The organism is Ureibacillus sp. FSL W8-0352, assembly GCF_038004345.1.
Taxonomy (GTDB): domain Bacteria; phylum Bacillota; class Bacilli; order Bacillales_A; family Planococcaceae; genus Ureibacillus; species Ureibacillus thermosphaericus.
The window spans coordinates 1,857,672-1,915,342 of sequence record NZ_JBBOQT010000001.1 but is presented as its reverse complement, the minus strand read 5'-3'; the positions used below and the strand labels follow the sequence as shown (position 1 = coordinate 1,915,342).

General features: G+C 35.2%; 51 protein-coding genes, 4 pseudogenes and 2 riboswitches (1 of these 57 only partly in view). Of the genes and pseudogenes, 31 read left to right on the top strand and 24 right to left on the bottom strand.

The features are described from left to right. Together NST98_RS09780 and NST98_RS09775 are read left to right on the top strand one after the other, a co-directional pair. Positions 1-739, top strand: partial view of an enoyl-CoA hydratase-related protein gene (locus NST98_RS09780; RefSeq protein WP_340436701.1) — the 3' portion only. It extends 44 nt beyond the left edge of the window; the window shows 739 of its 783 coding nt (coding positions 45-783); its start codon lies off the left edge, out of view; it ends in the stop codon at positions 737-739. A gap of 484 nt (positions 740-1,223) precedes the next feature. Next, positions 1,224-1,367, top strand: a complete 144-nt coding sequence (locus tag NST98_RS09775; protein WP_339287845.1) for a hypothetical protein — start codon at positions 1,224-1,226, stop codon at positions 1,365-1,367. Positions 1,368-1,521: 154 nt separating this feature from the next. Here the strand turns inward: NST98_RS09775 and NST98_RS09770 are convergent, their stop codons facing one another. From NST98_RS09770 to NST98_RS09755, 4 genes are all read right to left on the bottom strand, one after another. Beyond that, positions 1,522-2,331, bottom strand: coding sequence for a TatD family hydrolase (locus NST98_RS09770; protein ID WP_340715020.1), 810 nt, complete (start codon positions 2,329-2,331; stop codon positions 1,522-1,524). 167 nt (positions 2,332-2,498) lie between these two features. Continuing rightward, positions 2,499-3,740 carry an aminopeptidase gene (locus tag NST98_RS09765; RefSeq protein WP_340715019.1) on the bottom strand — a complete coding sequence of 414 codons (1,242 nt, stop codon included), beginning with the start codon at positions 3,738-3,740 and terminating at the stop codon, positions 2,499-2,501. Positions 3,741-3,815: 75 nt separating this feature from the next. Beyond that, on the bottom strand, positions 3,816-4,355 hold the full coding sequence (locus NST98_RS09760) for a ribonuclease H-like YkuK family protein (protein ID WP_016837942.1): 540 nt from the start codon (positions 4,353-4,355) through the stop codon (positions 3,816-3,818). A 109-nt stretch (positions 4,356-4,464) separates the two neighbouring features. Beyond that, positions 4,465-5,994 carry an alpha/beta hydrolase gene (locus tag NST98_RS09755; RefSeq protein ID WP_340715018.1) on the bottom strand — a complete coding sequence of 510 codons (1,530 nt, stop codon included), beginning with the start codon at positions 5,992-5,994 and terminating at the stop codon, positions 4,465-4,467. Between the two features lie 226 nt (positions 5,995-6,220). Between NST98_RS09755 and NST98_RS09750 the strand changes: the two genes are divergently transcribed. Continuing rightward, positions 6,221-6,412, top strand: a complete 192-nt coding sequence (locus NST98_RS09750) for an ABC transporter permease (RefSeq protein ID WP_340435903.1) — start codon at positions 6,221-6,223, stop codon at positions 6,410-6,412. Positions 6,413-6,524: 112 nt separating this feature from the next. Here NST98_RS09750 and sstT read toward each other — a convergent pair whose 3' ends face one another. Both sstT and NST98_RS09740 read right to left on the bottom strand, forming a co-directional pair. Beyond that, the gene (gene sstT, locus NST98_RS09745; protein WP_340715017.1) at positions 6,525-7,736 is read right to left on the bottom strand and encodes a serine/threonine transporter SstT; all 1,212 of its coding nucleotides are present in this window, start codon (positions 7,734-7,736) and stop codon (positions 6,525-6,527) included. Between the two features lie 187 nt (positions 7,737-7,923). Then, entirely contained in the window at positions 7,924-8,343 is a 420-nt protein-coding gene (locus NST98_RS09740; protein ID WP_016837938.1) for a DUF1284 domain-containing protein, read from the bottom strand. 204 nt (positions 8,344-8,547) lie between these two features. Here NST98_RS09740 and NST98_RS09735 point away from each other — a divergent pair, with 204 nt between their 5' ends. Continuing rightward, entirely contained in the window at positions 8,548-8,748 is a 201-nt protein-coding gene (locus NST98_RS09735; RefSeq protein WP_016837937.1) for an alpha/beta-type small acid-soluble spore protein, read from the top strand. Positions 8,749-8,843: 95 nt separating this feature from the next. Here the strand turns inward: NST98_RS09735 and NST98_RS09730 are convergent, their stop codons facing one another. Both NST98_RS09730 and dapA read right to left on the bottom strand, forming a co-directional pair. Beyond that, positions 8,844-10,145 (bottom strand): arsenic transporter, encoded by a 1,302-nt coding sequence (locus NST98_RS09730; RefSeq protein ID WP_445684038.1) that lies wholly within the window; start codon positions 10,143-10,145, stop codon positions 8,844-8,846. 189 nt (positions 10,146-10,334) lie between these two features. Then, positions 10,335-11,222, bottom strand: a complete 888-nt coding sequence (gene dapA, locus NST98_RS09725; RefSeq protein ID WP_096549641.1) for a 4-hydroxy-tetrahydrodipicolinate synthase — start codon at positions 11,220-11,222, stop codon at positions 10,335-10,337. Between the two features lie 107 nt (positions 11,223-11,329). Beyond that, positions 11,330-11,508: riboswitch (Lysine riboswitch) on the bottom strand. 251 nt (positions 11,509-11,759) lie between these two features. Between dapA and NST98_RS09720 the strand changes: the two are divergent. Next, positions 11,760-12,938 (top strand): annotated as a pseudogene (locus NST98_RS09720) (DHH family phosphoesterase). 76 nt (positions 12,939-13,014) lie between these two features. Here the strand turns inward: NST98_RS09720 and NST98_RS09715 are convergent. Continuing rightward, a complete protein-coding gene (locus NST98_RS09715; protein ID WP_340715016.1) occupies positions 13,015-13,638 on the bottom strand; it encodes a restriction endonuclease in 624 nt (207 codons plus the stop codon). Between the two features lie 215 nt (positions 13,639-13,853). On the opposite strand from NST98_RS09715, the gene NST98_RS09710 reads away from it, so the two are divergent. Beyond that, entirely contained in the window at positions 13,854-14,918 is a 1,065-nt protein-coding gene (locus tag NST98_RS09710; RefSeq protein WP_340715015.1) for an LLM class flavin-dependent oxidoreductase, read from the top strand. A gap of 412 nt (positions 14,919-15,330) precedes the next feature. On the opposite strand, the gene NST98_RS09705 is transcribed toward NST98_RS09710, so the two are convergent. After that, positions 15,331-16,254, bottom strand: coding sequence for a ketopantoate reductase family protein (locus tag NST98_RS09705; protein ID WP_016837931.1), 924 nt, complete (start codon positions 16,252-16,254; stop codon positions 15,331-15,333). Positions 16,255-16,698: 444 nt separating this feature from the next. Here NST98_RS09705 and NST98_RS09700 point away from each other — a divergent pair, with 444 nt between their 5' ends. The 5 genes from NST98_RS09700 (at position 16,699) to NST98_RS09680 (ending at position 23,069) form a co-directional block, all read left to right on the top strand. Then, positions 16,699-17,547 carry a DegV family protein gene (locus NST98_RS09700; protein ID WP_340715014.1) on the top strand — a complete coding sequence of 283 codons (849 nt, stop codon included), beginning with the start codon at positions 16,699-16,701 and terminating at the stop codon, positions 17,545-17,547. 185 nt (positions 17,548-17,732) lie between these two features. Then, positions 17,733-18,209: a flavin reductase family protein gene (locus NST98_RS09695; RefSeq protein ID WP_340715013.1), complete on the top strand. Its 477-nt coding sequence runs from the start codon at positions 17,733-17,735 to the stop codon at positions 18,207-18,209. A gap of 209 nt (positions 18,210-18,418) precedes the next feature. Next, positions 18,419-20,314, top strand: coding sequence for a PrkA family serine protein kinase (locus tag NST98_RS09690; protein WP_026019040.1), 1,896 nt, complete (start codon positions 18,419-18,421; stop codon positions 20,312-20,314). Positions 20,315-20,474: 160 nt separating this feature from the next. Further along, positions 20,475-21,635, top strand: coding sequence for a sporulation protein YhbH (gene yhbH, locus NST98_RS09685; protein ID WP_340715012.1), 1,161 nt, complete (start codon positions 20,475-20,477; stop codon positions 21,633-21,635). A 24-nt stretch (positions 21,636-21,659) separates the two neighbouring features. Further along, a complete protein-coding gene (locus NST98_RS09680) occupies positions 21,660-23,069 on the top strand; it encodes a SpoVR family protein (RefSeq protein ID WP_340715011.1) in 1,410 nt (469 codons plus the stop codon). A gap of 431 nt (positions 23,070-23,500) precedes the next feature. On the opposite strand, the pseudogene NST98_RS09675 reads toward NST98_RS09680, so the two are convergent. Further along, a pseudogene (locus NST98_RS09675) lies at positions 23,501-24,761 on the bottom strand (catalase); the annotation flags it as partial. 362 nt (positions 24,762-25,123) lie between these two features. Between NST98_RS09675 and NST98_RS09670 the strand changes: the two are divergent. After that, on the top strand, positions 25,124-25,267 hold the full coding sequence (locus tag NST98_RS09670; RefSeq protein ID WP_340714232.1) for a hypothetical protein: 144 nt from the start codon (positions 25,124-25,126) through the stop codon (positions 25,265-25,267). 74 nt (positions 25,268-25,341) lie between these two features. On the opposite strand, the pseudogene NST98_RS09665 reads toward NST98_RS09670, so the two are convergent. The 3 genes and pseudogenes from NST98_RS09665 to NST98_RS09655 form a co-directional block, all read right to left on the bottom strand. Further along, positions 25,342-25,632 (bottom strand): annotated as a pseudogene (locus tag NST98_RS09665) (catalase); the annotation flags it as partial. Positions 25,633-25,647: 15 nt separating this feature from the next. Further along, positions 25,648-27,315, bottom strand: coding sequence for a ribonuclease J (locus tag NST98_RS09660; RefSeq protein WP_210730761.1), 1,668 nt, complete (start codon positions 27,313-27,315; stop codon positions 25,648-25,650). A 113-nt stretch (positions 27,316-27,428) separates the two neighbouring features. Next, positions 27,429-27,662 (bottom strand): glutaredoxin family protein, encoded by a 234-nt coding sequence (locus NST98_RS09655; RefSeq protein WP_016837924.1) that lies wholly within the window; start codon positions 27,660-27,662, stop codon positions 27,429-27,431. Positions 27,663-27,892: 230 nt separating this feature from the next. Here NST98_RS09655 and NST98_RS09650 point away from each other — a divergent pair, with 230 nt between their 5' ends. Next, a complete protein-coding gene (locus NST98_RS09650; protein WP_016837923.1) occupies positions 27,893-28,555 on the top strand; it encodes a hypothetical protein in 663 nt (220 codons plus the stop codon). 211 nt (positions 28,556-28,766) lie between these two features. On the opposite strand, the gene NST98_RS09645 is transcribed toward NST98_RS09650, so the two are convergent. From NST98_RS09645 to NST98_RS17300, 3 genes and pseudogenes are all read right to left on the bottom strand, one after another. After that, entirely contained in the window at positions 28,767-29,264 is a 498-nt protein-coding gene (locus tag NST98_RS09645) for a L,D-transpeptidase family protein (protein ID WP_016837922.1), read from the bottom strand. A gap of 159 nt (positions 29,265-29,423) precedes the next feature. Then, on the bottom strand, positions 29,424-30,194 hold the full coding sequence (locus NST98_RS09640) for a GGDEF domain-containing protein (RefSeq protein WP_340715010.1): 771 nt from the start codon (positions 30,192-30,194) through the stop codon (positions 29,424-29,426). 19 nt (positions 30,195-30,213) lie between these two features. Then, positions 30,214-30,423, bottom strand: a pseudogene (locus NST98_RS17300) (LytS/YhcK type 5TM receptor domain-containing protein); the annotation flags it as partial. 260 nt (positions 30,424-30,683) lie between these two features. Between NST98_RS17300 and NST98_RS09635 the strand changes: the two are divergent. After that, entirely contained in the window at positions 30,684-31,565 is an 882-nt protein-coding gene (locus tag NST98_RS09635) for a DMT family transporter (protein WP_340715009.1), read from the top strand. A 19-nt stretch (positions 31,566-31,584) separates the two neighbouring features. Here the strand turns inward: NST98_RS09635 and NST98_RS09630 are convergent, their stop codons facing one another. After that, a complete protein-coding gene (locus NST98_RS09630; protein WP_016837919.1) occupies positions 31,585-32,154 on the bottom strand; it encodes a YitT family protein in 570 nt (189 codons plus the stop codon). A 240-nt stretch (positions 32,155-32,394) separates the two neighbouring features. Between NST98_RS09630 and NST98_RS09625 the strand changes: the two genes are divergently transcribed. After that, complete coding sequence (locus NST98_RS09625; RefSeq protein WP_339287920.1) at positions 32,395-32,979, top strand: hypothetical protein; 585 nt, start codon at positions 32,395-32,397, stop codon at positions 32,977-32,979. Between the two features lie 118 nt (positions 32,980-33,097). Next, a complete protein-coding gene (locus tag NST98_RS09620) occupies positions 33,098-34,123 on the top strand; it encodes a pirin family protein (protein ID WP_340715008.1) in 1,026 nt (341 codons plus the stop codon). A 693-nt stretch (positions 34,124-34,816) separates the two neighbouring features. Here the strand turns inward: NST98_RS09620 and NST98_RS09615 are convergent. Beyond that, complete coding sequence (locus tag NST98_RS09615; RefSeq protein ID WP_016837916.1) at positions 34,817-35,377, bottom strand: FAD-dependent oxidoreductase; 561 nt, start codon at positions 35,375-35,377, stop codon at positions 34,817-34,819. Between the two features lie 164 nt (positions 35,378-35,541). Between NST98_RS09615 and NST98_RS09610 the strand changes: the two genes are divergently transcribed. The 10 genes from NST98_RS09610 (at position 35,542) to thiT (ending at position 48,105) form a co-directional block, all read left to right on the top strand. Then, positions 35,542-36,240, top strand: coding sequence for a hypothetical protein (locus NST98_RS09610; protein WP_016837915.1), 699 nt, complete (start codon positions 35,542-35,544; stop codon positions 36,238-36,240). Positions 36,241-36,302: 62 nt separating this feature from the next. Next, entirely contained in the window at positions 36,303-36,545 is a 243-nt protein-coding gene (locus tag NST98_RS09605) for a hypothetical protein (protein WP_016837914.1), read from the top strand. A gap of 152 nt (positions 36,546-36,697) precedes the next feature. Beyond that, entirely contained in the window at positions 36,698-38,167 is a 1,470-nt protein-coding gene (locus NST98_RS09600; RefSeq protein ID WP_340715007.1) for an S-layer homology domain-containing protein, read from the top strand. A 100-nt stretch (positions 38,168-38,267) separates the two neighbouring features. Further along, the gene (locus NST98_RS09595; protein ID WP_340715006.1) at positions 38,268-39,509 is read left to right on the top strand and encodes a carboxylate--amine ligase; all 1,242 of its coding nucleotides are present in this window, start codon (positions 38,268-38,270) and stop codon (positions 39,507-39,509) included. Further along, complete coding sequence (locus NST98_RS09590) at positions 39,509-40,207, top strand: aspartate/glutamate racemase family protein (RefSeq protein ID WP_445684037.1); 699 nt, start codon at positions 39,509-39,511, stop codon at positions 40,205-40,207. Before NST98_RS09595 ends, NST98_RS09590 begins: the two co-directional genes overlap by 1 nt. A 205-nt stretch (positions 40,208-40,412) precedes the next feature. Continuing rightward, complete coding sequence (locus NST98_RS09585) at positions 40,413-41,552, top strand: DEAD/DEAH box helicase (protein WP_340715005.1); 1,140 nt, start codon at positions 40,413-40,415, stop codon at positions 41,550-41,552. 10 nt (positions 41,553-41,562) lie between these two features. Then, positions 41,563-42,792: an aminopeptidase gene (locus NST98_RS09580; protein WP_340715004.1), complete on the top strand. Its 1,230-nt coding sequence runs from the start codon at positions 41,563-41,565 to the stop codon at positions 42,790-42,792. Between the two features lie 237 nt (positions 42,793-43,029). Further along, complete coding sequence (locus tag NST98_RS09575; protein ID WP_340715712.1) at positions 43,030-44,205, top strand: exonuclease SbcCD subunit D; 1,176 nt, start codon at positions 43,030-43,032, stop codon at positions 44,203-44,205. Next, positions 44,202-47,279, top strand: a complete 3,078-nt coding sequence (locus NST98_RS09570) for an SMC family ATPase (protein ID WP_340715003.1) — start codon at positions 44,202-44,204, stop codon at positions 47,277-47,279. The genes NST98_RS09575 and NST98_RS09570 overlap by 4 nt, the downstream gene beginning before the upstream one ends. A gap of 64 nt (positions 47,280-47,343) precedes the next feature. After that, positions 47,344-47,449: riboswitch (TPP riboswitch) on the top strand. Positions 47,450-47,544: 95 nt separating this feature from the next. Beyond that, complete coding sequence (gene thiT / locus NST98_RS09565) at positions 47,545-48,105, top strand: energy-coupled thiamine transporter ThiT (RefSeq protein ID WP_340715002.1); 561 nt, start codon at positions 47,545-47,547, stop codon at positions 48,103-48,105. 86 nt (positions 48,106-48,191) lie between these two features. Here thiT and NST98_RS09560 read toward each other — a convergent pair whose 3' ends face one another. Continuing rightward, complete coding sequence (locus tag NST98_RS09560; protein WP_340715001.1) at positions 48,192-49,187, bottom strand: acyltransferase family protein; 996 nt, start codon at positions 49,185-49,187, stop codon at positions 48,192-48,194. A gap of 206 nt (positions 49,188-49,393) precedes the next feature. On the opposite strand from NST98_RS09560, the gene map reads away from it, so the two are divergent. Continuing rightward, complete coding sequence (map, locus tag NST98_RS09555; protein ID WP_340434726.1) at positions 49,394-50,146, top strand: type I methionyl aminopeptidase; 753 nt, start codon at positions 49,394-49,396, stop codon at positions 50,144-50,146. Between the two features lie 276 nt (positions 50,147-50,422). Next, positions 50,423-51,562 carry an IS110 family transposase gene (locus NST98_RS09550; protein ID WP_096549889.1) on the top strand — a complete coding sequence of 380 codons (1,140 nt, stop codon included), beginning with the start codon at positions 50,423-50,425 and terminating at the stop codon, positions 51,560-51,562. 160 nt (positions 51,563-51,722) lie between these two features. On the opposite strand, the gene NST98_RS09545 is transcribed toward NST98_RS09550, so the two are convergent. Continuing rightward, on the bottom strand, positions 51,723-52,061 hold the full coding sequence (locus tag NST98_RS09545; protein ID WP_126434551.1) for a hypothetical protein: 339 nt from the start codon (positions 52,059-52,061) through the stop codon (positions 51,723-51,725). Between the two features lie 745 nt (positions 52,062-52,806). Between NST98_RS09545 and NST98_RS09540 the strand changes: the two genes are divergently transcribed. Then, positions 52,807-53,412, top strand: a complete 606-nt coding sequence (locus NST98_RS09540) for a GNAT family N-acetyltransferase (RefSeq protein WP_172597896.1) — start codon at positions 52,807-52,809, stop codon at positions 53,410-53,412. 1,011 nt (positions 53,413-54,423) lie between these two features. On the opposite strand, the gene NST98_RS09535 is transcribed toward NST98_RS09540, so the two are convergent. Together NST98_RS09535 and NST98_RS09530 are read right to left on the bottom strand one after the other, a co-directional pair. After that, positions 54,424-55,011: a beta-class carbonic anhydrase gene (locus NST98_RS09535; RefSeq protein ID WP_340705000.1), complete on the bottom strand. Its 588-nt coding sequence runs from the start codon at positions 55,009-55,011 to the stop codon at positions 54,424-54,426. Positions 55,012-55,168: 157 nt separating this feature from the next. Continuing rightward, the gene (locus NST98_RS09530; RefSeq protein WP_172597895.1) at positions 55,169-55,309 is read right to left on the bottom strand and encodes a hypothetical protein; all 141 of its coding nucleotides are present in this window, start codon (positions 55,307-55,309) and stop codon (positions 55,169-55,171) included. 379 nt (positions 55,310-55,688) lie between these two features. Here NST98_RS09530 and motA point away from each other — a divergent pair, with 379 nt between their 5' ends. Both motA and motB read left to right on the top strand, forming a co-directional pair. After that, positions 55,689-56,489: a flagellar motor stator protein MotA gene (gene motA, locus NST98_RS09525; protein WP_096552293.1), complete on the top strand. Its 801-nt coding sequence runs from the start codon at positions 55,689-55,691 to the stop codon at positions 56,487-56,489. Beyond that, positions 56,473-57,240, top strand: coding sequence for a flagellar motor protein MotB (gene motB / locus NST98_RS09520; protein WP_016837898.1), 768 nt, complete (start codon positions 56,473-56,475; stop codon positions 57,238-57,240). Before motA ends, motB begins: the two co-directional genes overlap by 17 nt. A gap of 156 nt (positions 57,241-57,396) precedes the next feature. Here motB and NST98_RS09515 read toward each other — a convergent pair whose 3' ends face one another. After that, positions 57,397-57,618, bottom strand: a complete 222-nt coding sequence (locus tag NST98_RS09515) for a DUF1128 domain-containing protein (RefSeq protein WP_340705003.1) — start codon at positions 57,616-57,618, stop codon at positions 57,397-57,399. Positions 57,619-57,671: the final 53 nt, after the last annotated feature.

Below are 57,671 nucleotides of genomic sequence, written 5' to 3'. Positions count from 1 at the left end.
TACCATCGATAATATGCAGGAATTTAACACATTAACGATGGCATTATTAGAAGAATTGGACAATCTTTTGAAGCAAATTGCGAAAGCTCGTGAGGTGAAAGTGGTAGTTTTTGAAGGTTCAGACAAAGTTTTTTGTGCGGGTCATAGCTTGCGAGAGATTGAATCGATGACAGAGAATGAAGTACTCAAACTTTTCCAAACTTGTCAAATAGTTATGCGAACAATACGAGAGTTGCCGCAACTTGTTATTTCAAAGGTAAAAAAAGCAGCGGTTGCGGCTGGTTGCCAATTAGTTGCTGCAAGTGATATGGCTATCGCTAGTGAAGATGCTAAGTTTGCAACACCCGGAATAAATAGTGGACTATTTTGTAGTACCCCGGCAGTATTTTTAAGCCGCAATATTGGAAGGAAAAAAGCAGTGGAAATGTTATTTACAGGAAACTCAATTTCTGCTGAAGAAGCGCTACAACATGGGTTGGTTAATAAAGTGGTTCCCCCTGAATTACTAGATATCGAAACAGAAAAATTAGCAAAGGAAGTAACGAAGCAAAGCTTAAATATCATTGAACTAGGGAAACGACAATTTTATCAGCAAATTAATATGGAAGATTTCCAAGCACTTAATTATGCTACAGAAGTAATTGCTCTAAATAGTAAGCATCCAGATGCTCAAGAAGGAATTCGCGCTTTCTTTGAAAAACGTCAACCAGTATGGACGGATTCCAAAACGGTTATATAGTAAAATTAAGTTTACATTTTTAAAAAGGAGAATTTGAACAAAAAACAAATTCTCCTTTCTTAGTGCGCCTGGCATGGGTGTAATCTATAGGGTGTAAGTCCCGAACTGTGAAGGCAGAAGTAACAGTTAGCTTAACGCAAGGGTGTCCGTGGTGACGCGGAATCTGAAGGAAGCGAGCGGCAAACTTCCGGTCTGAGGAACACGAACTTCATATAAGGCTAGGTATCATTGGATGAGTTTGCTAAACAAAACAAAGTCCTTTCTGCCAAAGGTGGTACAGAGTAAATGAAGCAGATAGATGGAAGGAAAGATTACATTCTTACCCGGGGAGGTCTGGCGGATATGTGAAGTACGCTTCATAACCTACTTAGTGATAAGTAGCTGAACCGTCAGAAGTCAGCAGAGGTCATAGTATTAGTTGGTTTAGAACTACTAAGAAGGACCGAACAATTAAGAGAGAATAGCCCTTGGCATTCAGTGAGTCATGATGAACACAGAAAACGTAGTACCTCACTTGAGGAAGGAAGCGGTGAATCCCGTGGGGGTCCTCTTGGAGGGTGGAGTGACCACTGGCATAAAGAGAACATCTATTCACGGAAGTTATGAAAACTTGCGTCAATTATCTTAATTGAACCGCCGTATACGGAACCGTACGTACGGTGGTGTGAGAGGACGGGAGTTAATCGCTCCCTCCTACTCGATTATCTTCATTAATTTGTTAAAAAACAGATGCTTATTATACTGATTATTCCAATCATGTTTGTTAAATCAATTTGAATTTGCTAAATATCCAATGAAGGTTCCGGTAAATTGAAAAGTTTACGTGTATTCTCTGTTGCATGTTTCGCAACCACTTCCGGTTTGACGCCCATAAATTTAGCGATTTCATTTACGATATGAGGCAAGAAGGAAGGTTCATTTCGCCGATTTTTTGGTCTATTTTCCATATTCCTAGGAAGAAGGTAAGGTGCGTCTGTTTCGATTAATAATCGGTCAAGTGGTATGTATTTTACTGCATCTTGCAAGGCTTGCCCTCTGCGCTCATCACAAATCCAGCCGGTGATTCCTATATAGAATCCCATCGATACGTATTTTTTCACTTGCTCTTTATTCCCTGTAAAACAATGGACCACCGATTTTTCGGTCATATCCATAAAGTTTGCAAAAATTTCGCAAAAACGATTGTGAGCATCACGTTCGTGCAAAAAGAGAGGCATCGAAAGTTTTCTTGCTAAATGTAGATGGGCTTCAAAACACTCTTCTTGAATATCTTGGGGAGAAAACATTCGATTGAAATCTAGACCGCATTCACCAATGGCAACGACTTCATCATACTGTGCTAATTGTTCCAACTCATCGATTGTGTTATTAGTAAAAGTTTTGGCATCGTGGGGGTGAATACCGGCAGTTGAAAACAACACATTTGGAAATTCTTTTGCAATTTCTAAACCCTGTTTACTGTTCCTTAAACTAGTGCCAGTAACAATCATTTGAACTACTCCATTTTGAAGCGCACGTTCAATAACTTCACTTCGATCATTTTGGAATTGTTTATCTAATAGATTAACTCCAATATCGATTAAATGCTGCATTAAATTTCCTCCACTATGTATTCAAAATTAATGTGAAAAGCATTATAAAAACAATATACTGACAAAAAGGTGATTTCAAGAATAATGAGTTAAATCTATGGATATTGTATGGAGTAAATAAAAGGAGAACTTGAGTAAACCCAAATTCCCCTGTCTCATTTTTTGTATTAGAATGCCCAATCGCCTTTGCGGAAAATAGGAACGATGGAGCCATCTCGTGTTATTCCATCAATATCCATTTCTGCAGAACCAATCATAAAGTCCACATGAACGTTTGAAATATTTAAACCTTGGGCACGCAATTCTTCTTCGCTCATTTTTGTACCACCTTCTATTGTAGAGGGGTAGGCGGAACCAATCGCGATGTGATTTGAAGCATTTTCATCAAATAATGTATTGAAGAATGTTACGCCCGATTGGGAAATTGGAGAAGGATCAGGTACAAGTGCAACTTCTCCCAAGCCGGTAGCTCCTTCATTTTCAAATACAAGTTTTTTAATAACTTCATCGCCTTTTTCTGCGGAAATATCCACAATCTTTCCGTCTTTAAAATGAGCTACAATGCCTTCAATTAATTGTCCTGCATAACTTAAAGGTTTCGTGCTGCGAACGACTCCGTCCATGCGGCGAGTATCGGGTGCTGTGAAAAGTTCTTCCGTTGGCATGTTGGCAATAAATTGCTCACCTTTTGGATTATAACTTTCTGCACTTGTCCAGATGTGATTTTTTGGCAACCCTAATTTAAAATCAGTTCCTGGCGCTTTGAAATGCAGGGCATCAAATTGGTATTCATTTAATTTTGTTGCTTTTTCATTTAATAAACTTATATGTTTGTCCCATGCAGCAATTGGATCGTCCTCATATACCCGGCAAGTTTTAAAAATTTGATTCCATAAAGCATCGACTTGTGCTTCAGTTGTTTCTAAGTGTGGGAACATTTTATTTGCCCAAGCGTTGCCAGCAGCTGCTGCAACGGTCCATTTCAGATCGTTATTTTGTGTTGCTTTTCGTTGAACTTGGAAGGCTTGACTAGCTGCTTTTTGGAATGCAGCTACTTTTGCTGGATCCGCTGAATCAAGTAAACTTGGATCGCTAGAAAGGATGGCAAGTCTCGAAACGCGCTTATTTAACACATGGTCTTCTGATTCCTCAATTTCATATGGAGGAATGTCCGTTAGTACTTCTGTAGGCTGATGAAGATAATGTAATTTAGTAATTTCATCATCATTCCATTTGATAATCACTTTTTCAGCACCTAATTCGTAAGCCTCTTCTGTAATAAGTCGAGCGAGTTGAGCTTGCTCAACGGAAATTGTTATTTTCACCCAATCACCAGATTGAACATTTATTCCTTTTGACACTAATAGTTTTGCATATTTTCTTAAGAGTTCATCGAAATTTTGTAACATATCTATTCCTCCACATGTGTTTTTTCCAATTTTATCATATTCATAATAGAATGATTCAAGGAATACATTGTATGGTTATTTCTTTGTAAAACGATTGGCATAGGTGCTTGCAACAAAGGAGTCTGGTTTAATCTTTGCTTCAATTCCAAGGGAGTTCATTCTCGCAATCATTTCATTGACAAAGACGCTTGTTTTGTTTCGATTTCCGCTTCCAATATCGATATGTCCTTCAATGGTGAAGCTAGCTCCTTTATATACATAAGGTAATACGATATTTATTAACTGCTCTATTTTTTCTTCTGTAAATAAAGAAACGACTTCTTCGGTTAAAGAGGTTTCGTAAGAAATACGTTCATGTAAGTTTGTCATTCTCCTTGGGACAATGACTTTTCGAAAACATGCCCAAACGCCCTTTCCTTTTTGCTGAATGACAATTCCGGTAATAAATTTTGTTTCTTTACTAAATACTTGTGAATCTGTTCCAAACATTAAAACAAAATTACCGGTTGGTTCTTTTCTCATAAACTGTACAATTGCGTCGAAAACTTGCTCGAAAGTCATGTTCTTTTGACTCAAATTTTGAAAGGTTCCGTCTGTTATTCGATCGCTTTCCATAGAGATCTTACCTTTCTTAAGTTGTTATTGAATTAGTACAGTTTATTCACTATTAGAACATAAATGTGCTTTTCCAATAGTACAAAAAAGACCCAATCATTTGGGTCTCTTATTTTATGCACGGTTCAATTTCATTACCTGTTTTGATATCGATAACTTTTTCATTATGAAGAGGAACAGGAATCGTCTTGCTTTCTGGTGGTTGGATATTTTGTTCTACCCAATCCACCAACAAATTAAATGCTTGATGTGCATACGGCAACAATGGTTGAAGTTCTTTGTCTGGATCTGTTGCTGGATTCCAAACGAGTCCATCTACATGGTTACCATTTTCTATAATATATAATCGATGTAAATGTTCTCTTTTCGCTCGTTTCACTAATTTTTCATATCCTTTTGCATGAATTTCTGGGAATATAAGCGTATCTAATGATCCTGTAATACTGATTAACGGGACTTCAATCTTACCTGTATTTTCGATTTCTTTTATATTATCTTTGATTAATTTTCGTCTTTGATTGTACTGATAGTTTTTGAAAATATGGTCAAAGGATCGATCACGTAAGCCGTTTTCGTCAAATCTTAAGTAATTTGGCCATTCTATCCGATTAGGTGCAGTTGGATCAAAATGGTCACGATAAATGTTTAACGTGACAAACCAATATATTTGGTCATGATAAACCCATAATTTTTCAGATCCTTTTGGAACGCCTGCTTTATATAATTCTTTTATTGCTTGTTCCTTTGCTTTTCCACTACCATAAAGGGCTTCTTCTGCATGGTTGACAACAGAAACTAACGAACTTATGAGATTAGGGGCTTTTTCTGTCCAAAGAACACCTTCCCAGTCTACACCGCCATCGAAAAGTCGCGGTTCTCCGGTTTTTTCAGGGTTATCATTTTCCAATGCGAAACGAACAACATAACCTCCATTTGAGATTCCAATGGCATATGTCGGCACTTTATGATCTGGCTGAATTAATTTGCTTGCAGGATTTGAAGCATCATTCGGGTTAATAAGTCGATCGCTAAAATTGTTTATCAAATATTGATGTGAAGCTTTAGTAATTTGTCTAAAACGAAGATGCCATTCTCGAACAGAATCATCTTCATCAACTAAAGCATTTTTCACTTTTGCCAATGGATCACCTTCGACTTCAGTGCCTTGAGTTCCTTTATCAATCGCTGCAAAAGCATATCCTTTTTCAAGAACAAAATCGCTAAATAAAAGATCTGTTGAGGTTTCATTTCTTGTGGCTGGAATGCCTGAAACGACTAATTTGCCATTCCACTGGTCAGGTACCCGAATGACAAATTGTGCATCATCAAATGAACCAGTTACTTGAGTGCCTGTTATTTTTGCAGGTTTATACATTTGAAACCAACCTGTTTCCTTTTCTGGGTCACCCCAATAAATGGGAGCTATCATATTGTTACCATAAAGGTTAGCTTTTTCAAGTTGTTCAGGATTCAATGTTGTGAGCCAACGATCATCTTGTCCATCAAAATAAGTAACTTTTACAGAATGTGCTCCAGGGATAATTTCTTCATTTGCATGGGCTGCTGCACCTCCACCAATTGAGTGAGCACCAAAGAAGATCAATGGGGTTAATGTAATTCCAATTAGTTTTCGATACAAAGAAAGGCCCCCTTTATAAAACGAATTTACTCTATTTCTATATTCAATTTTCTTACAATTTATGAGATGTATTCAGCTTTTCTGTAACTATTTGGTAAATGGAGTTAAATGGTTATAACAAATTTGATATAATTTATTCATATTAAAGAAAATTCTTTTAATTACAGGTGAAAAAAATAAAAAAACATCATAAAATATAATTAAAAGGAAAATAGGAGGAATGCTGATGATAACCGGTCAGTTAGAGCGGGCATTTCAGTTAGCTGAAAAGCATCGTCTCGAAGTTAGTACCATTTTAGAATTAAACAAAATCATAAGGAAGGAAATTAATTCGACCCCTATGGTAGAAGAAAAAATCCTTCAACAAGTCATTAAGATATTGGAAAATAATAAAAGATTACTTAGGGAGGTAACTTAGGGATTGGAAAAACATGTTGAATTATATGGTGATATAGACGAATTTGATTAAAGGCACTGCTCTGTAATAAGAAATGAGAGCAGTGCCTTAATAATTTATACATATTCTATTATTAATTTGATTTACGCTCTTTTGCCCATTCAGCTGTTGCTGTAAATAGTACGTCGGATGATGAATTTAATGCAGTTTCACAAGAATCTTGTAATACGCCAATGATGAATCCAACAGCTACAACTTGCATGGCAATATCATTGGAAATTCCAAAAAGACTACAAGCGACAGGAATTAAAAGTAACGATCCTCCTGCAACACCTGAAGCACCTGCAGCAGAAAGTGCAGAAAGTACTACTAATATGATAGCGGTCATTACATCTACTTCAATTCCTAGTGTATGGCTTGCTGCAAGCGTTAATACAGAGATTGTAATTGCAGCTCCCGCCATATTAATTGTGGCACCTAATGGAATAGATACAGAATAAGTATCTTTATTTAAACCTAATTTTTCACATAATGCCAAATTGACTGGAATGTTTGCAGCAGAACTACGTGTAAAGAACGCAAAAATTGCACTTTCTTTTAATGTCATCCATACAAGCGGATATGGATTTTGCTTTGTAAAAATAAATGTGATGAGCGGGTTTATAACTAATGCAACAAAGAACATGCAGCCTAGAAGAACGATTAGCAATTTTCCGTATTCAACTAATGTGGAAAGACCATTTGTTGCTATCGCATCAAAGACAAGCCCCATAATACCAATAGGTGCGAATTCAATTACCCATCTCACAATTGTTGAAATTGCTTCTGAAAGATTGTCAATCATGGTTTTTGTTGAATCTGCTGCTTTCTTAAGCGCAATTCCTAGAAGAACGGCCCAAGCCAATATGCCAATGTAATTTGCATTCATAAGAGCGTTTACCGGATTACTAACAACATTAAAAAGCAACGTTTCAAAAACTTCTGCGATGCCTTCTGGAGGAGACACATCTTCAGCACTCATTTTTAATGTCAGTGTCGTTGGGAAAAGGAAGCTGGCAATGACACCGATTGCACCAGCGGAAATAGTACCGATAGCATAAAGAATTAAAATAAATTTCATATTGGTTTTTGTTCCGCTTCGATGATTTGCGATTGCTTGAATAACCAATACCAATACAAGTACTGGTGCCACGGCTTTTAATGCACCGACAAACAAGTTTCCGAAAATGGATACCCAACTGAAAGTATCAGGTATTGTAATAGCTAGAAGAATACCTAAAATTAAACCGATTAAAATTCGTTTGACTAAGCTAATTTGACTCCATGTATGAAATAGTTTTTTCATAAAAACCTCCAAAGATTAAAATCTTGCTTACAAATACAAATGTTTACACCAAAAGGACATTTAAGATAGATATAGTTTAGCACGAATTTTTAAAATCCAAAGAAATTTGTTATTTCGAAAAAATGTAAATAGTATTTATATTTAGATAAAATAAAAAATCTCCTCACCAGGAGATTTTTATAAATGGTTATTTATTTACTTCCCATAAACCTTCGCCATTTAAGATTCTTTGGATGCCTGCTTTACATACACCATAGGAACGCCATGTACAACTTTCACAAAGAATATCTATATCTTCAGGAGTTGCGAATTTTTGTATGCGAGACTCAATTTCTTCCCAAGTGAGAGTTTGACCAATCTGTATCCCTAACTTTTCCAAAATTTGTTTATCTCTTATGTAGATGTTTTCATCTTGACAATGATATTTTCCGCAGTTTGGGTATTTTTCACAAATTTGATCGATGCCCTCGATGATGTGAATTAAAGTCTTGGGGTTTTTCCTAAGTTCTTGGTGAATGCGCTTCATATTTTCCGCAAATTCTTTAGAATATCCCATACCTCTAAAGCCAACAAGGCAAAATAAATGATGCCCTCGTATTTTATACATGAAATGCTCCTCCTAAAGTTAACGTTAACTAACTAACATATTAACATACTGATTAGGAGGAAAAAATTAGAATATATGACACTATTGTAATAATGTTACAACTTAAATAATCTGTTTTTTCCAGTGAATCTCAATGTTCCCTACATTTCTAAAGTATTAAAAGCTATAGCTTGAGCATTCTAATGGCACAAGGAGGTGAACAACATGACAAATCGTAGTTCTAACAAACTAGTATTCCCAGGGGCAGAAGCTGCATTGAATCAAATGAAATATGAGATTGCACAAGAGTTTGGCGTAAACCTTTCACCAGATACTTCTTCCCGAGCTAATGGTTCAGTTGGTGGAGAAATTACGAAACGTCTTGTGCAAATGGCTCAACAACAATTGAAAGGAAACTCAGAATAATTGGCAATAATAAACACACCTAAGTTCAAATGTTCTTAGGTGTGTTATTATTGTAACCATCATGATTAAATTTTACTTATATAAAAAATAAAGAATCAAAATAATAATAACGTCAAATATAAACCAACTAACGTGAAGAATAGTATTGGTAGTGTCAGGATAATCCCCATTTTAAAATAAGCTCCCCAAGATATTTTAATTCCCTTGTTTGAGAGTACATGTAGCCACACAAGCGTAGCAAGTGAACCAATTGGTGTAATTTTGGGACCTAAATCTGAGCCGATTACATTGGCATAAATTAAAGAATCGCGAATTACACCTGACGTGGAAGTTTCCGCTATTGCTAATGAGTCAATCATAATTGTAGGTAAATTATTCATAACTGAAGATAAGAAGGCTGCAATATACCCCATTCCAATCGTAGTAGTGAATAATCCTCCTTGCACTGTCCATTCAATAACATAGGCTAGTCCTTTCGTGAAACCTGCATTTCCTAATCCATAAACGACTAAATACATACCGATGGAGAAAAATACAATATTCCATGGCGCTCCTTTTATTACGGCTTTTGTATTGACTGCTGAACTTTTTCGAGCCATCGCCAATAAGAATATCGCCATAATCCAACCAATAATGCTAACGGGTACATGAATCCATTCAGCTGAAAAATAACCGGTTAATAAAATTGCCATTACCGGCCACGCTAATTTAAACATCTTTTCATCCCGTATGACTTCCCGTGGATTTTTTAGCATCATTACATCATACTTTGATGGAATAGATTTCTGGAAGTATAAAAATAGAACGATAATGGTTGCTATTAATGAAAAGAAATTAGGAATAATCATTCGTAAAGAGTATTCCATAAAGCTGATTCCAAAAAAATCTGCTGCGATTACGTTTACTAAGTTACTTATTAAAAAAGGGAGGGACGTAGTGTCAGCTATAAAACCACTAGCCATAATAAAAGGGAAAATCATTTTCTCATTAAAATTTAAATTTCGAACCATTGCAAGAACAATAGGGGTCAAAATTAATGCTGCACCATCATTTGAAAAGAAGGCTGAAACAAAAGCTCCAAGAACTGTAACGTAAATGAACATTCTAATACCGTTCCCTTTTGCTATGCGAGCCATGTGCAGTGCAGACCATTCAAATAAGCCAATTTGATCCAATATTAAGGAAATGATTATAATCGCAATAAATAATAATGTCGCATTCCAAGTAATGTTTACAACTTCAAAGACGTCATTAATATCCACTACTCCAAAAATCAATGCAACTACTGCGCCACAGCAAGCTGACCATCCGATATTGATATTTTTTGGTTGGCGAATAACGAGTATGAGCGTGATGATAAATATTAAAATGGCTAATAGTAAATTGAGCAAAATCATATCCTCCAACAAAGTTGAATTGTGACATATTGAAGATAAAAAATAAGCACTTATGAATTTAGATAAATGCCTAAAATTCACAAATGCTATTATATCACTATTCATTTTCCTATCGAATATTTTATTTACTTTTCCACCATGTGTTATTTATCAAAATAAAAACCTGCCATTTTCGTGGCAGGAGAATATTTATGAAATCAATTGTAATTGTGTATTTCTTAATAAATAATCTAGCATTTTTTGTTGCTCTTCGTTTAATGGCACTAATGGAAGACGAACACCACCAACTGTTATGCCTTTCATATTTAATGCTGCCTTAACAGGAGCAGGATTTGGTGCAATGAACATCGCTTTCATAATTGGTAACAGGTTTCGATGTTCTTTTGCAGCTTCTTGAATATTTCCAATGAAGAAATTTTTAATCATAGATTGCATTTCATTGCCAATAATATGAGAAGCAACGGAAATTACTCCTGTACCACCGATTGCTAATGTTGGTAATGTTAAGCTATCATCCCCGCTATATAGTGAGAAATGATTTGGCGTGTTTTCGATAATTTGTGCCATTGCATCTAAATTTCCACTTGCCTCTTTAATTGCAACAATATTCGGTATTTTCGCAAGACGAACTACCGTATCAACGGATAAATTGACGACACTACGGCCAGGAATGTTATAGAGTACAATTGGCAGTTTTGTATTTTGTGCAATTGCTTTAAAGTGTTCATACATTCCTTCTTGGTTTGGTTTATTGTAGTATGGAGTTACAAGCATGATGCCATCCACCCCGGCATCTTCTGCTTTTTTAGTAAGTTCAATGGAAGCTCTCGTATTATAAGAGCCCGTACCTGCAATTACAGGAACTCTACCATTTACAGTCTTCACAGTAAATTTAAACAGTTCTACTTTTTCTTCATCTGTTAAAGTAGGAGATTCTCCAGTTGTACCACATACCACTAATCCGTCTGTGCCGTTTTCAATTAAATGTTGAATTAGAATTTCCGTAGCCTCAAAATCTACGTCACCATTTTTGTCAAATGGCGTTACCATTGCTGTTAATACTCTTCCGAAATTCATTCTTCTCCACATCCTTTTCAATGTTATTTAATGGAGAAGGGCAATTTCTTTATAAACGCAAAAAGCAACAACGAAGAGCCTCGTTGTTGCAAAAAGGAAGATTTTTTGCGTAAGATAGCCCTCCATATAGTTTCCTATATGACAGTCCTACACTTATTCAATGCAGAACCAGCCCCTAGAAAAATGAGTTTCTAGGGACTTCGGCAAATCCCCCTTTCCACAATTATCATTGGACCTCATTATCCTCAAACTGTGTACTCTTGGTTTTTGCACCTCTATCCTTACTTCAAAGCAATATTGAAATAAGTCGATGGATAATTGTATATAATTGTAGCTCTTTTTATTTGGAAAAGCAATAACAATTAAGTGTTTAAATATCATTTATGATTGAATTTTATACAATATGCAGAAAAATTTTGAATTTTCAATCGAAAATTTTGTTAAATTGAAAATTTAAAAGGAATTCTAACTTCTTTGCAATAATAATGCTGTTATTTTTATAAAAAGCATCCATACTACTTTCTGAGGTGAAATAGAATGTATAAATTGCTGTCCCACAATGATTTAGATGGAGTTGGATGTGGCATTTTAGCGAAACTTGCCTTTGGACAAGATGTAAAAGTCCGATATAATTCAATTGCTTCACTTGAACGGGAAATTGAATACTTTTTAGAAAATGATTTGCCTGATACTTTTTTATTTATTACAGATTTATCACCTAGTGAAGAAAATGAAAAAAGATTAAATGCACATTTTAAACAATATAAAAATATTCAACTTATTGATCATCATAAAACAGCGTTGCATTTTAATGAATATGATTGGGGAACGGTATTAGTCGAAAATGAGGAAGGGAAGCTAGAAAGTGCAACTTCATTATTTTATCAGTTTTTAGTTGCAAACGAGTTATTAAAGCCAACAGAGGCAATTGATGAATTTGTGAAGCTCGTAAGACAATATGATACTTGGGAGTGGGAAAAAAACGATAATCATAAAGCCCATTTCTTAAATTCATTGTTTTTCTTAGTGTCCATCGATGAATTTGAAGAAACGATGATTGACAGACTAACTTCTTCTGAACACTTCGATTTTGATGAATTTGAAAAAAAGCTGTTGAATATGGAAGAAGATCGGATAGAACGATATATTCGTCGCAAAAAAAGAGAGGTAGTGCAAATAAAAAATGATGAGTATTTTGCTGGAGTTGTGTATGCGGAATCTTATCATTCAGAATTAGGAAACGAATTAAGTAAAGAACATCCTCATCTTGACTATATCGCTATATTGAATATGGGAAGTAAAAAAATTTCTTTCCGCACTATTCATGACCATGTGGATGTTTCGGAAATCGCAGCAGTGTATGGCGGAGGAGGACATCAAAAGGCAGCGGGTTGTAACTTAACAGAGGAAACATATCAAATATTTGTACAAAATACTTTTCAGCGTGATCCAATGCCTCAAGATGCGAAATATAATCGGTATAATGTAAAGGAATCTTCTTTTGGTACGATGTATGCTGATGCCGATGATAACAATTATTTTATATGACAAAAAGATGGTGTTTGGATGATTGAAAAATCAAAACTATTAATAGAAACAATTTTTACAAGTTTTGAAGAAGCAGAAAAATATTTAAAGAGGATGTATGAAGCCTATCTAGTACGTGATGAAGTGTTTGTTGAGTATTTAATGAATCGAGTAAAAAAAGAACATTAGAAGTAGATGATTGAAATATTTTTTATGAATGCAAAATTCGCTAGCTCCTTTCAATTTAGCTAGCGAATTCTTATTATTATTTATGTTGTGATAAATATAATGCGGTTTGGAAAACGAACTTTTTATTTTCATCCTGCATCATATTTATTAATTCATCGTGATCAATTAAAAGTATATGGTTTAAGGAAGAAAACTTTTTGGCAGATGGTGTAAAAGATTGATTTGTAATAATCATTGCGCCATCTGCACTGTATGTTTTTATATTGACAGCAACTTGTTGAACCTTTCGGATGTCAACTGCATTTGCCCCTTTTATAATTTGTACTATATATTTTCTCGTACCTTTCCATAAAATAAGATCCACATTGAAAGTTTCAATGTCCTTTGTAATAAGTGCTACGTAACGATGTTTTTCAAAAAGTTTTTTTAATAGATGGATGTACTCCGTTTCTGGCAAATTATTCAATTGTATAAGTTCTTTCTGTAAAAGATCGTTGTCAGTGTGAACGGTTTTTATTAAATGCAATGTACGATTAATTAAATAAAAAATAAAACGAAAACTTGAAGTTCTAAAAGGCTTGTAGAATATCACCAAAGTAATGAAAATCATGAAATACAATTTAATATCATATACATTTAGTTCAATAGAAATCAAACTGAATAATGTGATAACAATACCAAAACTGAACATCAAAATCATTAAAAATTCAATTACTTTGCTTTCAAATTTTCTTTTTTTCATCTACATTCATTCCTTGTTTTTTATATTATTTTTAACTTTTGAAGCCGAATATATTCTAAAAAGGATGAGAATTAAAACAGAATATTTGATAATCATCCTAATATTTGTGTATGATTACAAAGAAAAATATTTCAATTTCGAGATAATATGTTTTGTATGTGGAGGGAATGAGGATGGAAATAGGGTTAACGACATTTGTAGAAACGACGCCAGATGTAAGAACGGGAAAAGTGATAAGTCATGCGGAGCGACTTCGAGAAGTTGTAGAAGAAATTCAACTAGCTGATGAAGTGGGATTAGATGTTTATGGAGTAGGTGAGCATCATCGAAAAGATTATGCTTGTTCATCACCTGCTGTATTGCTTGCTGCAGCCGCAACGAAAACAAAAAATATTAAATTAACGAGCGCAGTAACTGTATTATCTTCAGATGATCCTGTGAGAGTGTATCAGCAATTTGCTACATTGGATGCAATTTCGAACGGGCGTGCAGAAATTATGGCAGGTCGGGGTTCTTTCATAGAATCTTTTCCGTTATTTGGTTATGACTTACAGGATTATGATGAATTATTCGAGGAAAAGTTAGATTTATTACTACAAATACAGAAACAAGAAATCATTCATTGGAACGGTAAACATCGTCCAAGTATTAATGGTCGAGGAGTATACCCAAGACCAGAAAATGAAGTTCCGATTTGGATTGCTAGTGGTGGAACGCCTCAATCGGTAGCTCGAGCAGGTGCGTTAGGCTTACCTTTATGTATAGCGATTATCGGTGGCAGTCCATTACAATTTGCTCCTTTAGTGAAGTTATATTATCGTGCAGCAAAAGAAGCAGGACATGATATTTCCAAACTAAAAGTAGCATCTCACTCACATGGATTTGTTGCGGAAACGACAGAAGAGGCGGTTGAAAAGTTCTTCCCTCCAACCCAATACGCAATGAATGTTTTAGGTAGAGAACGAGGATGGGGACCATATACACAAGAGACATTTGATTATGCTAGAAGTTTAGAAGGAGCATTGTACTGTGGCGATGTAAAAACGGTAGCGGATAAAATTATTTTCTTGCGTAAAAATGTTGGAGTTACTCGCTTTATGCTCCACTGCCCAGTTGGTTCAATGGCTCATGAAGATGTGATGAGATGTATCGAATTGTTAGGGAAAGAAGTTGCACCAATTGTACGTGAAGAAGTAGCGAAATGGGAAGCGGAAGGTAATGGGCAAATCATAGTCTAGTAATAACTATCGATATTGGCTATTATTTTGCAAACTTTGACTAATATCTTTTTTAGCTTGACTATTAAGTGATCGATTTTGGCTAATATCGGTCTTTCTCGAATCGAAATTGAAACGATTGGCAATTAAGTTCGCACATTTGACTATTATCCATTTTAGTTTGACTATTAAGTGATCGATTTTGGCTAATATCGGTTTTCCCTAAATCGAAATTTAATCGATTGGCAATTAAGTTCACACATTTGACTATAATCCAATTTAGTTTGACTATTAAGTGATTGATTTTGGCTATTATCAGTTTCCATGAATCGAAAATGTTATAGCTAAGCCTTATTTCAAATGAGAAATGATAAAGAGAGGACTGTCATCAACTTTTGCACAGTCCTCTCTCTTATAACACGAATATTTCTAATCAATAAACGTATTCAGATTCAATTTCTTTAATCTTTTCATACAGCATTTTATTTACCGGTGTATCAATTCCGTACTTTTTGCCAAGTTTTAATACAGTTCCAGCAAACAATTCAACTTCGCTTAGTCGTTTTGCATCGACATCTTGTGCCATTGATGGTTTTCCTTCTGGACTGAGAGTATCTAATACATCAAGCCAGTAATTTAAATCATCTTCTGTCAATGGAACACCAGCTTTATCTGAAATAGCAATAACTTCTCGCATAGCAGCAATCATCGTATTTCTTGCTTCACCTTCATTTTGTACTTCCCCATAATTGCTATTGTAAACGGCAACCGTTTGATTGACTCCAACGTTTAGCATGAATTTGCCCCAAATTCGATGGGTCATGTTTGTATCCACTTGATGTGGAAGTTCAACAGATTTGAAAAATTCGCTTAATCTTTTTGTTTTTTCACTAAGGATTCCTGGTTTTCTATCACCAAAGACGAGCATTCCTTTATGTTCAAATGTTAATTTGTTATCAATTTTTACTGCATCCATTCCTTGAGCGACACAATAAAGTACTTTTTCAAAGCCGTAAACTTGTCCAATCATTTCTTCGCTGATGATGCCATTTAATGCCGAAATGATTATCGTATGTTCACCTACATGGTGCTTAACAGATTGAATGGCTTCTTCTAAACCGTTAAACTTAACAGTAAAAATAAGTAAATCTGCAGGTTCTACATGCTCATCAGGTGTTACAAAGTGGAATTCACATCGTTCTCCGTTGCAAAATACCCCTTCAGTTTGATATTTTTCAATACGTTTTTTATCGGCTATGATTCGTACATTTTCTTTCGGAAGTTTTTGAGAAAAATGTTGACCATACATAATGCCTAATGCACCTAAACCGATAATTGATACCTTCTTTATACTCACAACCATCCCTCTTTCATTAACTTCTTACAAACGAAATCATTTCATTTAGTTTATCAAATTATTTGGCAAAAGGAATTCTTATTAAGGGTTATAAAAGCTAGAAAAAAAGAGATGCGAGGGTTATTCTCGCACCTTATAGATAAGAAAGGGGTTGTGAATATTTTGAACATGTTTAAAAACATGAGCAACTAAGCGGGATAGTTGAGCCATTCATCAGCTAAAGCTTTAATTCATTTCTTTATTGAGATTGTACTTCCAAAAAACATAAAATAAAAGGCATTAGAAAGGAGTTCAAAGATATTTCAAAACTTTTCGAACAGATAAAGAACAAAGAAGAGTTCAGCGGAATGTTGATGATCATTTCTCAATGATTATTTTTCTAATATAGAATTATGTTATAATTGAAGAAATTTTGTTGGGATTATGAAAATAGAGGTGAGCCGTATGATTAAAATAACAGCCGATAGCACTTGCGATTTATCTCCTGAAATTATTGAGCAGTTAGATATTTCATTAATGCCATTACATGTGTTAATTAACGAGGAAGATTTTCGCGATGGAATTGATATTACGCCAAAAGATATCTTTCGTTATGTAAGTGAAGAAGGAAAAACTTGTAAAACGGCTGCGGTAAATGTATTTGAATATGAAAATTTATTCAAGGAGCTATCACCGCATTACGATGCTGTGATACATATTAGTTTAGGTTCTGGTTTTTCCTCTTGCTATCAAAATGCCAAAATTGCATCGGAACAATTTGATAATGTGTTCGTTGTAGATTCAAGCAACCTTTCTACTGGAAGTGGACATGTTGTCTACGAAGCGGCACTTATGGCAAAAAAGGGAGCACAACCAGAAGAAATCATAAAACATTTAGAAGAGATTATTCCTAAGGTAGATGCAAGTTTTGTGATTGATACGATGGAATACTTACGAAAAGGCGGACGCTGTTCCGGAATTGAAGCTTTCGGTGCTACATTGTTAAGAATTAAACCTTCCATTGAAGTTGTAGATGGTAAAATGATTGTTGGAAAAAAATATCGTGGGAACTTCGATCGCTGTATCGTTAATTATGTAAAAGACCGGATTGAAAATAATGATGACATTGATTATTCAAGAGTGTTTATTACTCATTCCTATTGTTCACCCGAAACGGTTCAAAAAGTAAGAGAGGCAATTGAACAGTATGCATCATTTGAAGAGATTATTGAGACAACGGCCGGTTGTACCATTTCAACTCACTGCGGACCAAACACATTAGGAATCTTATATATAAGAAAAAGTAAAAAGTAGTTTTGTGGGGCTGTCTAGAAAAGTTAAAAACTAGACGGCTTTTTTCTTATTTATTTCCTTTTATTGTTTTAAAAATTGAAGTTAGTTTCATTAGTATTCTGAACAAATATGTCCTGAAATGTGGAAAAAATATTGCTAATGTTTGTATAATTTGAATTAGAAAAAGAATCATAGGAGGGGTTGGAATGGATCCAAAAGCAAAAAGAACTGCGCTAAGAGGCATCACATATGGACTGTATATTATTGGAACGAATGATGACTCAGGAGTTAACGGCTTCGCAGGAAACTTTTTAACACAAACTTCTTTTGAACCTCCTCTCGTTGCCATCGCTGTCAAAGAAGGTACACGCTCTCAAAAACAAATTGCTGAAAGTGGGGTATTTAGTGTAAATATTTTAGAAACCGGTCAGAAAGATATGGTAACGGCTTTCTTTAAATCATTACAACCTGAAGGCAATAAACTAGCGGGTTACGAATTTTACACTGAAGAAACAGGGTGTCCAATCTTTAAAGATGCATTAAGCTTTTTTGAATGTAAAGTGGTGGACAAGATTGAAAAAGGTGACCACTATATTTACGTTGGTGAAGTGATTAATGCTGGTGTACACCGTGAAGGAGATCCGCTAACAATGAAAGAAACAGGTTTCTATTATGGCGGATAATAAAATTTATTCATATTTATAATGCAACAACATAACATGATTATTGAACAATCTTCAAAAGCTTTCCTAAAGCAGTAGTGCTCTTAGGAGAGCTTTTTTCTATCTCATTATGTTCGTTTCCAAAACTAGCTAATTAAAAATCAGTGGTATCATAAACAAAACGTAATCATACTATGTTATAAATTAGCCCTGAATGGAGGGAAGGCGCTATCGACATTTTAAAGAAAGTGAAAGAGTACAGAGAAGAAGAAGAAAAGCTGAAGTGGGAAGGTACCTTTGCTGAGTATTTAGAAATAGTGAAAAAACGCCCAGAAGTTGCACAAACTGCTCATTCCAGAGTTTACAATATGATAAAAAGTGCAGGGATTGAGGAAAAAAATGGACAAAAAATCTATAAGTTTTTTAGCAATGAAATCTTTGGATTAGAATCAACAATTGAACGTTTAGTGGAAGAATATTTCCATCCGGCTGCTAAAAGACTTGACGTTCGAAAACGGATTTTGCTTTTAATGGGCCCTGTCAGCGGTGGTAAATCAACAATTGTTACTTTGTTAAAACGCGGATTGGAAAAATATACTCGCACCGATGAAGGAGCGGTATATGCAATTAAGGGTTGTCCTATGCATGAAGATCCACTGCATTTAATCCCTCATCACTTGCGAGAAGATTTTTATAAAGAATACGGTATACGTATTGAAGGAAGTTTATCGCCATTAAATCAATTACGTTTGGAACAAGAATATGGTGGCCGCATTGAAGATGTAATGGTGGAGCGAATCTTCTTCTCAGAAGATAAACGTGTAGGAATTGGAACGTTTACTCCATCCGATCCAAAGTCACAAGACATCGCTGATCTAACAGGTAGCATCGATTTTTCAACAATTGCTGAATACGGTTCGGAATCCGATCCACGTGCATATCGATTTGACGGAGAACTAAACAAAGCAAACCGAGGAATTATGGAGTTTCAAGAAATGTTGAAACTCGATGAGAAGTTTCTATGGCACTTATTATCATTATCTCAAGAAGGAAACTTCAAAGCTGGCCGGTTTGCGTTAATCAGCGCAGATGAATTGATTGTTGCTCACACGAACGAAACGGAATATCGTTCATTCATTGCAAATAAAAAGAATGAAGCTCTTCATTCAAGAATTATTGTGATGCCAATTCCGTATAACTTAAAAGTGAGTGAAGAAGAGCGAATCTATGAAAAAATGATTAAGGAAAGCGACATGGCTCATGTACACATAGCACCACATGCGTTAAGAGCTGCTGCTATCTTCTCGGTTTTAACGAGACTTGAAGTGCCGAAAAAACAAGGCATCGATATTGTAAAGAAAATGCGGTTGTATGATGGAGAAACTGTTGAAGGGTTTAATTCAGTTGATGTAGAGGAATTAAAAAAAGAATATCCTAATGAGGGAATGAAAGGCATAGATCCTCGTTATGTCATTAACCGTATATCATCAGCTATTATTCGCAAGGAAGTACCATCCATTAATGCATTAGACGTTTTAAGATCATTAAAAGATGGACTAGATCAACATCCTTCTATTACGCCAGAAGATAAGGAAAAATACATGAACTATATTGCTATCGCAAGACGGGAGTATGATGAAATCGCGAAAAACGAGGTACAAAAAGCCTTTGTTTATTCTTATGAAGAATCAGCAAAAACATTATTAAACAACTATTTAGATAATGTGGAAGCCTATTGCAATAAAAATAAAATTAAAGATCCGTTAACAGGAGAAGAAATGCCGCCAGATGAAAAATTAATGCGTTCTATTGAAGAACAGATCGGTATTTCAGAAAATGCGAAAAAAGCATTCCGAGAAGAGATTCTCATTCGACTTTCTGCTTATGCACGAAAAGGAAAAAAATTCGATTACAATTCTCATGAGAGATTAAGGGAAGCAATTCAAAAGAAACTATTTGCTGATTTGAAAGATGTAGTAAAAATTACAACATCTACAAAAACTCCTGATGAGGCACAATTGAAAAAAATCAATGAAGTGATTGCTAGGTTAATTGATGAATATGGTTATAATTCCACTTCAGCCAATGAATTATTGCGTTATGTTGGAAGCTTGTTGAACAGATGAATAATGAAGAAAGAAACTATTAATTTATGTGCTAAGATTTTTTCTTAGCACTTTTTTATTTTCAAAATGAAGTGGTAATTCCATAAAACTCCCGCATATGATAAAAAAAGTGATTTTCCAGATAGATTAAGGAAAGTCATGAAAGATGGGTGATGATGAGATGGGTAAAAACGATAATAAAAGCTATATTGTTTCTCGAGAAGATTGGTCATTACATCGTAAAGGTTATCAAGATCAACAACGTCATATGGAAAAGGTTAGAGAAGCTATTAAAAATAATTTACCAGATTTAATTAGTGAAGAAAGCATCATCATGTCAAACGGTCGTGAAGTGATTAAAATTCCAATCCGCTCTCTCGATGAATATAAAATCCGGTATAACTATGGGAAGTCTAAACATGTTGGTCAAGGGCAAGGGAATAGCAAAATTGGTGATATTGTTGCAAGGGATTCCCAAGGTGCTCTAGGGCCTGGAAAGGGGAAAGAAGCAGGGAACCTTCCAGGGCAGGATTACTATGAAGCAGAAGTTAGTCTTGATGAGGTACAAAACATCCTATTTAGCGAATTAGAATTACCAAATTTGCAACAAAAGGAAATATCGAATATTACAACAGAAAAAATTGAATTTAACGATATTCGTAAAAAAGGATTAATGGGAAATATTGATAAAAAACGCACCATTCTTTCAGCATTTAAACGAAATGCCCTAAAAGGGAAACCAGCAATCGCACCGATTACAGATGAAGATTTGCGATTTAAAACATGGAACGAAGTAGTGAAACCAGAATCGAATGCAGTAGTTTTAGCGATGATGGATACGAGTGGTTCAATGGGGAATTTTGAAAAATATTGTGCTCGCACGTTCTTCTTTTGGATGACTCGCTTTTTACGTTCAAAATACGAAAAAGTTGAAATAGAGTTTATTGCCCACAGTACAGAAGCAAAAGTAGTGACAGAAGAGGAATTTTTCACAAAAGGTGAAAGTGGTGGAACAATTTGTTCATCTGCCTATTCAAAAGCCATTGAACTTATAAAAATGAAGTATAGTCCAAGTCGATATAATATTTACCCAGTTCACTTCTCAGATGGTGAAAACATGTCCAGTGACAATGAAAAATGTTTAAAGCTCGTAAACGAACTAATGGATGTTTCCCAAATGTTTGGATATGGGGAAGTAAACGCTTTAAATCGTTATTCCACTTTAATGAATACGTATAAAAAAATCGATAACCCGAAATTTCGCCACTATATTATTCGTCAAAAAAGCGATGTATATGAGGCGTTAAAAAGCATGTTCCGTAAACAAGAAGCAAATGATTGATTTTCCAAAGAGAGGTGAGTTTTCTTGGATAAAGAGCTTCAAAAAGCAATTGATGAAATTACGGAAATAGCTATTGGATTCGGGTTAGATTTTTACCCTATGCGCTATGAAATCTGCCCTGCGGATATCATCTATACAATTGGTGCATACGGAATGCCGACAAGATTTTCCCACTGGAGTTTCGGAAAGCAATTTTACAAAATGAAATTGCAGTATGATTTAGGTCTCAGTCAAATATATGAACTTGTCATCAATTCGGATCCTTGTTACGCCTTTTTGTTAGAGTCCAATACACTAACGCAAAACAAATTAATTGTAGCCCACGTATTAGCCCACTGTGATTTCTTTAAAAATAATATTCGCTTTTCTAATACAAGAAGAGATATGGTTGAAAGCATGACAGCAACAGCTGAACGCATTGCTAGCTATGAGAGGGAGTACGGAAAATATGAAGTGGAACAATTTTTAGATGCGGTCCTGTCCATTCAAGAACATATTGATCCCTCTTTAGTTCGTCCACATTTAATATACGAAGAGGAAGAAGATGAAGTTGAGAGCAGCATCCTTATTCAAACCCCATATGATGATTTATGGAATTTAGATGAAAAATTAGAAGGGAAAAAAGAAGAAAATCGAAAGAAAATAAAAAAGAAGAAATTCCCACCGAAGCCGGAAAAGGATTTGTTGTTGTTCATTGAACAATACAGCCGAGAGTTAGATGAGTGGCAACGGGATATTCTTACAATGATGCGAGAAGAAATGTTATACTTCTGGCCACAGCTTGAAACAAAAATTATGAATGAAGGATGGGCATCCTACTGGCACCAACGAATTATGAGAGAATTAGATTTAACGACGGCAGAAACCATTGAATATGCAAAACTCAATGCTGGTGTACTTCAACCATCAAGAACGTCAATCAATCCATACTATTTAGGATTGAAAATCTTTGAAGATATTGAAAGACGTTATGACAATCCGACAGAAGAAATGAAAAAGATGGGCGTAAAACCTGGATCAGGTCGGGAAAAAATCTTTGAAGTGCGAGAAATTGAATCGGATATTTCCTTCATGCGAAATTATTTAACAAAGGAACTTGTGGATCAAGAAGATATGTATTTATTTGAGAAAAAAGGGAATACGTATCAAATTACCGATAAGGATTATGAAAATATTCGAGATCAACTAGTTTCAATGAGGGTGAATGGAGGATTCCCGTACATCGTTGTAGAAGATGGTGATTATTTAAGAAATGGAGAATTGTATTTAAAACATTGTTACGAAGGAATGGAATTAGACCCTCATTATTTAGAAAATGTGTTGCCATATATTTATCAACTTTGGGGCCGTTCTGTTCACTTAGAAACAGTTGTTGAAAATAAACCTATTCTCTATTCATATGATGGAAAACGAAATACAAGGAAGACATTATAATGGTTTCTAAAAAATGCTCATGAAAAACTAGATTCATGGGCTTAATTTTTTTAGTATTCAGCAAACTTTCTTTTAGAGCATAGGCTATCTGAAATGAAAGCGGCGATTCTCTGTAGCGCACGCTTAGTCGCAATTTATCTGCGATGAAAAATAAGTGACAGTCACAAAGATTTCCTGTGTGAAAAGCGTCAAACAATACAAAGCTCCGAGGAATGTGAAGATGGGCTCCTCGGAAAACGTCTGACGAAACGAAAAACGGAAAAAATAATCACCTATACAATTGAAAGGTGATTATTTTTTGGAAATGTCCTAATAAGATTTTGTATCTTTTCCTTTCTGAATGGCTTGTTCTACCGCTTTTTTCGCGTTGTAAGCGCCAAGTGGATGAAACTCTTCTGCAATTTCTTCATGATGTTTTTCTTTATTTTTCGCTTCTAAACCTTCTCTTAAACGTCTACCATATTCTTCATCGGCAGCTTCAGCATAAGAAATCATTTTTTCTTGAATATCTTTTGGACAGATGGATAGGTCATTAACGAGATTGTTAATAAGCTCATCTTTTTCCCATTGTTCAAAATTACGATATGTTTCTCCAGCCTGTTTAAAATCGTTTGTTCGATCAATCGATTCTCGCACGAGATTCCCTTCAATCATAGGCGTATATTCTTTTCCAACTTGCTCTGCTTCTTTTAAGCCTCCCATGCTTGAAGGTTCATAGTTTACGTGCAAGTTTTGATTTGGCCCTCTATCGCTATGATAACGCATAAGTCCGCCTTCTTGGTTTGTTGCCACCCGTTTTTTTGGTGCGTTAATCGGCAATTGCAAATAGTTTGCCCCCAGGCGATAACGCTGTGTATCGGAGTAGGAATAAGTTCTTCCTTGAAGCATTTTATCGTCGGAAAAATCCAATCCATCTACCAGTACCCCTGTTCCGAAAGCAGCTTGTTCAACTTCTAAAAAATAGTTTTCTGGGTTTTTATTTAATACTAATCGACCAACCGGTAACCAAGGAAACTGATCTTTTGGCCAAAGCTTAGTACAATCTAGTGGGTCAAAATCAAGCTCAGGATGCGGCCCGTCCTCCATAATTTGGACGAACAGTTCCCACTCAGGGTAATCTCCCTTTTCGATTGCTTCGTATAAGTCTTGTGTTGCGTGGTTAAAATTTTTCGCTTGAATTTCTTGCGCTTCTTTTGTCGTTAAATTTTTAATGCCTTGTTTTGGTTCCCAATGGTATTTGACAAGAACTGCTTTTCCTTCGCTGTTGACCCACTTATATGTGTTTACTCCGGAACCTTGCATCATGCGATAGTTAGCAGGAATTCCCCACGGAGAATAGACAAGAGTTACCATATGAAACGTTTCAGGAGAATTTGCACAAAAGTCAAAGAATCGTTTTGCATCTTGTATGTTTGTCACTGGGTCTGGGCGAAAGGCGTGAATCATATCAGGGAATTTCATTGCATCCCGAATAAAGAAGATTTTTAAATTGTTTCCAACTAAATCCCAGTTGCCATCCTCAGTATAAAACTTTACTGCAAAACCTCGAGGGTCGCGAACGGTTTCAGGAGAATGTGTACCATGAACAACAGTTGAAAAACGAACAAACACTGGTGTTCTTTTTCCTTTTTCGTGCGCCCGGCATGTACATGAACTATAGGGTGTAAGTCCCGAACCCCGAAGACAGAAGTAGAGGTTAGCCAAGAGCAAGGGTGTCCGTGGTGACGCGGAATCTGAAGGAAGCTGGAGGCAAAACACCGGTCCGAGGAACACGAACCTCATATAAGGCTAGGTATGATTGAGTGAGTTTGCGAAACAAAACAAAGCTCTTTCTGTCGAAGGTCATATCGAGTAAATGAGGCGGATAGATGGTGTGAAAGTGCATGTACTTACCCGGGGAGGTCTGGCGGATAGGTGAAGTTCGCTTCATAACCTACTTAGTGATAAGTAGCTGAACCGTCAGAAGTCAGCAGAGGTCATAGTATTAGTTGGTTTAGAACTACTAAGAAGGACCGAACAATTAAGAGAGAATAGCCCTTGGCATTCAGTGAGTCATGATGAACACAGAAAACATAGTACCTCACTTGAGGAAGGAAGCGGTGAATCCCGTGGGAGTCCTCTTGGAGGGTGGAGTGACCACTGGCATAAAGAGAACAGCTATTCACGGAAGTTATGAAAACTTGCGTCAATTATCTTAATTGAACCGCCGTATACGGAACCGTACGTACGGTGGTGTGAGAGGACGGGAGCTAATCACTCCCTCCTACTCGATTTGGAATAACTTCGCTCTTGTATATTTAGAAGCTGGTTCATCACCTACTGTACCATAAGCTTCAAAATAACCATGTGCACCGGCACCACGAGCGTGAACGATGCGTTCTGGTATCTTTTCCCGGTCAAAATGGCTAATTTTTTCAATAAAATCGTAGTTCTCTAACGTAGCTGGACCACGATTCCCGACCGTACGAATGTTTTGATTGTTTGTGATTGGATGACCTTGTCGGTTTGTTAATGTATCATCATTTTCAATATTGGTAAATTGTTTTTCTTGGTTGTTAGTCATGATGGTTAACACTCCTTATATTGGTATAATGATTGGTAAGATCATCGGTTTTTTCTTCGTTTTATCATACAAATATTGACCAACTTCCTTTTTGATGGCTTTCTTCATCGCAAAAATGTTCGGGTCTTTAAATGCATCGACAGCCCCTTTTGCGATTTCGTTAATATTACGAATAAGTTGTTCCGATTCTTTCGCATAAACGAACCCTCTAGAAATTGAATCAGGTTCAGAAATTCGGCTACCGTCCGACTTATTAATGGTGATGACAATGACAAGCATGCCTTCTTCTGAAAGTTGTTTTCTATCCCTCAAAACAATATCTTCAATTCCTTCTTCACCAAAGCTATCAACATATGCGTCTCCTGCTGGTATTTTTCGTGTCTGGCGAGCTTCCTGAAATTGAATATCCACCACATCGCCATTATTCAATATGAAAATATTTTTACGATCTACCCCAACATCTTCGGCTAATTTAGCGTGCAGATGTAACATGCGATATTCTCCATGAATCGGAATGAAGTATTTCGGTTTCATTAATGTCAACATTAGTTTTAAATCTTCTTGATAGCCGTGTCCGGATACATGCATCCCTGTTTTGCTAGCAGCACCGTAAACAACATTGGCACCTAGTTGGAATAAGTTATCAACGATTTTGGTGACGTCTTTTTCGTTGCCAGGGATTGGTGATGCTGCAAAGATGACCGTATCTCCAGGATCTATTCGAACATCTCGATTGCTATTCGTCGATAAACGTGAAAGAGCAGCAAGGGGTTCTCCTTGGCTGCCGGTACATAATACAACCACCCTTTCAGATGGCCATTGTTTAACGTCACGTGCATCAATAAGCAGCCAATCAGGAATATCGATATAACCTAATCTTTTGGCAACGCTGACGACGTTTACCATACTTCTGCCAAGAAGTGCAAGTTTTCGGTTTGTTTTGATTGTTGCCTCTACAATTTGTTGAATTCGATTTACATTGGAAGCAAAAGTAGAGATAATAATTTTTCCTGATGCATTAAAGAATGTTTCTTCGATATGTTTGCCTACTTCTTTTTCAGAAGGAGTTGATCCAGGTCGTTCTGCATTTGTACTTTCAGAGATGAGTAATAATACCCCTTCATCTCCAATTTTCGCCATTTTATGAATTTGTGAATATTGCTTATTCACTGGTGTGAGATCAAATTTAAAGTCGCCAGTATGGACAATTTTTCCTTCTGGCGTATTGAATACAATTCCTAGACAATCAGGAATGCTGTGGCTCACTTTAAAAAAAGTTGCTTGGATTTGTCCAAAATTCAATTCAGATTCTGAATGAATTTCAATCAATGTTGATTCCCGTAAAATTTTATGTTCCTTCAGCTTTAATTCAATTAATCCTAATGTAAAGCGTGTAGCATATACAGGAACATTGATTTTTTTCAATAAATAAGGGATGCCACCAATATGATCTTCATGTCCGTGGGTAACAATGATTCCTCGAATTTTATGTTCATTTTCTAACAGATAGGTAAAGTCAGGAATGATTAAATCAACACCTAAAAATGTTCGATCAGCGAATTTCCCCCCACAATCGACAATAACCAAATCATCTCCATATTCAATTACATACATATTTTTTCCAATCTCATTGATACCACCTAATGCAAATATAGAGAGCATATGTTTAGATGACAAAATCATCCCCTCAATCCATTAAAATTCTTTTAACAGTATTGGTTTTTCTTTTATTTCATATACAGTAGAAAAAAGAAAAAGCCTGCATCCTCTTTTAGTGAAGGATACAGGCAATAAATTTATTTATTTAATGCATTCATAATGGCATTAGGATTAAATCCAACAATCCATTGACCATCGATTTCTATTTGAGGAACCCCCATTTGTCCTGTTTTATTTACTAGCTCTAACATTAGCTCAGGCTTCGCTTCCACATTGATTTCTTCGAAAGGAATACGTTGTTGATTCAAAAAGTTTTTCACCATCACACAATAAGGACAACTATTTGTCGTATAAACTATGACATTCTTCAATATATTCTCCCCCTTTTTAATTTTTAAATACCCCTATGAGTATATTATATTTAATCGAGAAATATGTCTAATGAAAATGGAGGATTCAAAATAAATTTCGTTTACCGAATGGGGTATTTAGATAAAAATTCTAATTAACAATCATAAATAAGAATTCAGCGAATAGTATGTTTAATAACTAATAGAAAGATTGAAGTTTTGGTTAATGACTTTAATAGAGGTGATATTGAATGTCTCTCATAATATGCGTGTTGGAAATAGTTTATTTGTTTTTATGGATGGAATCTGGAAACAATATTTTTTTCTTTGTTGCATTAGGAATTTTCCTTTGGTGGATTATTGAAAGGCGAGAGGAAGAAAAACGCTATCAAGAAAAAATCGAAAAGGATACGATTGAAAAGTTGGAACGAATTCCCCATAACCGAAGAGCTGTATCAGAAGATTGTTTATCAGCTATTTTGTTAGACGATTATTCAAAAACGTTTTACTATGTGAAAAGAAAAGATGTTGAGTCTAACTTTAAAAAGAAAAGTTATGCATTTGATGAAATTTATGAGTGTGCCATTAGTGTTAACGATAATATCTATTCTTTAATATCAAAAGGTGGTATTCATGGATGGTCAATATTAAATGATGATGAAGAATTATATAGTGATGATGATGTTGACGAAGAAGATGTTATAAATAAATTAAGTTTAAAATTAATTGTTGATGATTTGTCCAATCCGCTTATTGAATTTGTGTTTTATGAGGACGAGCGAGGCATTGATACTGAATCAGAAGAATTTGAGGAAATTTGGGAAGAATGTAAAAATTGGCATAAGAAATTTAGTATTATCATTAAACGAGATCAGCGAGAAAAGGTAGCGGTAAATAGTTGGGTTCATCATTAATCTTCTCGTCTTTTCCAACAAAAATTACGAGAATGTAAACATGCGTAATCTTGATAATTATGCGTGAATAACAAAGCAATGAGAAACAAAGTAGCTAGAGATTGAAAAACTATAATAGTTTTATACAAGTATTGATAAGCGGGCCACATAATTTAATTATGGTACAAAATAAGGGGACATCTCATCGGTTTTTTTAGACGCCCCCAATGAATTAATAATGAATATATACAGCTGTTCCATTTGGTACAATGCTTGCCAATTCTTCCACGTCTGCATTTAACATCCGAACACAACCCCTTGAAACAGCATAGCCTATTGAACTTGGATCATCCGTTCCGTGAATTCCATAACTTTCTTTGGAAAGAGTTAACCACATTGTACCAAAAGGGCCGCCTGGATTAGGTGCTCTATTAACAATGACAAAATTTCCTGTTGGTGTTTCAAAAAGCATTCGTCCTACAGCAATTGGATAAGTTTTTACTAAGATGCCATTATTATATAAGGATAATGTACGATTATTTATTGAAATATCGATTTCATATGGAATTGTACTTGGATCTGGCAAACCTGGTATATTAATAGGCTGACCAATGTATAACAAATCCGGATTTGTGATTTGAGGATTGTTTTCCAAAAGTACTAGATACTCGATTCGATAATCTCTTGCTATTTGTACAAGGGTCTCACCAGGTCTCACATAATGAATCACAATAACACCTCCAGCCCTTAATAACTAAACACATATTATTCGTACCAGGTATAATCGGTGCTAAAAAATCAAAAAAGGAAAAAGTACAATAGGAATTGTCGCTAACTCAACAATTGTTGAAGAATAAAAACGACCTGGTATGCAATGTCTACCAGGTCATTATGTTGAGTAAACGAGGCGATCTCTTCCATTTCTTTTCGCATTGTATAAGTTTTGGTCCGCATGATAAATTGTTTCTATTAAATTCATTTCGCCCTTAAATTGTGATAAGCCAATCGAAACTGTGATGTTAACTTTCTCAACGGTGCTATAAGGGAAGGAAGTATATTTAATATCTTTTCGTATCTCTTCCAGTATATTTTTAGCAGTTATCAAATCCGATTCTCCTATATATACAATAAATTCCTCTCCACCAAAGCGACCAACGACTAAATTTTTGCACTCATATTTTCTTAATATTTTAGCCACTTCTACTAATACTTTATCTCCAAATAAATGACCATAAGTATCGTTTACTTTTTTAAAATGATCAATGTCGATCATCGCTATGTAATGATTTGGCTTTAAAGTATTTACCTTCTCTTCTACTAATTCATAGAACTTTCTTTTATTTACTAGTTTTGTGAGTGGATCTTCATCAGCCATTTTTTCTAGATGACTATTCAAAAATCTGCGTTGTCGATCTTGCATAATGAATGTATATAGAATGATTGAGGTAACAACAATGGAGGATACTCGTAATATTGCTGTGTCTTTAAAAATCTCCCATCCATTCGGTACGATAAATATAATAGGGAAATCTGAAACGAACCAGCATAAAAGAACAATAAATATTTTTTCTATATAGTGTTTTTTGATGTTTGAGCGATGGTGGAAGATAAGGGCGATGAACGTCGGCAATATCATGCCATACAAAATTCCTGGAACCATTCCATCTCCCCCCCATGAAGAAGCGCCATGTAGAAGCAATTAATAATGCTGGTATTGCAATCCATCCTTGTAAATATGCTAAAAAGGCTAAAGGAACTAATCGCATATCGACGAAATAGTTTTCATTTAAATGGATTGGTAAATAAAAAAGTACAATTACACAAGTAGAATTTAAAAAGATTGAAATGACTTTCCTATAGAAAGGCGGGATTTTTTTTGATAATCCCATATGAAGGTCATGGTTAAATGCATTAATAAAATTACAGCTATATTGGAGAGGACAGACTGAATCAAAAGGGGTACATCCTTTCATAATGAACTCAACTTTATAAACCATCCATAATTTTACCACAATGATTATTTAATAAATGCATGTTCTGAAATTTTTCATTATTCTTCAAAAATATAAATATTTAGAAATTAGTACATTTTACATGCTAAAATGGATAAATAATGTTTGATTTTATAAATGTCTTTATGGAGGTGGCTATGAGTAAATATATTGGAGAAATAATGCTTTTTACTACAGCGATTATTTGGGGGAGCGGATTTGTGTTCAGCGCAATTTCGTTAGACTATTTAACCCCTTACCAAATACTAGCTGTTCGATTTTCCGTTGGTGTATTAATTTTAAGTTTTATATTTTATAAGAGGCTGAGAAACATTAAGAAATCGACTCTATTGAGAGGTTTTATATTAGGATTTCTATTATACTTGGCATTTCTATTACAAACGGTTGGTTTACAATATACAACACCGTCAAAAAATGCTTTCATTACTGCTATTAACGTTGTGATAGTCCCCTTTATTGCATTAATTATGGATAAAAGAAAAATCGATAAATTTGAAATGTCCGGAGCGTTCTTAGCCATTATCGGAATTGCTTTTTTATCGTTGCAATTATCAGTGGGGAAAATTAATATAGGTGATTTGCTAACATTGGGATGTGCTTTTGGCTTTGCTTATCAAATTTATTACACTTCCAAATATGTAAAAGATGAAGATCCAATCTTGCTTACCGTTGTGCAAATGGGAGTAGCAGCACTCTTTGCATGGATTTTTGTCATTGGAAAAGGAGAAATCTATTTCTCACTGGAATGGGAAGGTATTTTATCCACATTATATTTAGGAGTATTCTCGACGACACTCGCGTATTGTTTTCAAACGATGGCGCAAAAATATACGAGCGAAACAAAAACTGCAATTATTTTATCAACAGAGGCGTTATGGGGAATGGTTTTCTCTGTTTTGATTTTAAGTGAAGTATTAACTGGAAGAATGATTATTGGAGCAATTTTAATATTATTGGCCATCATTATAGCAGAAACAAAGCCTAACTTTTTCAAAAGAAAGGCGATGGAGGACATATAAAGAATTTAAGGTAAACCTTTTATCTTTTGCTGGTTACAGCACTAGTTGTGATTCCAACAGTAACAATGGCCATAATTGATAACAGCAAGGTGCTTGCAGATAGTAAAAGCCCTCCGATCAAGACAATAATGGAGTCAATAAATAAAATAATTAATCCAACATTGATTTTTGTTTTGTCGCTGATGAATTGAGCTAGTAAGTCAGTTCCACCAGTGCTTGTGTCATATCTAAGCATTATGCCTATACCAAGCCCCACAAATATCCCACCAATGATTGCAGCAAAAGAGGCTTCTATGTCTAAGAGATAACGAAGGGGCTTGAAAATATCGATAATTACAGAAGAAGTTAGTAAACCGTGAACACTATTGTAAAAATATCGTCTATATTTGAACCATGCCAAAATAAAAATTGGCGTGCTTAACACAATGACCATCAATCCGATTTTGAGGTTAAAAAGATAATGCAAAATAAGGGATAGCCCGATAATCCCACCGTCCAATATTTCATAAGGTGCAAGAAAAAGGTTAATGCCAATTGCCAATAAAATGCTGCCAATCATAATAGCTAGTCCCTTTTGTAAATAGTACATGAACATTCCTCCACATTAGGACATGCACTATTGTATGAAAGGGAAAAAAAGAAAATGATAAATCATGTTGAAAGCAAAAAGACCCTCTATTGCTATGCCTTTAATAACGATATTCATTCGAACAAAGATTTTTTTCAATAGCTAAAGTGCTCCATTTGGAAAAAAATATACGGAACATTACACGAATAATTAACTGCAAATTTAGCATGATAAAGGCATAACAATCTTGGAGGTGTTTTTATGGCTAATAACAATAAACGATTTACTCAAACTGGAACAGATATTGAAGAAGTAAAACGTCAAAATGCACAAGGAAAAAGTAGTTCAACTTTCGGTACTAATCCTCAAAAAGTACGAGAGGAAATAGCTCAAGAAGGTGGTTTTGGAAACCAAACTTTTGCTCAACCAAGTCAACCAGGTAAAACACCAGCTGGAACAAATATTCAACAAGTGAGAGAAGAAATTGCAGAAGAAAGTGGTTTTGCAACTCCAAATAAACCGCAACCAAATCCGACGCCAGCGAAATCACCAGCTGGAACAAATATTCAACAAGTAAGAGAAGAAATTGCAGAGGAAAGTGGTTTTGCAACTCCAAATTCGCAACCAAATCCGACGCCAGTGAAATCACCAGCTGGAACAAATATTCAGCAAGTGAGAGAAGAAATTGCAGAGGAAAGCGGTTTTGCAACTCCAAATTCGCAACCAAATCCGACGCCTGCTAAAACACCGGCTGGAACAAATATTCAACAAGTAAGAGAAGAAATTGCAGAGGAAAGTGGATTCCAACCGCAACAACGCAACAAAAAGAATCAGCCTAATCAATAAAATAAAAAACGCCTCTTCATTTGAGGCGTTTTTCATCATTTTGTACCATATAAAATAATTTATCTAAAACAAAATTTGTTAGTATGGGAATAGTAGGAAAAATTAGTAAGGTGATTTTATGGAAAAACGAAAAATTATTGGTTTACAAAAATTAGGAACGCAATGGACTACAGAAAGCCCTTTTATTTTAACCGTATATCACAAAGATCATTATCCACCAGGAAACGATGAACAAGGGGTAGACAAAGAGAGGTTAGCAGGAAGAAACTTAGGGGAAGATTTTGAATTAAAAGATGGATTTCGTATGTATCATGGAAAATCAGTTCCGGGATTTCCCGCTCATCCCCATAAAGGATTTGAAACAGTAACGATTGTTCTTCAAGGTGTTGTTGATCATTTTGATTCTAAAGGTTGTTTTGGTCGCTATGCTAGCGGCGATGTTCAATGGCTAACGACGGGCAAGGGGTGCCAACATTCAGAAATGTTTCCGCTTGTGAATAGAGAACAGTCGAATCCACTTGAATTGTTTCAAATTTGGTTAAACCTAGACCGAAATGGAAAAAAGGCAGAGCCGGAATATCGAATGTTTTGGAAAGAAGATATACCTGTAATTGAGAAGCTTAACAATGGCAACAAAACAACAGTAAAAATTATTGCGGGTGAAATGTACGGCATCAAAGCATTAGAGCCAAATTTAGCTTCATGGGCAAGAGAAGAGTCGCATCATGTAGGAATTTATTTGATACATATGGCACCAGGAGCAACATTTACACTGCCTAAAGTATCAAGTACTATTAACAGGAACTTATATTTTTACGAAGGCAATACAATTCAAATTGAAGGGGCAACAATTCAAGCTTCTTACCGTTGTAAACTTGTTGGAGATGAAGAAATTGTTATCCACAACGGTAATACAAACAGCTCCTTACTCCTTTTAGAAGGAGAACCTATAAATGAACCGATTGCCCAATATGGCCCGTTTGTAATGAATAAAAAAGAAGAGATTTATGCCACTTTTGCCGAATATAATAAGACAAAATTTGGAGGCTGGAAATGGGATAGACAGGATCCCGTTAACGAAAGGAATGCGGGCAGGTTTGCCCAATTTGCTGATGGCACTATAGAAAAGCCTAAAGAGGAATAGAGAAAGGGTTTCCTGTTTGCGTTATAGCCTTTGCAGGAAACCCTCTATCATTTTGTACAACAATACATCAAGTTTTGCGGAAGTACCAATATGGTTGAGTATCGTTGGCTAATATTTGAATGGGATTGACTAATATCATGTCCCGAATTGCTAATAAGTTTCCAAGAATGACTAATATTTGCAGACTGGAAGCTCAAAATTTTTTCGTTGGCTAATATTTGGATGAGAATGACTAATATAATGCTCCAAATGGCTAATAAGTTTCTGAGAATGACTAATATCTGCAAACTGGAAGCCCCAAATTTTTTCGTTGGCTAATATATGGAGGAAGTTGACTAATATTGTGCTCCGAATGACTAATAAGTTTCTGAGAATGACTAATATCTGCAAACTGGAAGCCCCAAATTTTTTCGTTGGCTAATATATGGATGAAGTTGACTAATATCGAGCTCCGAATGGCTAATAAATTCCCTAGAATGACTAATATCCGCAGACAGGAAGATTAATAAAATTTCATATAAACTAGTAGAAAAAAGAGGAGCCTAGAAAACTTTCCAGACTCCTCCACCTCTACATCATCATAATATTATCTTTGCTTAAGTGTATAAACCAGTTTCCACAATTCTTATTGCAAGGGGACTGTCTAAACATCACTTTTTAGACAGCCTCTTTAACTTAAAGGGTTCTTTAAACTTATTTCAAAACATCATGATCAACATAACGTTCGCTGTTTAATTCGCTAATGACGTTGATTGCCACTTTTGCACCGTCGCCAGCAGTGATGATTGTATGGACACTCACACCTGCACAAGTACCTGCAGCCCAAATCCCTTCTACATTTGTTCTGCCTTCATTGTCCACATCAAAAATTGTTTTAACTCTTGGCTCAGTGCCAGGTTTTGTTGCTAATCCAACACTTTCAGCTAAGTCTGTTAAAAATCCAGTTGCAAGGATGATATGTTTCGCTTCCACTTCACCATTCTCATATTGCAATTTAAATCCTTTGTCTGTTTTGGAAATACCAGTTACTTTTGCTTCGATTAGTTCAGCACCATAGTTTTTCGCTTGTTCAATTCCCGTTTTCACTAATTCTGGACCTGTTATTTCTTTAACGCCGTAGTGATTGTAAAGCATTGCGCGTTTTGTAACACCTTGGTCGCTATCTAAAATAACTGTTTTTTTACCTGCCTTTGCAGTAAAAATTGCAGCACTTCCTCCAGCTGGTCCTGCACCGATAATGGCTACATCATACATTACAAGATACCTCCTTTTCTATATTTATCATTCTATCAAAATACAAGCATACTCTCTAAAAATTTGTCTATTTTTTCAAAAAATAGAGGGATTGTTTGAAATTTAATTTTTTGAGTATTACGATTTTATTGTCAACACTTATATGGTTTTTGGAGGGGATAGTAGTGGCAAGTTTGTTGTCAATTGATTGGGACTATTTTATTTCCGCTGAAAATCAAGAAATTACTTCAAGTGTTGAAAATAAAAGAACTATTCATGACTTATGGTACAAAAAATACTTCCAATACAAATCTTTTGGGAAAGATTTTGAAAAGTCTTTTTTTCTTTCAAAAGATGTCGATCAATTCTGGAATAAAATTAAACAAATTTTCCGATGGGATCAGCAAGTGAGAATATATGTGTCAGATTCTCATGCGTTATCTTACAAAATTGCAGAAAAATTTGAAGTCGATGAAGTATATCTATTTGATGCTCATTCTGACTTAGGCTATGGAGGACTTGCTTCCTTACAATTTAACGTTAACTGTGCAAATTGGCTTGGAAAACTTTTGCAAAATCGAATAATTCAAAAAGCATATATTATTTACAGTCCTTTTACAAAAGAAAAACCAGAATTTTTTAATGAAATTAATAAAGCTTTTAATATTCAATATTTGAAGTTTGAAGATTTATATGAAGGAATTAAAACGAATGTTATTCATATTTGTCGTTCGGGAGCATGGACTCCACCTTGGTTTGATGGGAAATTTGTAGAATTCGTAAGAGCAATTGGCTTGCCTTATAAAGTGTATCAATGTCCAATTAGAAAATGGAATCCAAATAATGTGACATTTGCTGAAAAATTGGATTATTTAATGGCGTGACGTTGATTTTGAATAAAGAAGCACAATCAACACATACTACAAAAAAGGAGTGTGTTGTTGATATGAAAAAAGAATCGCTTCCAGAATCAAAAAAGAGATTTGCTGAAATGCCTTATGAAGAAAAACCCGACCGCGTACCATCAGATAATATCAGCCTTTTTGATTTGCATGAAGACATGCAAACGGTGGACGCGATAGCGGTGGACGAATTAAATAAACGGGTAAAAGCTGAAGGAGATGAACTTTTAGAAGAAGTGTTTCGAAAAGAATCTCCTGATGAGAAAGAACATTTTGATAATGCATAGATGCAGTGGCAAACTGCATCTTTTTTATTTACTTTAAAATCTCCATGGTAAAGATTACTACCTTTTAACTTTGTATAAAAATTTACAGAAATCACAATCTTTTAATCTTATAATAGAGTCAGACGGGGACTTTGAAAGGGGAAAAGATATTAATGAAACATTTTATCATTCTACTTCATACATTGGTTCTGTGTGGATTATTAATTTTAAGTCCTATTAATGTCCATGCAGAGAAAGTATTTATAGATACAGATGTGTTTAATGATCATTATGAAGGAACGAACTATTTAAATCAGTTAAACGTTTATGATTATAAAGAAGGGAATCAATTTTATCCTAATCAAAGTATATCCAGAAGCGATGTTGCAAAAGTAATACATACATTATTCAAAGACCAGTTAAAGAAAATTAGGGATTATGAGGAGCAACCATTTATTGATGTGTTATCAACGAATCCTTACTATGAATCTATTATTTGGTCTTATGAAGTAGGAATTTTTGATGGAGATCATGGTCGTTTTAAAGGAGAGGAATCATTAAATCGAGCTCAATTAGCAAAAATACTAGTCAATACATTTAATTTACAATCTTCTAGTAAGACTCCATCATTTATTGACGTTCCTGAAGGACATTGGGCATATGACTATATTTATACATTATACGGACTAGGAATTACGAAAGGAAGCAACGGCTACTTTATGCCAAATCAACCTGTAACAAATGGCCAATTTGCTAGTTTCATTTATCGAACAATGCAAGTTACAGGATTAGATGAAATTTTAGCCTCCAAAGAACCTAAATTTAAAGAAAAAAAGCAACTAGCAAGTAAAAATGTATTAGCAACTTTCCCGTCAGAGTACGATTTTGTTTGGAATCAGATCGGAAAAAACGAACAGTTAGAGCTGGAGGGAGTCAATGAAAAAAATGAAGTTGTTGGTTTCTACAGCACAATTATAGGAAAGGAGTTATTTGACATTACAATTGGAGAAAGTGATAAAGAGGACGTCTTACGGCTTTATGGGAAAGGGATTGAAGCAATATTAAAAAATAATACGCCTTATATTTTAGCAAAAGATAATGGACATGCAATCTACTTAATTGAAGGTAAATATGTTACTTTCTTTTTTGATCAATTCCAAAGTGATGTAGTGAGATCAATACTTTGGATAGAAGAAGAATACGAGATGAAAAAAGAAGGTTTTTATGGTAATTATCGCGTGGAAGCTCGTCAAGAAGGCTTTGAAAATTTAATGGTTGAGCTAATGAATCAAGCGCGGGTCATTTTTGGAGTACCACCGCTAAAAAGCGCACAACAATATAGGGAAACGGCGAGAAAACATAGTATGGATATGGTCAAAAATCATTTCTTTTCTCATACAGGTAGCGACGGAAAAAATGCTCTAGAGCGAATGCTTGCTGACGGTATGAATTTTATCCATGGTGGAGGAGAAAACTTAGCAGCAGGTGCATATAACACGATTTATGCTCATGAAGCGTTAATGAATAGTAAAGGGCATCGGGAAAACATTTTATTTAAGCAATATACACACGCTTTTACGGGGGTAGCCTTTGATGGCACAAGGCCGTATTGGACAATCAACTTCTTTATTGCAAACGAATGATATTAGTTAGGTTTTACCTATCCAAATAATTGATTTTGATACCATTTCGTGCTACTTTCATTTTAGTCAAGAAATTTGTCTGTAAAAATAAAAAGTAAAGATGAAGAGAGATGAAGAAGCAATGAATCAACCGTTTTTACCTGTATTATGTGGTTCAGATATGAATGCCTATGGAATGGCACGCGCCTTCCATGAAGCATATGGAATAAAATCAATCGTAGTGGGACGCTCTCACTTAACAGCAACACAGGACAGCAAAATCATTATTTTTGAACAAGTGGACAATTTTAATAAGCAAGAAGCCTTTTTACCAGCATTAGAGAACATTGCAGAAAAATATAAAGATATAAAACTATTGCTTCTTGCTTGCGGAGACGATTATGCAAAATTAATCATTAAAAATAAGCCTGAATTGCAAAAGCACTTTATTGTTCCATATATTGATGAATCTTTAATGGATCAAATCTTATTAAAAGAAAACTTTTATAAAATGTGCGATAAATATGGCTTTAAATATCCAAAAACAACGATTATTAGCTATGAAAATTATAAAGAGTTTGAAATTCCATTCGATTATCCAATTATCATCAAAGCATCTAATTCTGTAGCCTATTGGGCATGTTCTTTCCCGGGAAAGAAAAAGGTATTTGTTGCCCACGATGAAAAAGAAAAAAATGCTATATTAGATGCTATTTACAGCTCTACTTATAAAGATCATTTAATTATTCAAGAGTTCATTCCTGGCGACGACTCTTATATGCGCGTTTTAAATGCTTATGTAGGAAAAGACGGGAAAGTCAAATTAATGTGTTTAGGCAATCCGATTTTAGAGGAGCATTCACCTGAAGGGATTGGCAGTTACGCAGCAATCATTACTACATACGATAAGGAATTAATGGATCGGGTACGTCATTTCCTTGAAGATATCGGATATACGGGCTTTGCCAATTTCGATATGAAATTAGATCCGAGAACTGGAGAATACAATTTATTTGAAATTAATTTGCGAAATGGACGTTCAAGTTATTTTGTAACAGCTGCTGGATATAATCTTATGAAATATGTTGCGGATGATCATGTGTTTAATATTAAACAAGAGTTAACATATGCCGATAACAAACATTTATGGCTTGTTATTCCTAAAGGCGTATTATTTAAATATACTACAAATGAAAAATTAAAAATTGAAGCGAAAAAATTAATTCGAGAAGGCAAATGGACAAACTCCCTATATTATTCATATGATATGAATGCAAAACGTTGGTTGAAACTAACATTAAATAAATTAAATTATTACCGAAAATATAAAAAATACTTTAATAAAAAAGGTTTGGCGGAATAATGAAAAAAACTTTAGGAATTATTGGCGGCGTTGGCCCACTTGCAACGATGTTTCTTGGGGAAACAATCGTCCGCTTAACAAAGGCAACATCAGATCAAGAACACATTCATACGATTATTGACAATGATACATCAATTCCGGATCGTACAGCCTTTATTTTAGGTAAATCCAATCAAAATCCAGTACCGATTATTATTCAAGATGCGAAAAAGTTAGCAGAATATGGTGCTGATTTAGTATGTATACCATGCAACACAGCGCATACATTTTATGATGAAATACAACAAGGTTCGCCTATACCTGTTATTCATATGATTAAGGAAACAGCGAAACAGGCACGAAAACTTGAAGCGAAGAAAGTAGCAATATTAGCAACGGATGGCACCATTCAATCAAACGTGTATCAAGAGGCGCTGATTGAAGAGGGGATAGAGCCTGTCATTCCAGATGAAAACACGCAAAAACTCGTCATGTCCATTATTTATGATGATGTAAAATCGGGTAAAGAAGTTACGAGAGAACGGTGGAATGAAGTGGAAGATGCAGTTGTTGCGCTCAATTGTGACTACATTATTTTAGGATGTACAGAGTTGTCCGTTGTAAATAAAAACTTGCAATTAGGAAGTCGTTACATAGACTCATTAATCGTACTTGCAGAAACAGCAATTCGTAGCTGTGGATATGAAGTAAAAAAATAAAATGAACAGAAAGAATTCGCTTATATGAAGACAGCCTTAATTGGGGAGGTTATAACTAGTACTTAAGCGAATTCTTTTTTCGTGAACGCTAATAAGGTTGCTATTTATTTATAAATAACTTGAACACTTTAGGAAAGAATGGATGTAACAACGGTTGATATTTTCCGATATGTGGTAAAATAAATTTGGGAAGGTGGGAATGCTGATGTCAGCTATCAATTTATTGAATGAATCATTGCAAAAAAAGTGGAAATTTGAAACAACAATGAAAGTACAAGAGCAAATGATTCCAGCGATGTTGGAGGGAAAAGATATTGTTGCCGAATCTCCAACAGGATCAGGGAAAACATTAGCTTATGTATTACCTATATTAAATAAAGTGGACGGTTCAAAAAAAAGCACGCAAGCTTTAATCGTCGCACCTTCTCAAGAATTGGCTATGCAAATTGTAGAAGTGATTCGAGAATGGATTGTTGGAACAGATATTACCGTCCAACAGCTCATTGGTGGAGCGAATATGGCTCGTCAAATTGAGAAACTAAAGAAAAAACCGACCATCGTTGTAGGGACACCGGGTCGATTAAATGAATTAGTAAGAGCGAATAAATTAAAATTGAGAGAAATCCAAATCGTTGTATTAGATGAATGTGATCAATTATTGAGCAGAGATTATCGGGTCATCGTGAAATCCTTTATTGAAGGAGCATCTCCAAACCGACAAGTCGTTCTTGTTTCAGCGACGATAACTGATGAGATTCGGTTAGTTGCTAGCAGAATGATGAAAGATCCTATCAACATTCAAATTAAACCGGAAGATATGGTAAAAGTGGGGAAAGTCGTTCACTCCTTTGTGAAAGTGGATGAGCGAGAAAAAACGGATGTGTTAAGAAGACTCGCAAATATGGAAGGGGTACGAGGCCTTGCTTTTATCAATAATTTGGATCAATTATTATTAAAAGAAGTGAAATTAAAATATAAAGATGCAAAAGTAGTATCCCTTCATGCAGATATGAATAAAGAAGAGCGCAAAAAATCTTTGGATAATTTCCGTAAAGGTGAAGCCCGCATTTTGCTCGCAACAGATTTAGCCGCAAGAGGATTAGATATTGAAGGGCTTACTCATGTGATTCATGTTGATTTGCCTCATACAGTTGAACAATATTTGCACCGTTCTGGACGTACTGGCCGAGCGGGTGCTGATGGAGAAGTGATAACGCTTCTTTCATATAAGGATGAAAAAAATTATAAAAAATTATTAAGAGAAGTAGGACAAAAACCTGTGCAAAAGATAATTTATAAAGGTCAATTAATTGAAGGGAATTCAAAAACCATCGCTAAAAAGTGAGGGAAAGTTTATGACATTTGAAGAAAAATTAGAACAATATGCGGAATTGGCTGTCAAAGTCGGTGTAAACATTCAAAAAGGGCAATATTTATTAATTAATACAACGACAGATACATTAGATTTTACTAAAATCGTTGTGAAAAAAGCGTACGAAGCGGGAGCAGGAAGAGTACATGTCAATTTGTCTGACCAAGAAATTACCCGTGCTTTTTATGAATATGGAGCGGAAGATGAATTTAGCAAGTTTCCAAAATGGATTGTTGCACAGCGGGATGAATGTATTGAACGGAAAGGGGCTATTCTTTGGATTGACGCAGAAGATCCTGATTTGTTAAGCGGGATTCCAGCGCGTCGCATTACTGCTCAGCAAAAAGCTAGTGGAGAGGCGCTCGTGAATTATCGAAAAGCAATTATGAACGATGATATTGCTTGGTCAATTATAGCTGTGCCTTCAAAAAAATGGGCTGCAAAAGTATTTCCAGACTTACCGGAAGACGAACAAATGAAGGCGCTTTGGGAAGCAATTTTTAAAACCGTTCGCATCGGTGAAGGAGATGCAGTTGAAAATTGGCGCAAACATCTTGCCGAGTTGGAACATCGAGCAAAACAATTAAACAGTAAAAAATATGCGAAGTTACACTATAAAGCACCTGGTACGGATTTAACAATTGAACTTCCTGAAAAGCATGTATGGTGCACTGGTTCAAGCAAAACGCCAGAAGGAGTTACATTTATTGCGAATATGCCGACTGAAGAAGTGTATACTCTCCCATCAAAATTTGGGGTTAACGGTTATGTAAGCAATACAAAGCCTCTCGTTTATCAAGGAAATATTATCGATAAATTTACACTCACATTCGAAAACGGAAAAATTGTAAAGGCAGACGCTAAGCATGGCAATGAATTGTTGCAGGAGTTAATTCAAACAGATGAAGGTGCTGCATATTTAGGGGAAGTGGCGTTAGTCCCACATGAATCTCCAATTTCAAAGTCAGGCATTTTATATTACAATACGCTTTTTGATGAAAATGCCTCCAATCATTTAGCGATTGGGGAAGCCTATCCAACTTGTTACGAAGGTGGACGGGAATTAGAAGAAGGGCAATTAGAATCGCTCGGAATTAATGTTTCAGTTACCCATGAGGATTTCATGATTGGCAGTGCTGACATGGATATTGATGGCATTTTGCCAGATGGAACTAGAGAACCGATATTTAGAAAAGGAGATTGGGCGTTTTAATTTCGGTTTGACCACATCTTTTCTCTATGAGAGATGTGGTTTTTTTATTTGGAATAAAGTTTTTCAGGTTGAGGATGAAAATTTTTGGTTAACGAAGTTGCAAGTATTAATACGAAAATTTTAAGTTGATGAAGAATTTTCCAAAACCAATAAGAACGTATATTCGTAAATTTGGTAGTCACTCAATTGAACTCATGTTAAAATAGATGCATAGCAAAAAGCGGAGGTCGATTGAATTTGAAAATTTTCCATACGGCAGATTGGCATTTAGGAAAGCTTGTGCAAGGGGTGTACATGACAGAAGAACAGCGTTATGTACTCAATCAATTTATAACAGCAATTGATGAAGAAAAACCGGACGTTGTTATCATTGCAGGAGACTTATATGATCGAGCTCTTCCCCCGGTGGAAGCGGTAGATTTACTTGATGAAATTTTTGCCGAAATCGTGCTGAAACGAAACGTGCCTGTACTTAGCATAGCAGGAAATCATGATAGCCCTACACGTCTTGAATTTGGGAGCAAATTGATGAAAGAGAGCGGATTGTACATTGTCGGCGAACTCGATCGCCAATTAAAACCGATTATTTTACAGGATGAATTTGGAGAAGTGCATTTTCATCTTGTACCATTTGCAGAACCTTCCACTGTGAAAAATGTATTTCAATGCGAATCAATTAACACATACGATGATGCCATGAAAACTATCATTGAAAAAATAGAAGAAAATATGGATAGAACGAAGCGTCATGTGTTCGTTGGACATGCCTTTGTAACGCATTCTGGAGAAAAGGGAGAAAATACAAGCGATTCTGAACGTCCGCTCTCAATTGGAGGATCTGAATGTGTCAATGCTCAATATTTCCAGGCATTTCATTACACAGCCCTTGGGCATTTACACAAAGCTCATTACGTATTAAATGAAACGATACGATATCCGGGATCTCCATTAAAATATTCGGCATCTGAAGCGAATCATCAAAAAGGATTTTTAATAGTCAATTTAGATGAAAATGGACAAGTTTCTATTGAAAAACGAAATTTCACACCGAGACGAGATTTGCGCATCATTGAAGGCACCATTCAAGAAATTTTAAAACATGATTACTGTGAAGATTATGTATTCGTACGATTGACTGATTTAACACCAGTTGTAGGAGCGATGGAACAAATTCGCACTGTTTACCCGAATGCCATGCATGTGGAACGAAAAACGATTCAAAGAATTGAAAGTGCTGAAGAGAATATTAAAATTCAGCGAGAACAATTGGATGATATGACGTTATTTAAAGCTTTCCATAAAGAAATTTTAGGCTTAGAGCCGACAGAAGAAGCTCTTCAATTATTTGAAGAAGTATTGAATGAAATGTTGCGTGATGAAAGAGAAATGAAAGAGGAGGCGGTGACGAAATGAAGCCAATTTTATTAAAAATGACCGCCTTTGGACCATACAAAAATGAAGAAGTGATCGATTTTACAAGACTTCAGGAAAGAAAGCTTTTCGTGATTTCCGGACAAACTGGCGCCGGAAAAACGACGATTTTTGATGCCATCTGTTTTGCGTTGTATGGTTTTGGAAGCGGACAAGACAGGAAAGATACAAAAATGCTGCGCAGTGATTTTGCAGAAGATGACGTGCATACTACTGTTGAATTTGTTTTTGAAATACGTGGCAAAAAATATCGCGTTTTGCGCAGGCTGTCCCATGTGAAAAAAGGAAGAAAAACACCAACTGGTGAAAAATATGAGTTGTTTGAAATACTGCCAAATAACGAAGAAATTCCAGCGGTGGAACGGCAACGAGTGACGGATATTAATGAAAAGCTTGAAGAATTGATTGGATTAACTTACGAACAATTTAGCCAAATCGTGATGCTGCCACAAGGAGAGTTTCGTAAATTATTAACTTCTAAATCGGACGAGAAAGAAGAGATATTAAGAAAAATCTTTAAGACAGATCGCTTTGTAAAAATGGCTGATAAACTGGAAGAAAAGAAACGATTAGCGGATCAACAACTAAATGAAGCAAAGGCATTAAAAAATAGCTATATTAATCAAATTGAAGGAACATTACCAAAACGAGAATCATTGTTGTTTACAATGCTTAGTCAACATTCCAATATTTATCAGATTCTAGAAGGATTGGCAGAAGAACAGCAATATTATCAGAAAAAAATTAAAGATGATGAACGAATGTATCGAGAAGCTTTCAAAAAACATCAAGAGGCATATGAAGTTTATGTTGCGAATAAAAAGTTAAATGATCAAATTGATGAATATGAAAGGAAAAAAGAAAAGCTATCCTTTTTACAATCTCAAAAAGACCATTATGAACAAATAAAACAAACAATCGATGCAGCAAATCGTGCAAGCCGAATTTTCCCACTCTATTCTTATCTGATGGAACTGGATAAGGAAAAACAATCCATCGAAAAGAGAATGGAACTCGTTACAAAACAGTTAGAAGCAGCAAAATGGACATTTGCTAAAGCAGAAGAAATGTTCAAGATGGAAGCAATGAAAGAGGAAGAACGGGAACAAGCGAATGAACGAGTAAATGAATTAGAAAAACTTGTCCCTATTTATGAGCAAATGAACGAACAAATAAAGCTCGTGGACAAACTGTTGAATGAAAAAAATCAATTGCAAACTCGCCTACAAAACATAGTAAAACAGATCGAAGAAAAGGAATGGGCTATTCAACAGTTGAGCGAGATGATTGAAAAGCTGGAAGAAGACACAGAATCATTGAATGAACTATTAGAACAGCAACGTCTATTAAGAGAAATTGTAGATACCTACACAAAATACTTTGAGGTAAACGCTGAAGTCCATAAACTAGAAAACGAATGGCTTAAAGCGACATCTACCTATGAAGAAGTTCAAAATATATATGCTCAGGAAGAGGAAAAATGGTTGAATAATCAAGCGGCCATTCTTGCGAAGAGTCTCCTGCCTGGAATGCCTTGCCCTGTTTGCGGTAGTACGGTACACCGAATCGAACATACAGCATCAACTGAAACCGTTAATCAAACGGAATTGAAAAAACTGAAAGCAACATTAGATGAAGCTCAGCAAAAGAAATTTGCTGTTCAAGGGAAATTAGAATCGAAACGACATCAATTACAAGAAATAGAACAACAATTAATGCAATATCACGCGCCATTAAAAGAATATCAAAAATATGTTCATCAATTACAAGATATAAATATTGCTATAAAAGAAAAAGAACGTCAAAAAGAAGTACTTACATTAAATAAAAAACAAATAAAAATTCTGCAAGATGAAAATGCACAATTAGTTCATTTTCGTAAGGAAATCGAACGTCAGTATCATGAAAAACATGAACAATACACGCAGAATAGTACGATTTTAGAGCAACAAAAAAAATTAATACCAGAAGAGATTAAAGACCTTTCCCAATTACAAGTTGCACTTCAACAAGCAATCAGCAATAAGCAACAATTAAAACAATCTTGGGAAACAGCCCAAAAGCAGTATCAGGAAGCTAACAAACAAGTTGTAATGAATGAAGAGGCATTTAAACAAATAACTGAACAAGGGAAACATATTCAAGTAAAATGTCAACAATCAAAGGAAAATTTCCATTCAGCTCTTCTACAAGCAAGGTTTACATCGACGGAAGATTTTCTACTTGCTAGACGTCCAGAACAGGAAATTGAAGCTTTACAAATGCAATATGATAATTATTCAAAGGAGCTTCATTCTTTACAAGTGCAAGTGAAAGAGGAAGCAGAAAAATTAAAAGATAAAGAAAAGGTCGATTTAACAGAAGCTGAAAAAGAATTGGAAGCGTTGCAGTTTAATTATGAAAAAGCATTAGATGAATTAAACTATTCGAAAGCCTGTGAAAAACATTGCATCGACTTTGCAGAGAAGCTTGAAAGACTTGCCAATGATATATTTCAAATGGAAGAAAAATCGAATCAAATCATAGATTTATATAATTTACTTCGTGGACACAACAGCAAAAAAATTTCCTTTGAACGCTATGTCCAAATGGGGTATTTAGAGCTCATTACAGAAGCAAGCAATCTTCGTTTGAAAAATTTATCGAACGGTCAATATTATTTACAAGTTTCTGACCGATTGGAGTCCTACGGTAGGCAAAGTGGATTAGGATTAGATGTATATGATGCATACACTGGACAAGCAAGAGATGTAAAAACTTTATCTGGCGGAGAGAAATTTAATGCTTCGTTAAGTTTAGCACTAGGAATGGCGGATGTGATTCAAAGCTTCCAAGGAAATGTTCAAATCGAAACAATGTTTATTGATGAAGGTTTTGGCTCCCTTGATGAAGAATCGTTGATGAAAGCAATTGATACGCTCATTGAACTACAAAAATCCGGCCGAATGATAGGGGTTATTTCTCATGTGGAGGAATTAAAATCGGCAATGCCTGCTATATTACAAGTAGAAAAATTAAAAGAGGGCTATAGTAAAACATCCATTATATTAAAGTAAATAATGAGGTTGCAATCTTCATATAATTTGATAAAATGACATTGTTCCCAATAGAATATAAGATTTGTACCACAAGGGGTGCTGATGAAGTCAGCTGAGAGTGTGCCGGATGCACTAACCCTTAGAACCTGTAAGTTAGTACTTGCGTAGGGATGTGGATAGAAACCGAAACAAAGACGTCTCGGCTCTGTCCGGACGTTTTTTTATTTTGTAGTTTTCTATCCTTCTCTCAAGTTCTATAAACGAAGAGAAAGGAGATAATTGAATGAGAAACCAAAAATTATTATGGATGGTTGAAATTGCGATTTTTGCTGCAATTGGTTATGTGTTAGACCAATTGAAATTTTCTATTTGGGCGCAGGGTGGATCCGTTAGTTTAGTTATGCTGCCTATTATTTTAATCGCTATTCGTTGGGGACTATCTGCAGGACTTATGACTGGATTGATTGTAGGATTATTGAACATGACAATTAATCCTTATATTGTCCATTGGGCTCAAGCATTGCTTGATTATGTTTTTGCATTTACTTTCGTAGGATTTGCGGCAATTGTTCGTAAACAAGTGTTAGATGGAGTATCAGGAAATCGTAAAAATAAAATTGCATTATTTGTTATCATCGGAACAATTATTGGCGGTTTGTTGCGCTTTATTTGTCATACACTTGCAGGAGCTATTTTCTTCAAAGAATATGCAGGCGATCAAAATGCCTGGATTTATTCTATCGGGTATAATGGTTCATATATGGCTCCGGCTATTATTTTAACTGCAGTTGCAGCGGTGCTCATCTTTACTGCAAGCCCAAGATTGATAAAAAAAGAAAATTGATTACAATTGTGAATTAAAATAAAAAGCGAATTGGGAGACAATATTGTTTTCCTAATTCGCTTTTTTATGGATAAATTTTTATACGTTTATCTAATTTTACCTACAATCCATTTCCCAAAAGGTAAATACGAAATGCATTTTGAAATGGTAATGGCAACGATTAGCGTTGATATCATCATTGCTAAAATTGCTAGATAACCATTGTTGAAAAATGATACAAAGTACTTTGCGGTTAATGATAATATGTTCCAATGAATTAAATAAATCATAAATGCATACTTGCTAATAATTCGAATAATTTTAAAAGATGGAATCAGTTGTCCATAGGCTAAGATCATGCTTGTTATTCCAACGACAAAAGGAATCAAATCCATCCTTCTAGAATGTATTTCAACCATACCGAATTTATAGCCATACCAAATATAAAGAGCTGATAGTGCCGTGAAAATTACAGTGAAAATGCGATATTTTTTCAATAGTGGCTGAATTTTTTCATAATTTGCACCGATTATGAATGCGATTACAAAATAAACGAACCAAGTTGTTCCATACAATTTTTCATACTTCATATTTTCTTGAAAGAATGGATATGGTAAATCAAAAATTCGATGCTGCAGAAAATACAACAATGCACATAAAGGTAACACGACAAAAGATGGCCATTGAAATTTAATCATTAGCCAAAACAATAGATACAATTGAAGAATAACTAAAACAAACCAACCTACAAATTCACCTAGAACGATATTGTTATAAAAGGTTTGCCAAATTAGACCATTTTGGTAGTTATATTCAATGACAAGGGCATCAATAAAAGCCCAAAATATATATGGAAGTAAAATGAATTGAAGCCGTTTTGACCAAAACGATTGTGGGATTCCATCTTTATATTTTGCTGCAAGAATGATGATGGATAGTAAAATAAATGTCGGTGTAGCATAACATAGAAGTATTCGGATATAATGAACCACTACTGAATTTTCAGAAAGACCTGATTCTAGGTTATAAAAAGTAGTTGAATGTAATAGTAAAATTGATAAACATGCAATAACTCTTAATAAATCCCACTCTTTAATTCGCAATGATAAAACTCCTGTTTGATTATAACATGATTAAAATACCTTTGAAGGTCTAAATAAAATTTTCATTATATATTCTATCATTTCTTGAGTAAAATCATATATCATATTGTGTAGTACATTCCTAAATTTAAACTTGTATTTCCGAAAAACTTTATAGAGTATGTTATATTATAAAAAGAAATTGTATAGAAGAAAGGAACTTTTACATGATTGTAAAAACACAAGAAGAATTAGAAGCGTTAAAAAAAATTGGGCGCATTTGCGCGGAAATTCGGGATGCGATGAAAGCGGCGACTAAACCAGGCATCACAACGAAAGAGTTGGATGAGATTGCCGGCCGCATGTTTGCTGAAGCAGGAGCAATTTCTGGCCCAAAAGGTGAATATGATTTCCCGGGATATACATGTATTAGCGTCAATCACGAAGTTGCACACGGTATTCCAGGCAATAAAGTCATTCGAGAAGGTGACTTAGTCAATATTGATGTTTCAGGATCATTAGATGGTTATTTTGCCGATACAGGCATTTCTTTTGTTGTAGGAGAAGGGTATGAAGACAAAGAAAAACTTTGCCGTGTTGCTAAGTCTGCCTTCGAACGAGCAATGACAAAAGTAAAAGCAGGCTCTAAATTAAATCAAATTGGGAAAGCTGTTGAACGAGAAGCAAAAGATCATGGATTAAAAGTCATTATGAATTTAACGGGGCATGGAGTAGGGCGTTCTTTGCATGAAGACCCACAACACATATTAAATTACTATGATGCATGGGATGGAACTATTTTGAAAGAAGGGATGGTTCTTGCGGTTGAGCCATTCATTTCTGAAAAGGCAGATCATATAATTGAAGCTGGGGATGGATGGACATTTATTACACCTGACAAATCACTCGTTGCACAAGTTGAACATACAATTGTTGTGACAAAAGATAAGCCAATAATTATTACGCAAATTAATGAATAATCATTCGCTTTTATTTCATAAAAAACAATCATGAATTTTCATTCACAACCCTGGCATGAAAATGGATATTTCTTTCCAATAATGTAGATAACACAAACAGTTAACAATACGTAGGCTTTTATGGTGGATGATACCCTGAATAAAAAACTGTTTGAGTGGATTTGGTGAACAACCCATTGTTAGCTCATTCATTTGGAATGATGACTACGTACAGAAAAATGCTTATATTTCAAATTCACTCGCTGTTTGTGAATCTACTTTATGGGAGGGATTATATTGGATGTACTGATGACACGTTGTGCAGGATTAGATGTACATGCTGAAACAATTGTTGCTTGTGTCATGATTGGCGAACAGGACGATGAATTATTCATTGAAACAGAAACTTTCCCCACTTTAACAAAGGATCTCTTTCGTTTACTAAAGTGGTTGGAAAACCATGGCATTACGCACATTGCGATGGAGAGTACTGGAGTTTATTGGAAACCTGTTTATAACATTTTGGAGGATTACTTTGATATTACATTAGCGAATGCTCAAAGAATCAAGAATGTCCCTGGAAGAAAAACAGATGTTTCGGATGCAGAGTGGATTGCGAAGTTATTGCGTTATGGACTGATTGAAAAAAGTTTTGTTCCACCAGAAGATATACGAAACCTTCGTGATTTAACTCGGCTTCGTAAAAAATGGATCGGCCATTTGACTTCAGAAAAAAATAGGATTCTGAAAGTATTAGAATGCTCAAATGTTAAACTAAATTCAGTTATTTCAGATGTGTTTGGTGTTTCTGGAAGAAAACTTCTATCCAAATTAATTCAAAATGGATATGTTGATTCCATTGATGTAGAAAATAGTATTCACGGAAGAATGAAGCACAAAAAACAAATGATTACAGACTCTTTATTCGGTACTTTAAACGATCATCAAATCTTTCTAATCAAACAATCTTGGCAACACATCGTTTATTTAGAATCATTAATCAGCCAAATCGAGGAAAGAATAGATGAAATTCTGAAGAATTATAAAGAAGAAGTGGAGTTATTACTAACGATTCCGGGTATTAAAAAGGATTCCGCAGCAATTATTATTGCAGAGATTGGGGTGAACATGGAACAATTTCCTACCTCTCAACACTTAGCGTCTTGGGCCGGAGTTGCTCCAGGAAATCATGAAAGTGCAGGAAAACGAAAGTCAACTAAAACGACTAAAGGGAATCCTCATATCAAAACTGTACTGTGCGAAGTAGCATGGGCAATCTCTAGAAGTAGGAATCGTTGGTTAGCTGCTAAATATTGGTCGATTGCTGCAAGAAGAGGAAAGAAAAAAGCACTCGTTGCCATATCGCATCGAATGCTTCGAATCATTTACTCCATGCTAATTAATAAGGAGCCTTATAAAGAACCTTTAATTAATTAGTATAACCAAAGAAGAATAAGTTTAAACAAAGTTACCTTCCATTAGGTAGCTCTGCTTTCTTATTGTCTTTTTTAGGTTATTTATATATTACCCTCAATAGATTGAAGCTATTCATGGGCTAAGTGGAATTAAATTATTTTCACAGAAAAATCCTGAACGTTTAATGACGTACAGGATTTTTTTTCATAAATAATACTCCAACAATTAATACACCACTTAAAAATAGGGATGAAGTTGTAACTAATAGTTCATCAAATCCGTTTGAAATTGCAATTCCTATAAAAGACCAAACAAACACAAGTGGATATGCGGTGTCATAATGATGATAACGTAAATGCAATGCAACTAATGTGGCAAATGTTAATATAATTACCACCCATAAAGCATTACTCAAGCCGAACCCGTGCCATTCTTTATACAATAGTAAATAACAGGTATTGATAATAAAAATAAAAGTAATCCAGCCGAAATAAATAGCAATAGGAATTCTTTTTTTCAAATGTTCTCCTTGCATCGGATATGTAAGATATAGTGCGAATAAGGACAGTAGTTGGATTCCAACGCATATAAAGGAGTAGAATAATGCTTCCTTATTCCATAAGTATATCGAAAGTATTTGGAAGATCATCACGAGCAAAAAGAAAATTGTCTGAATAGGCGAAATAAAGGTTTCAGAGTTACGCTCCTTTGAATAATTAATTGCCCAAATAAATAAAAGAATAAAAAGAAAGAACCAAAATATATATACATAGGTAGAAGGCGATATTAGAAGTGGTAGGCGATTGATAATTGCTATAGTGGATTTTCCTTCGATTGGTAGCCAAAAAGAATATAAGGTATAGATGGTCGCTGCTATAAGGCTACAAAAAATGACGATCATTCGACCCATGTTTCGCACTCCTTTCCATAAAATTATAAACGTTTATTTCAACAACTTAAAGTGAGGAATTAAATTTTTCACTTTTATATATGACAAATATAGCAAGAGGAAAATATTCGAATAGTACTTTGGAAAACAATAGATTAAATGAATAGAGAGAACGAAATGTGGATGAAAACTAAACAAGCACAGCTTTCAACGTGCATATAATATTGTACAATCGAGTAGGTAAATAATGGAGTTTACGGTTCTGCAAGAACAAAAACAATCTAGTAAAGTTTGGGTTTCTTTAGCATGTTTATAACCTACTAACTAAATGCTAGTAGAATTATAAAATATGGAAGAAAGGCATTAGGTAAATACAATGGTGAAGAAGCTATTACAAATATTTAAAAAGAAGGGTGATCATGTGATTCGAATCGAAAGCGACAGGTTGCATTTACGTACCTTTGTAGAAACAGATGCAAAAAAATTAGCGGAATTATTACAGCGAAATAAATATTTTTGGGCAACTTATGAGCCATTACATGATGCGGAATATTATACAGAAGAGGCACAGTTTCGAAAAATTTTAGAAGGATTGCATCTTCAGCGTACAAATCGCGAATATTCCTTTGGGATATTTACAAAAGATGAGGAACAATTAATTGGCCATATTTCCTTATATGCGATTAAAAGGTTGCCATATAGCAGTGCATTTATCGGTTACTCCATCGACGAACGATTTACGGGACAAGGTATTGCAACAGAAGCAGTGAATGAAGTTGTGCAATTTGCTTTTAATGTAGTGAATTTACATAGAATCGAAGCATATGTATCACCCAAAAATATAGCTTCTGTGAAGGTTTTAGAAAAGGCAAATTTTAAACGAGAAGGTCTATTAAGGGAATTATTGTATATTAACGGATCTTGGGAAGATCATTATATGTATGCCCTTTTACAAAGCGATTATTTTCGTAATCAACGTTAACCGTTCGCTTCTTAACTAAAATCCTAAAATTAGCGATTTTAGTTAGGAGCGAATTTTTTATATTGCATGTGTGGGAAATCGTGTGTCTTGTGTGAGGGAAGTCAAGCTCGAGCGGGAAATGCTAGAACATGTGCTGGAAATGAATTAACTTGAGCGGATGAAACGATGCTCGTGCGGGAAATGTTCGAATATGTGTGGGAAATGGTTTAACTTGAGCGGATGAAACGCTGCTCGTGCGGGAAATGTTCGAGCATGTGTGGGAAATCGTCTGTCTTGTGTGGATGGAACCATGCTCGTGCGGGAAATGTTCGAGCATGTGTGGGAAATGGTTTAACTTGAGCGGATGAAACGATGCTCGTGCGGGAAATGTTCGAACATGTGCGGGAAATGGTTTAACTTGAGCGGATGGAACCATGCTCGTGCGGGAAATCGTGTGTCTTGTGTGGATGGAACGATGCTCGTGCGGGAAATGTTCGAGCATGTGTGGGAAATCGTCTGTCTTGTGTGGATGGAACCATGCTCGTGCGGGAAATGTTCGAGCATGTGTGGGAAATGGTTTAACTTGAGCGGATGAAACGATGCTCGTGCGGGAAATGTTCGAACATGTGCGGGAAATGGTTTAACTTGAGCGGATGGAACCATGCTCGTGCGGGAAATCGTGTGTCTTGTGTGGATGGAACGATGCTCGTGCGGGAAATGTTCGAGCATGTGTGGGAAATCGTCTGTCTTGTGTGGATGGAACCATGCTCGTGCGGGAAATGTTCGAGCATGTGTGGGAAATGGTTTAACTTGAGCGGATGGAACGATGCTCGTGCGGGAAATGTTCGAGCATGTGTGGGAAATGGTTTAACTTGAGCGGATGGAACGATGCTCGTGCGGGAAATGTTCGAACATGTGTGGGAAATCCTTCAACTTGTGCAGAACCTTCTTAAAGTTGAAAAAGATAAACTTGCACAAAAAGTCCACCCGCTCGCCAGTTTAATTCCTGACCTATGCAGATGGACTCAATGTTCAATCGTTGTATCGTTTGTTTTCTAAATATTCATGTCCATTTGTTAATAAATCAAGTTTGCCTGTTTCAGGATTCATAACTAAGCCATGCACTGGCGTATTTTTTGGAAACAGTGGATGGTTACGAATGATGTCAACACTGTTCAATACGTTTTTTTCAACATCTCCGAATCCACGTAACCATTCAATCAAATCGATTCCTGAATACTTAATAGATTTGATTATCTCCTCACTTATCCCTTTTTCAATCATATGATCAACCATCAAATAAGGATCAACAGTGCTCATGCCACAATCATAATGACCGATTACATACACTTCATCTGCTTGTAGTTCATAAACAGCCACTAAAATGCTTCTCATAATTCCCCCAAAGGGATGTGCTACCATTGCACCGGCACTTTTAATAATTTTTGCATCGCCATTTCGCAAATTCATCGCCTTTGGTAATAATTCGATTAAACGTGTATCCATACACGTTAATATAAGAATTTTTTTATCTGGAAATTTTGATGTTTTATATGGTTCATATTGCTTGTTTTCAACGAATTCTTTGTTAAAACGCAAAATCTCATTTAATGATGCCATTTATTAACCCCCTTTCTGATGTTAAGGACGATTATAGCAATAAGAAATAGGTTGATACAAATGAATTGAATATGAATAAATATAGCAAAAAGTGATAAAAAAATCGACAAATACAGGTTAACCTGTTTTGTCGATTTTTCATTCAAGTGCTATGGCATTAAAATTTTTCAGATGGTTTTGCGTCAACTTTTACTGAAGAAGTGGAATCTAAACCTTTACGTAAATAGTGAATGAACATCATAACTGCAACTAAAAGAATGCCAATATATCCAGTTACAGTTGCTAAAAATAAGCCCATTGCTAGACTCCTTTCTAAAAAACAATAATGATTTAAATTAATTATACTATAACTATACGATAATTATAAAGGTTTTAGGAGAAAAATAGGATTAGTAATTCCAAGGAACGTTACGCTATTTTGCTATTTTTGTAGAAATTGTGACAGACAATAATGGGAAGTATGCAAAATTTGATGTGAAAGTATCATTTTTTATTTCCTTACATAAATATTTATTAATTATAAAAAATAATATTTGAATGAAAATAGAAAATTATTATATGAACCATTTATTTTCTATAAAAATTACTCATTATTATAGTTATCTAGTAAAAAGATACTTAAAAAAATATTGGAAAATGTCGAAATATAAAGTAGTGGAAGATTTGGAGGTACAGTTATGGATTTAGCTACAGTTATAGGTATTTTTCTCGGCATTATTGCGGTATTTGTCGGGATGATAGTAAAAGGGGCGTCCTTGAGTATTTTAATCAACCCAGCGGCATTTTTAATCATTATCGTTGGTACAATATCATCTGTTGTGATTGGATTCCCAGGAAAAGAACTAAAAAGAATCCCTAAATTATTAAAAGTAATTTTTACTGAACAAAAAACAGTAAGCGATGTAGAAATCATTCAAATGTTTTCAAAGTGGGCAGACCTAGCTCGCCGTGAAGGTCTCCTTGCATTGGAAAGTGAAGCCCAAGAAATTAAAGATCCATTTTTACGAAATGGTTTAATTCTTGCAATCGATGGTCAAAGTGCAGATTACATACGGGATGTATTAAATGAAGAAGTTGAAGCGATGGTAGAGCGCCATGAAAGTGGTGCCCAAATTTTTTCGCAAGCAGGTACATATGCTCCAACACTCGGAGTACTTGGGGCGGTTGTCGGTCTAATTGCCGCTTTAGGAGATATGGAAAATATCGATAAATTAGGTTATGCAGTTTCTTCGGCTTTCGTTGCAACATTATTGGGGATTTTCACTGGTTATGTATTATGGCATCCATTTGCTAATAAATTAAGACGTAAATCCGCTTTTGAGGCTAGACAAAAACGATTAATGATTGAAGGTGTTTTATCTGTATTAGAAGGTGAGGCTCCGCGTATTATTGAACAGAAATTAGCTTCGTATTTGACAAATGAAGAGCGTAAACTATTCTACGAAAGCGGGGCTGGCGGTCTTGGCAAAGAGAACTAAAAAGCGTGGAAAAGAAACAGAAATCAATGAATCATGGCTTTTACCGTATTCGGACTTAATGACGTTGCTATTAGCGTTATTCATTGTATTATTTGCTTCCAGTAGTATTGACCAAGTAAAGTTCCAAAAAATGTCGCAAGTGTTCAATGAAATTTTTAATGGCGGCGTTGGGTTTATGGAAAATACCTCAGTCATTGATAATCCAACGGCTAGAACGGATGGAATGACAGTAGAGCAAAAAGCTTATTTAAGAGACCAAGCTCAACTTAAACAAATTCAAAGTGAAATTGAAAATTTTATCGCTGTCAATGAATTGGAAGATACATTTTCAGCAAAAATGACAGATGAGGGATTGCTGCTTACAATTCGTGATAGTATTTTATTCGATTCAGGGAAAGCAGATATAAAACCTGAAAACATCCCAATTGCTCAGGAGTTATCGGCTATTTTAGAATTTGACCCACCACGTTATATTGTTATTACTGGACATACGGATAATGTGCCTCAAAATACTCCGGAATTTCGATCAAATTGGGAATTATCTGTGATGCGGGCAGTGAATTTCTTAAAATTAATTATCGATTCAAATCCGAATTTAGATCCTAAATATTTCAGTGCAAAAGGGTATGGAGAATACAATCCAATTGCAACGAACGAAACAGCAGAAGGTAGAGCGAAAAATCGTCGGGTTGAAGTGTTAATTCAACAACTCGTGAAAAAAGATGAAACTACAACTTCAGAAACGAATTAAAATAATTTGTTGTAAAGGAGCGTTTCATAGTGGAACGCTCCTTTTTAAAGTGTATGATTTACTTTAAAAGAACATAATGAATCCTTTTACAAGATATTTGAATAATGATTAATTAAATAGGAAAAAGTATGCGGTAGTTAATAAAATGAAAATGGTTTATTTTCGAAGCGAACCTAATTCAGAGACGATTGCCTCTATTTCGCTAGGGCTAAAGGAATCACGCTTCATGACCATTTCGTATAAGTCATACAAATCTTCGTAATTAGCTTTTGTAAAATCTTCTGAACGCAATGCGCTCGAATTGACCATTTTCAATTTTTCTTTAATTTTTTCTACAATATACGCCACATTATCTTTGGAAGGCGTTGATAAATTCATCTCTTTTTAGCCACCTTTCAATTAAGCTTTGTATCATCATTTCATTTCATATT

Coding starts and splice junctions, on each gene's coding strand:
- yhbH (WP_340715012.1), top strand. CDS start 20,475: ATGGGTAAAAACGATAATAAAAGCTATATTGTTTCTCGAGAAGATTGG.
- NST98_RS09700 (WP_340715014.1), top strand. CDS start 16,699: ATGATTAAAATAACAGCCGATAGCACTTGCGATTTATCTCCTGAAATT.
- NST98_RS09600 (WP_340715007.1), top strand. CDS start 36,698: ATGAAACATTTTATCATTCTACTTCATACATTGGTTCTGTGTGGATTA.
- NST98_RS09630 (WP_016837919.1), bottom strand. CDS start 32,154: ATGTACTATTTACAAAAGGGACTAGCTATTATGATTGGCAGCATTTTA.
- NST98_RS09540 (WP_172597896.1), top strand. CDS start 52,807: ATGGTGAAGAAGCTATTACAAATATTTAAAAAGAAGGGTGATCATGTG.
- NST98_RS09775 (WP_339287845.1), top strand. CDS start 1,224: ATGATGAACACAGAAAACGTAGTACCTCACTTGAGGAAGGAAGCGGTG.
- NST98_RS09670 (WP_340714232.1), top strand. CDS start 25,124: ATGATGAACACAGAAAACATAGTACCTCACTTGAGGAAGGAAGCGGTG.
- NST98_RS09765 (WP_340715019.1), bottom strand. CDS start 3,740: ATGTTACAAAATTTCGATGAACTCTTAAGAAAATATGCAAAACTATTA.
- NST98_RS09605 (WP_016837914.1), top strand. CDS start 36,303: ATGAAAAAAGAATCGCTTCCAGAATCAAAAAAGAGATTTGCTGAAATG.
- map (WP_340434726.1), top strand. CDS start 49,394: ATGATTGTAAAAACACAAGAAGAATTAGAAGCGTTAAAAAAAATTGGG.
- NST98_RS09710 (WP_340715015.1), top strand. CDS start 13,854: ATGGAAATAGGGTTAACGACATTTGTAGAAACGACGCCAGATGTAAGA.
- NST98_RS09730 (WP_445684038.1), bottom strand. CDS start 10,145: ATGATTTTGCTCAATTTACTATTAGCCATTTTAATATTTATCATCACG.
- NST98_RS09585 (WP_340715005.1), top strand. CDS start 40,413: ATGTCAGCTATCAATTTATTGAATGAATCATTGCAAAAAAAGTGGAAA.
- NST98_RS09530 (WP_172597895.1), bottom strand. CDS start 55,309: ATGGGCTTATTTTTAGCAACTGTAACTGGATATATTGGCATTCTTTTA.
- NST98_RS09770 (WP_340715020.1), bottom strand. CDS start 2,331: ATGCAGCATTTAATCGATATTGGAGTTAATCTATTAGATAAACAATTC.
- NST98_RS09735 (WP_016837937.1), top strand. CDS start 8,548: ATGACAAATCGTAGTTCTAACAAACTAGTATTCCCAGGGGCAGAAGCT.
- dapA (WP_096549641.1), bottom strand. CDS start 11,222: ATGAATTTCGGAAGAGTATTAACAGCAATGGTAACGCCATTTGACAAA.
- NST98_RS09570 (WP_340715003.1), top strand. CDS start 44,202: ATGAAGCCAATTTTATTAAAAATGACCGCCTTTGGACCATACAAAAAT.
- NST98_RS09580 (WP_340715004.1), top strand. CDS start 41,563: ATGACATTTGAAGAAAAATTAGAACAATATGCGGAATTGGCTGTCAAA.
- NST98_RS09750 (WP_340435903.1), top strand. CDS start 6,221: ATGATAACCGGTCAGTTAGAGCGGGCATTTCAGTTAGCTGAAAAGCAT.
- NST98_RS09620 (WP_340715008.1), top strand. CDS start 33,098: ATGGAAAAACGAAAAATTATTGGTTTACAAAAATTAGGAACGCAATGG.
- thiT (WP_340715002.1), top strand. CDS start 47,545: ATGAGAAACCAAAAATTATTATGGATGGTTGAAATTGCGATTTTTGCT.
- NST98_RS09650 (WP_016837923.1), top strand. CDS start 27,893: ATGTCTCTCATAATATGCGTGTTGGAAATAGTTTATTTGTTTTTATGG.
- NST98_RS09625 (WP_339287920.1), top strand. CDS start 32,395: ATGGCTAATAACAATAAACGATTTACTCAAACTGGAACAGATATTGAA.
- NST98_RS09615 (WP_016837916.1), bottom strand. CDS start 35,377: ATGTATGATGTAGCCATTATCGGTGCAGGACCAGCTGGAGGAAGTGCT.
- NST98_RS09515 (WP_340705003.1), bottom strand. CDS start 57,618: ATGAATTTATCAACGCCTTCCAAAGATAATGTGGCGTATATTGTAGAA.
- sstT (WP_340715017.1), bottom strand. CDS start 7,736: ATGAAAAAACTATTTCATACATGGAGTCAAATTAGCTTAGTCAAACGA.
- NST98_RS09760 (WP_016837942.1), bottom strand. CDS start 4,355: ATGGAAAGCGATCGAATAACAGACGGAACCTTTCAAAATTTGAGTCAA.
- NST98_RS09640 (WP_340715010.1), bottom strand. CDS start 30,194: ATGGTTCCAGGAATTTTGTATGGCATGATATTGCCGACGTTCATCGCC.
- NST98_RS09635 (WP_340715009.1), top strand. CDS start 30,684: ATGAGTAAATATATTGGAGAAATAATGCTTTTTACTACAGCGATTATT.
- NST98_RS09660 (WP_210730761.1), bottom strand. CDS start 27,315: ATGATTTTGTCATCTAAACATATGCTCTCTATATTTGCATTAGGTGGT.
- motA (WP_096552293.1), top strand. CDS start 55,689: ATGGATTTAGCTACAGTTATAGGTATTTTTCTCGGCATTATTGCGGTA.
- NST98_RS09535 (WP_340705000.1), bottom strand. CDS start 55,011: ATGGCATCATTAAATGAGATTTTGCGTTTTAACAAAGAATTCGTTGAA.
- NST98_RS09740 (WP_016837938.1), bottom strand. CDS start 8,343: ATGTATAAAATACGAGGGCATCATTTATTTTGCCTTGTTGGCTTTAGA.
- NST98_RS09590 (WP_445684037.1), top strand. CDS start 39,509: ATGAAAAAAACTTTAGGAATTATTGGCGGCGTTGGCCCACTTGCAACG.
- NST98_RS09595 (WP_340715006.1), top strand. CDS start 38,268: ATGAAGAGAGATGAAGAAGCAATGAATCAACCGTTTTTACCTGTATTA.
- NST98_RS09715 (WP_340715016.1), bottom strand. CDS start 13,638: ATGATTTTGATGTTCAGTTTTGGTATTGTTATCACATTATTCAGTTTG.
- NST98_RS09695 (WP_340715013.1), top strand. CDS start 17,733: ATGGATCCAAAAGCAAAAAGAACTGCGCTAAGAGGCATCACATATGGA.